Raw genomic sequence first — 54901 nt, 5'->3', positions numbered from 1 at the left:
CCGACACGGCCGGCAGCAGTCCGTTGATGAGACCGTGCAGCGCATTGCGCTTGGACGACTGAAACAGCAACTGACAACGCTGCCGCCCCGCCCGCCGCGCCATCGGCGCGGGGACCGGTCCCAACACGTGCAGATCGGGCGACGCCCGCTCGTGCGCAAGACCGGCCACGCGCTCCAAAAAGCGCAGCGGCGCTTCGGCGCCGGATGCCTCTGCCCGCCACAGCGCCTGATGGGCAAAAGGCGGCAGACGAGCCGCCCGACGCTCATCCAGGCAAGCCTTCGCGAATCCGGAATAGCCGTCCCTAATCAACACCTGGAGCAACGGATGACCGGGGTGGCGAGTCTGTAGCACGACGACTCCCATGCGCTCTTCGCGCCCGGCCCGGCCCGCCACCTGCGTAATCAACTGCGCCGTCCGCTCTTCGGAACGAAAGTCGGTACTGTACAAACCGGAATCCACATCCGTGATTCCGACCAGCGTAACTCTTGGAAAATGATGGCCTTTGGCCAACATCTGCGTACCGATCAGGATATCCACCCGACCTTCGTGAATCCCGCTCAAAAGCGATTCCAGCCGCCCCTTGCGCCGCGTGCTGTCGCGGTCGATGCGGGCGACCCGGGCGTCGGGAAACAACTCGGCCAGCGCTTTTTCCACGCGCTCGGTCCCTACCCCCAAGAGGCTCAGATCCTCGCTGCCGCAGCCGCCGCAAGCGCCGGCCAGAGGCTGCTCGAAACCGCAATGATGACAGCGCAGACGCGCATCGCCGGCATGAACGACCAGGTTCGCATCGCAGCGCCGGCAGCGGGCCACCCATCCGCAGGCATGACAAATCAACGTGGGCGCGAAGCCGCGTCGGTTGACGAACAACAGTGCCTGCTCACCCCGGTTCAGCGTATCCGCGATATAAGCGATCAGCGCCGGCGAAAGCCCTTCCCGCAACCGGTGCCCGCGAATGTCGAGCAGCCGGAAACCGGGCTGGACCGCCGCGCCGGCCCGACGAAGCAGCCGCAAGTGACGGTATCGCCCCTGCGATACGTTACAGAGACTTTCCAAAGACGGCGTGGCCGATCCCAACAAAACGGGAATATCGAGCAATCGGGCGCGCATGACGGCCACATCGCGCGCCGAGAAACGAAATCCGTCCTGCTGCTTGAACGAGGTGTCGTGCTCCTCATCCAGAATGATCATCCCGGGCGATTTCATCGGCGTGAACACGGCAGAGCGAGTGCCGAGCAAGATTCCCACCTCCCCCCGCTGCATTCGCAGCCAGGCGCGGCAACGCTCGGCCTCGGTCAGGCCGGAATGGAATATCGCGACCGGAACGGAGAAGCGCGCGCGGAAGCGGGCTTCCAACTGGGGCGTCAGATTGATCTCCGGCAGCAGGATCATGACCTGCTTCCCGCGCGCCAAAACCTCCCGCGTCAATTGCAGATAGACCTCGGTCTTGCCGCTGCCGGTCACGCCTTCGAGCAGGAAAGCGCCGTAGCCGCCCACGGCCTCCCGCACTATGGCTATGGCGCGCTGCTGATCCTCGTTGAGAGCGAAAGAAGGCGATTCGAACGAATCGCCGACAGGCGCCTGGACATCCCGGCTCTGGTGCCAGTACGCAAAACCCTTGCGAATCAGTCCCGCGGCAGCTCCTCGCCAATCCCAATCCAATCCGCTCAGAAGAGCGTAAGGAACGCCGTCCGGATGTTCGCGCAGCAATCCGATCAACGCCGCCTGGCGCGGAGCTCTCTTGCACGGCGGCCCGGCAGAGGCGCTGCCCTGCCCGGTCAGGCGCAAACGCCGTTCGCCGGCGAGTTCGGCCATACTGCCCTTGCGCAACAGCACGGTCAGAGCCGCCGCGACCACTTCGCCGATGGGATGGTGATAATACTGGCTCGCCCAGCGCAGCAACCGAAGATCGTCGGAAGACAGCAACGGTGCGCTGTCGAGTATCGCCAGAGCCTCCTTCAGGCGCCCCGGATCCAGTTCGGATTCTTCCGCAATCTCCAGCAAAATGCCGATCTTGCGGTGACGACCGAAAGGAACTTCAACGCGGACGCCGCACTTCAAATCCTCCCGACCGGCGGTGGGGGGCGGAAGATAGTCGAACAGGCGCCGCAAGGGAACCGAAACGGCGATCTTCAGAATCTTCGGCATGTTCAACCGACCGCCATAAACCCCGGATAAAATCGGAAAACCGCGCCGGGCTTCACGGCGCGAACAAAAACTTGCTTATCCACAATTTCTGTGGATAACTTTGTGGAATAGGTGTCCGGAGACTGCCGAAAAATGCATGGGAGCTAGGTTTTCATCGAATTGTAAAAATTTTGGCCAAAACTTGCTTTTAGATTTTTATCAATAACTTAGCCGCCCCGAAAAAGATCGAGACCCGGCGGCGCCGATCCAAATTTTTCCTTGACAAACAAATTGAATACACTGTGCATAAGTCGCCCGACTACACCATCCGGAATCAATCGCTTGATCGTTTTGCAATGAAAGACGCCAATCAACCTATGGAGGGACTATGGAGATTCATCATTTACAGGTACTCCGTACCGACGCCTCTGGCATGCCTCTGGAATGGATAGGCTATCAGGAGGCGGCAAAGCTTTATCATCTGGGCCAGGTGGCCTATAGCTGCGGTACCCGCCTGTATACGCTGCGCGGCGGAATCAACGCCAAGACGGGCCGCCGCAGCGTCATCGAAGTCAGTTCGATCATCGCCACGCTCCATCACCACAACAAGGGCTACGGCATCGATCCCAACTACGTCCCGCCCCTCAGCAACCCCGCCCTGTTCCGCCGCGACAACGGTCTTTGCCTCTACTGCGGCCAACGCTTCCATCATAGCGATCTTTCCCGCGACCACATCACTCCGATCAGCCGCGGCGGAGCCGATACCTGGAACAATGTGGTAACCGCGTGCAAACGCTGCAACAACCACAAAGCCGGACGCACTCCGGAACAAGCCGGAATGCAACTCCTGGCCATCCCGTTCGCGCCGACCCATGCGGAATACGTTTACCTACAGGGACGCCGGGTACTGACCGATCAGATGGAGTTCCTGAAGGCGCACTTTCCCCGCAAAAGTCCTTTGCATCAGCGCTTGAGTTAGCGGCCCGGAACCCGCCGGGACCATATCGGCGATTCAACCAGAGCAGAATACTCGCACACGACGACTTAGCGTCCGCGGATTTTGTCCGGGCCGGCCAGTTTGATCGCTTCCCAAAACAGGGAAATCGCCGGCGCCAAAATCCGTCCCTGCCTCAGTTGATAAAGCGCCAGTCCCAGCAACAGCAGCAAAAAGCCCGACTGCAAATCCACCAGTCCGCCGCTTGCCGCAGCCAGACTGCGGTCGAGACCGTCGAATCCTTTGACGGCACGCTGGCTCAGCGTACCGGCGGCTGTCGCCGATGAAGGCTCAATCCGAAATAAGTCGGACTGCTCGGCATATCGCGCGATCTCGAGCATGCCCGTTTCCAAGGCATGAAACAGCAGCAGACTGCCGGTAAGCAGATTGGACTCGACGCTCGTAACGCCCGGGCACTCGGTCAAACGTTCGGCGAGCTCCGCAAAAAAAACCGCATCGCCGCGTCTTTCTGGAATTCTCAATCGTAATCGGCCGGGAAGTTCGTGAATGACGAAGGCCGAAACCATCGCTCAGCCTTTCTGACCGGCTTCCGCAACGGTTTCCTCGGCCGCTTCTTCGAGCCCTTCCGCCGCGGCGGCCTGCTCGGCCAATTCCGCCCGCACCTCGGCCACCAAATCTTCGAAAGTTTCGCCCGCCTCGGCCGCCCACTCGCGGCCTTTTTCGAAAAGCAGAATGCCGGTTTTCACGGCTGCGCGCGCCACCGGCCGCAAGGCGGGCGCGAGAACGACGCCGGCCGCCACCACGCCGAGCCCGATCGCAACGCCTTTTGCCACGCCATTTTCGAAAAAATCACCGAGACCTGCCATCGATGCCTCCCTGGACTCTAAAACCGTCCTGATGATGGGTGTTTCAGTTCGTGCCCGGCCCTCGTCGACCGCCGGGCAAAATCCGCCGGCAGACGAGGCCGGCGGAAAGATCGCGGTCGATGCGACCGTCATCGCTGGATGCCCTCTCCTCGCGCCTGAGGAGCTTCCCGAAAAGGATACCAACGCCCGGTGCCGTAGTACATTTCTAAATCGCCCCGGCAAGAGGCGGATTTCAAAGCAGCAGGACGGCGAAACACAAAACCCGGCGGACTTGAAACCAAGCCTTGAGGCCGGTACGAAAGGCGTGAGCGGAGGGATCAGATCGCCGCGCACAGCAGCTTATATTCAGGCCGGTGCAACTTGCCGTATTCGGCCTGGACGAGGCTTCGGCCATACTTGCGCTCGAGACGGCGGATCGAGAAATGGCCGCGCGCCGCGTCCTGGAAGTGCCGCACGAACACGCCGTTGATCAAAGCCCCGCCCACCGCCCCGGCGATCGGAACGATTTCCGCCGCGGTCTTTTCCGAGACCGTCATGCCGAAACGGCTCGAAATCATCGTCACGAGATCCACCAGCGCCGGCGCCCCGGCTCGGTCGGCGAGGCCCTTCCTCGCGATATGGCGAGCAGACGCGGCGACGGATCGCTCCAAAGCGAGACGCAATCCGTAATAGCCGGTGTCCGCCGCATCGTCTTCCTTCGAGCGTCCTCCCAGCGCGAACACTTCCAGGCAGGCCAGACGAGTTGAAATATCGCCCAGATTTTCACCTTCGCTACGGGCGATGCTGGCGATCGAGCGCAGCATGATGGCGGTCGAAAAAGGCAACTCCACCAACAGGGCCGGGCCTCCGAAAAATCCGCCGACCGCTCCGCTCGCCATGCCGAGCAAGGTGTGATACCTGTCGCGAGATGCGATTCCCGGTTTGTTCTCCAGGCTTGTGACCGCCACATCCAAAGCCTTCCAAATCGCCGCTTCCGCACTCCCCTGCAAACGCCGGCGCCATCGTTCGGGCAGAAGCATGAGCCCTTTCTCGACAGGCGCGCCGATGCTGTCGGCAAGCCTGATTGCGAAACCGGGATGTTCGAGGCGCTGATGCGCCCGCTTCAGACTCAAATAATCCTCGCGCGACAAGGCCATCGGCATGCTGCTCATAATCAGATCGCTCGCTCGGTGCGAGCCGTTCGTTAAAAAAAGCGCGAAAATAACCGCGCAACATTACGGTTTTATGACGATGGCCGCCCGCACGGCAAGCCCTTGGGCCGGCTCCGGAGATCCGGCGACCGCGCCACGAGCCTGGGCGATCCGCTAGGCTCCAACGCTCGGGAAGCGGCCTTCCGATCTTTGTTATAATCGCGCGGTCCAATCCCGTAGCGCGCCATTCCACCATACATCCCACCGTCAAATGCCCGAGCACATCCTGTTTCTTACCGGCAAGCTGGCGGAAAAGCAGCTGCGCCGCACTCTGGAGGAAATGGAACCGGAGTTCGGCTACACCGTGCATCAACTGGGGCTGACGGTGGCGGCGCTGATGACGGCGGACATGATCCGGCGGCGGCTCAAGGATACCTTCGGGGCCGACCGGGTGCTAGTGCCGGGGCGCTGCCGGGGCGATCTGGAAGCCTTGTCGAAGGACATGGGCCTGCCCATCGAGCGGGGTCCGGAAGAGCTGCATGATCTGCCGGAATTTTTCGGCAAGAAAAAGAAAAAACCGGACATCGGCCGTTACGAACTCCGCATCTTCGCGGAAATCGTCGACGCGCCCCGGCTGGACATCGACGGCATCCTGCGCCAGGCGCGGGACTACCGGAAAGACGGAGCCGACGTGATCGACGTCGGCTGCTTGCCGGAGACGCCGTTTCCGCATCTGGAGGCCGCGGTCGGCGCGCTCAAGGCCGAAGGCTTTCAGGTCAGCGTCGATTCGCTGGAAAACGACGATCTGCTGCGGGGCGGCAAGGCCGGCGCCGATTATTTGCTGAGCCTGCACGAAGAGTCGCTGTGGATCGCCGACCAGGTGGCGTCGATTCCGATTCTTATCCCTGCCAAACACGGCGATCTGGATTCGCTGGACCGGGCCATCGAAGTCATGCGGGCCAAGAGCCGGGCCTTCATCGTCGATCCGATCCTGGACCCGATCCATTTCGGATTCACCGAGTCGCTGGTCCGCTACCACGAGGTCCGGAAACGCCATCCGGAGGTCGAGATCATGATGGGCGTCGGCAATCTGACCGAGCTCACCCATGCCGACACCGCCGGCATCAATGCGACCCTGCTGGGCATCTGCTCGGAACTGCACATCAAACACATCCTCGCCACCCAGGTCAGCAAGCACGCGCGCAAGGCTGTGCGCGAGGCCGATCTGGCGCGCCGCATCCTGTTCGCCGCGCGTGAACTGAACACCCTGCCCAAGCATATCGACGACCGGCTGATGGCCCTGCACGAACGCGCGCCGTTTCCGCTCGGCCGTGAGGAAATCGAGGAAATCTACCGGCAAATCAAGGACCCGAGCTATCGCATCCTGATCAGCCCGGAGGGCATGCACATCTTCAATCGCGACGGTTTTCACACCGCCGCCGATCCCTTCGAACTCTATCCGAAGCTGGGCGTGGAAACCGACGGCGGCCATGCCTTTTATTTAGGAGTCGAACTGGCTCGGGCGCAAATCGCCTGGCAGCTCGGCAAGCGTTACTCGCAGGACGAGCCCTTGCAGTGGGGCTGCCACGTGGAAGCGCCCGCATCGGCCATCGATCCGCACGCCTATAAACCGGCAGGGTCGACTTTGCAGAAAGCGCCGGGCGTTCATGACGATTCGCGCTCCGCAGCGGTAGAGAGCCTTTGTTCAAAAAACGATTACCCTCACCCTCTCCCGGAGGGAGAGGGAAAAAACGTGTCGCTTGGCGACGCCTCTGATACAAAAGACGAAGAATGATTCGCGAAACCATCATCACGAGCTGTTCGCCGCAGGGCGTCGCGCACATCGCGCCCATGGGCGTGCACGTTCTGGACGGCGAACTGCTCATCATGCCGTTCCGGCCGTCCACCACCCTGGACAACGTTCTCGCCACGCGCACGGCCGTCATCAATTACACCGACGATGTGCGCGTCTTCGCCGGCTGCCTGACCGGCCGGCGCGACTGGCCCCTGCTTCCGGCGGAACGAATCCCCGGCCAACGGCTGGCCGAAACCCTCGCCCACGCCGAACTGGAACTGCTGCGCTGGGAGGAGGACGAACTCCGCCCAAAGCTTTACTGCCGCGTGGTGCACGAGGCGAATCACGCCCCGTTCCGAGGCTTCAACCGGGCGCAATATTCGGTACTGGAAGCGGCGATTCTGGTCAGCCGCCTGGATAGGCTGCCGCGGGACAAGATCGAATCCGAACTCGCCTATCTCCGCATCGGCCTGGACAAGACGGCGGGACCTGCCGAACTCGAAGCCTGGGGCTGGCTGATGGACGCGATCGACGCATTCAAACGCGCCAACCCGGACAAGGCGGCCCGGACATGACCGGCATGCTCGCGAGCGTCGCCGATCTCGCCGAAGCCCGGCAGGTTCTGGAAATCGGCGTCGATATCATCGATCTGAAAAATCCCGTCGAGGGCGCCCTGGGCGCTCTGCCCGTCGCCGACGTCGGCCGCATCGTCGGACGACTCGGCGGAGCCCGGCCGGTCAGCGCCACCGTGGGCGATCTGGCGATGGAAGCCGGCATCGTGCTGCCCGTCGCGGAAGCAATGGCGGCGACCGGCGTCGATTACGTCAAAATCGGTTTTTTTCCGGGCGGGGACTGGGCCGGCGCCATTCGCGGCTTATCCGCCATCGCCCGCCGGGGCACCCGCCTGGTCGCCGTCCTGTTCGGCGACGATACGCCGGAACTCGATTGGATCGGAGAATTCGCGGCGGCCGGTTTCGCCGGAGCCATGCTGGACACGCGGGACAAAAAGAAAGGCTCGCTGCGGCAAGTCTGCCCGGACGATTTTCTCCGGGCCTTCGTTTCGGAAACCCGAGCCCGCGGCTTATTGTGCGGCTTGGCGGGATCGCTGCGCGCGCCGGACATCGCGCCGCTGCTGGCATTGAAACCCGATTACCTGGGTTTCCGAGGCGCCCTGTGCGGCGGGAATCGCACCGATGCCTTGGACCCGGAGGCCGTGCTCGCCATTTCGACCCTGGTCCACGGCGAACCCGGAAAAGCATCGTCGCCAACCGTCTCCTGATTCCGGAACTCCCATGCTCTACGACTTGCTCCGCCCCTTGCTGTTTCGGCTCGACCCCGAAACCGCGCACCACCTGAGTCTGGCCGCGCTTCAAGGCTTGAGCCGGCTGGGATCGATCAATCCTCTCCATCGCCCGGCTGCCGCCCATCCGCGGACGGTGATGGGCCTCGACTTTCCGAATCCGGTGGGCCTGGCGGCCGGACTCGACAAGAACGGCGAATATATCGACGGCCTGGCCGCGCTCGGCTTCGGCTTCATCGAAATCGGCACGGTAACGCCCCGCCCCCAGCCCGGCAATCCGAAACCGCGATTGTTCCGCCTGCCCGAGGCCGAAGCGATCATCAACCGCATGGGCTTCAATAACAAAGGTGTGGATTACCTGATCGACCAGGTTCAAAAGGCGCGCTACCAAGGCATTCTAGGCATCAACATCGGCAAGAACCGCGACACGCCGCTGGACCTCGCGCTGGACGACTATCGGATCGGCCTGCGCAAGGTGTATCCGCACGCCAGCTATGTCACGGTGAACATTTCCTCCCCCAATACACCGGGCCTTAGAGACCTTCAGGCCGGCGAAAACCTGGAACATCTCCTGTCCGGCCTGCGGCGGAAACGGGAAAACCTGGCGCAGATTCACGGCCGGCGCGTTCCATTGGCTGTCAAGATCGCGCCCGATCTCGAACCGGAGCAGATCGGGCAGGTCGCGGACGCCCTGGTCAAATACGGCATCGATGCCGTGATCGCCACCAATACCACCGCCTCCCGCGAAGGCGTGGAAGGACTCGCTCACGGCGAAGAAGCGGGCGGACTCAGCGGCCGCCCGCTGTTCCACAAATCGACCGATGTCGTTTCCCGGCTCGCACGGGCCTTGCGGGGCGCGGTGCCCGTCATCGGCTGCGGCGGCATCGCCAGCGCCGAAGACGCCCGCCGGAAATTCCAAGCCGGCGCAGATTTGGTTCAGGTCTACACCGGCTTCATCTATCGGGGCCCGGGCTTGGTCAGGGAGATCGTCGAATCCCCGTAAGAACGCCGCCCGGCGTATCTGCCCAACGGCTCGAAAATTTCTGACTAAACTTGTGACTCAGATCGCAAAACAGAAACCCAGAGATCGAGCCATGCTGAAATCATTCGTGGAAAACCTCAATCTGTCCCGCCAGATGTATCTCGCCATGGGCGTGGGCATCGTTAGCGTCGCTTCGGTGACTTTCATGAGCATCGAGACCGCGAGCGAAAATAGCGACATCGGCGGCGTCATCGTCACCGCGGTCGCGGCATCGCTCATAATGCTGGCGCTCGCCACCTATCTGGGCCGGCATTCCGCAAAACGCGCCGAAAAGCTGGTGGAGGCGCTGACCGCGATGGCCGCCGGAGACCTCACCCAGAACATTTCCCTGGAGGGCAAGGACGAATTTTCGTGGATGGCCTGGAAGTGCAACACGGTGGTCAAAAACCTGACCAGCATGGTGCGGGACATCGTCAGGGATGCCGAGCAGGTGGCGGCGGCGGCGGAAGAATTGTCGACGATCACCGAACAAAGCCGGCAGCGCGTCTTCAATCAAAACCAGCAAACCGAGCAAGTCGCTTCGGCCATGACGGAAATGTCGGCGACCGTCCATGAAGTCGCGCGGAACGCCTCCCATGCGGCCGAAGCCGCTCAGGACGCCGACGAACAGGCCAAGAACGGCACCTCGGTGGTCAAACACACCATCCAAAGCATCAACGGCCTCGCGGCCGAAGTGGAAAAAACCTCCGAAGCCATCAACAAGCTGAAAGAGGACAGCGTGGCCATAGGCGCCGTTCTGGACGTGATCCGGGGCATCGCCGAGCAAACCAATCTGCTGGCGCTCAATGCCGCCATCGAGGCGGCCCGCGCCGGCGAACAAGGCCGCGGCTTCGCGGTGGTGGCGGACGAAGTCCGCACCCTGGCAAGCCGTACGCAACAGTCGACCCAGGAAATCCAGGGCATGATCGAACGCCTCCAGACCGGAGCGAACCAGGCCGTCTCCGCGATGCAGCAAGGCAAGAGCGCGGCCAAGACCAGCGTCGATCAGGCGATCAACGCCGGCGAATCGCTGGAAATCATCAACCGCTTCATCGACACCATCAAGGACATGAACACCCAGATCGCCGCGGCCGCCGAGGAACAAAGCATCACCGCCGAAGAAATCAACCGCAACGTCGTCAACATCAGCGGAATCTCCCATGAGACGGCGCAAGGTTCCGAGCAGACGGCAGCCGCCAGCGAGGAACTGGCCCGGCTGGCTTCGCACCTTCAGGAACAAGTCACCCGGTTCAAAATCCGCCATTGACCCGGCCTCTAAATAGAGGCCGGGCTGATTCGGGGCGGGGATGCCCCGACCGCGTCGGCCCGAGATGCCGGGAGGGTATCGACGGGCCTGATCCACAAATGCTTCGACCGGCGCGCCAGGGACGGCGGAAATCCTCTCGTGCGGCGCTTCCGGGCCGGCCGGCTCAGATCCCGAACCGCATGTCCGCATCGATCTCTCCTCTCCCGTTTCCACCTGAAAATAGGCTGGAAGAGGCCGGCTCGGGATTGTTACCATGATCGCGCTCAGATCGGTGTAACATGTCTTCGCAAGACCGCATGCCTTCGATCCAAGGCAGACAAGCCGGAGGAGGCCTCGGCATACGCGAGGCCTCCTCCAAACCAACACTGAGGAAACTACCATGAACATTCGAGAGGAATTGGAAAAATTTCGGGACGGTTTGCTTCAGCAGCGGGACGAGCTGCGAGTTCAGCTCAATCTGGCGAAGCTCGAAGCCGAGGAAGAGTGGAACAAGACGGAAGAAAAACTCGAAGAGTTCAGAGTCAAGCTCGCCGGAATCGCCGACGAAGCCAAGGACGCCTCGGAAGATGTCTGGACCAGCGCCAAAATGCTCGGCGAGGAAATCAAAAGCGCCTACGAACGGATCAAGAGCCGGCTATAGCGCCCCGTTCGGCATCCTGCCGCTCCATCGGCGGGATGCCTTCGTCAGCAACAACGCTTGACGCCGTCCCATCGCCGCCGCAGTTCGGCATCGAAAAAATCTTTACGACTCAAAGGCGCTCCACCTTCATGGGCATGATGGGTTCGCCAATGCGCCAGATACCTTTCGTAAGCATCGTCGCCGGTCATTCCCCGCAGTAGACGCCATAACGTCTTGGCCGTTTTCACCATTCTACGATCTGCATTCCGGATAGAAAGCCGCTAGGAGTCCAGCGTGATCAATTACAACCCCAAATCGTGGTGGGGCCTGATTTTCAAATTCCATAAGAGCGATACCTTCAGAAGATTGCTGCCGGCCATGATGACGGTCGCCTTGTTCTCCGCCTCCATCGTCTTTATCGACCGCGACCTGCTGCCCAACGGACTCGAGGGCACGAGCCTGGTGCACTCGCTGCTGGGGTTCGTGATCTCCTTGCTGCTGGTTTTTCGAACCAATACCGCATACGAGCGCTGGTGGGAAGGCCGGCGGCAGTGGGGCATATTGATCAACGCCTCCCGCAATCTGGCGATGAAGCTCAACGCCTTCCTTCGGGAAGATCACGGCTCCAGAGCCGTCATCGCCAAGCATCTCGACGCTTACGCCGCATTGCTCGACGATCATCTGCGCGACGCCAAACCTCCGCGAGTCAAACCCGTCGGCGGCCACGGACCGAACCTCGTCGCCAACGCCTTGTTCAAGGAAATCGACCGTCTGTACCGCAGCGGAGAACTGGTCGGAGTGCATTATCTGAACATCAATCACGAGCTTACGCTGTTGACCGAGGTTTGCGGCGCCTGCGAACGCATCAAAAAAACGCCGATTCCCTACTCCTACAGTCTGTTCATCAAGAAATTCGTTTTCGTCTACATCGTCACCATGCCGTTCTGCTTCGTGCACGAGTTCGGTTATTGGACGATTCTGTTCAGCACTTTCGTATTCTACGTCCTAGCCAGCCTGGAACTGATCGCGGAAGAAATCGAAAACCCCTTCGGCGACGATGCCAACGATCTTCCCACCGATGAGTTGGCCAGAACGATCGGCGCGAACGTGAGCGAAATCCTGCTGGGAAAACGGGCAGTCGCCGGCTCCGATGTGCCGCGATACGCCGCTTCCTGATTCCGCGCGTCGGTCACCCCGGCGCATTGACGGTCTTGATGAATGCGTCCGCCTCCCGAATCGAGGCTTCCATGGATTTGATCAGCGCCGAAATATCGGTCTGGAGGCTGTCGAGTTCGCCCCGAAGCGAGGCGATGGCCTGGGCATTGAGGTTGTGCTTCAGGAACAGGACCTGATCGCGGAACGTCAGCAATACCGGCTCCATTTTCGATTCGGCGCGCTTCATGGCCGCAATGAGCTGATCGTAACGCTGGCGCGTCGCCTTGAGCTTTTGTTGACTGCTGCGCTTGAGCGACGGATTTTGGTATTGGGATAGCTCATTCTCCCACTCGTCGAACAGGGCTTCCGAAACATCCTCGATGTCGTCGATCCGCTTCCGGACCTCGTTCGCCTTGGCCTGGCTGCGCTCGAATTCCGCGTTGAGCTCCTGATATTTCTCTTCCAGGCTGCCACCCTTGAAGCCGGTCAGCGCGGTAAATCGCTCCAGCGCATTTTTGAATTGGGTTTTCGCTTCTTCCTGGCTGTCGCGCGCCTTTTCGACGCGGTGCACGAGGATGTCGCGCTTGTGAAAACCCAGCGATTCCACCGCCCGGTAATAGGCGGAGGAACACCCGACCAGGATGGCGAGCAGGAGCGGAAAAAAGCTCCGTACCGCCGCGCCCTGTGCATGATTGCCCATGTAAAGCACTCCCTAAAACGAACGTTCTCAAGATCGTACTACGTTCGGCTCGCTAAAATCAGCCGAACGGCCTCTCGGGGGCGCTCCGAAATGGAGGAATCAATCGGCACGTCCCTGACGGAATCGGGCCGGGTAGCGCACATCCAGCGCGTTCAGCAAGTCGTTGGCCTTGGCGTCCCTTTCGCCCAGCGGCTTCAGACCGAACCGGGTTTCGATGAATTTCAGGATGGAGGTGCCGTCATAAGGGGTGTGATCGACATGCCCGCGCTTGGCGAACGGCGAAACCACGATCGTCGGCACGCGATTGCCCGGTCCCCAGCGGTCGCCCGGAGGCGGCGGGACGTGATCCCAGAATCCGCCGTATTCGTCGTAAGTGACGATGATCACGCTACTCCGCCACAGCGGGCTCCGTTCGATCTTGCGAATCACCTCTACCGCCTGCGTTTCCCCCGCCAGAAGATCGGCATAGCCGGGATGCTCGCTATGGGCTCCGATGGGCTTGTAGAACGATACGGCCGGCAGCGTTCCCGTCTCGATGGCCTTCAGAAAATCCGCCTCGTCCTTGAGATGCCTGGCCCTTTCGCGGGTCCCCCGGGCGTAGCGCTCGAAATACGCGAACGGCTGATGATGGTATTGGAAGCTTTCGTCGGCATGCCCGGCGATCGCGTCGTTCCAGCCGCCGGAATACCAGGCCCATGAAATATTTTTCTCGGACAGGCGGTCGCCGATCGTGGGCGCGGTTTGCGGGGGCAAAAGCCGGCGCGGATCGGTGATCTTCGGGCTGTGCGGCGTCTGTATCGTCTGAATGGTGTTGACCGCGTAGCCGTCGGGCGTGAAAACCCCGTCCTTGACCAACTCGCCTTTTTCGTTCAAAACGGCGGTCAGTTCCGCGGGCGGATCGTCGTGATGAGGCGTGCAGGCGCAAATCAGCCAGAAATGATTCAGCAGCGATCCGCCGAAAGCCGCCTGGAAGAAACGATCCGCCAGGGTGTATGTCTCCGCGTATTCCCACAACGGAAGCTTGCGGCCGTCGTAATAGCCCAAGGTCAAGCCGCCGGCGTCCGACAGGGCCGCGAAACGGTCCATACGCCCGCCGTTGATTTGGGCCTGGTGCTGGTAAAACCTGTGCACCGGATCGCCGATTTTTTGGTCGATCGGAACGTATTGGCCGATCTCGAACGGACGGTTCGGCAAATCCGAAGGAAAGCGTTCGTCGGGAACGGGCGGCTTTTGCTCCGTATTCATCACTCTGGGCAAGGCGGCGTAGACTTGACCTTCGCGATCGGTCTGCCGCGCCGTTTCGTCCGGCGCATTCGCCAGTCCGTCCGCGCCCGGGAATAGTCCATAGAGATTGTCGAAGCTGTGGTTCTCCAGATAAATCACCACGATGTGGCGAATCTGCTCTAAGCTTGTGCTGCGCACGGCATCGGCCAAAGCCGGCAAAGGCGTCAACAGGGTCGGAAAAATCAGGAGAGCCGTCAAACAGGATGGTTTTTTCATGCCGGGCGTTCGAAAGATTTGAAGTTGCGGCGCCGCGCGAGCTTGGCCGGAGGAGCAATGCCATGAGATTCGTAACCGGTTATTTTACCCGCTCGATTGTTAGCGTCGCACGACAAATCCGCTCATGACCCTGCCGACGGCTACCGCGACCGATCACGAGCCGGTTCAGCCCGTGATCCTCATCGGAGCGAGCAATCTCGCCAGAGCCTTTCCCTTGGTCGTGAACGGCTTGCGAGCGGGGCTGCGCGAATCCTTGGATGTCCTGGCGGCCTTCGGGCACGGCCGGTCCTACGGGACCCGGAGCCAAATGCTGGGCCGGACGCTTCCCGGCATCGTCGAATGCGGACTGTGGGCGGCCCTGCGGAAACGCGATTCGGACAGCCTTCCGCCGCTCGCGGCCGTGATCGATATCGGCAACGATCTGGTTTACGGCATTACCGTTCCGCAACTGATCGCCTGGGTCGACACCTGCCTGGAGCGGCTGGCCGAACGGCATAGCGAAATCGCGCTGACGTCGCTGCCGCTGAAAAGCATCGAGCGGCTGCCGCCGTGGAAATTCGAACTGCTGCGACGGGTTTTCTTTCCGGCGCACCGGATCGCGTGGCCAGTGCTGTACGAGCGGGTGTGCCGCTTTCAGGATGACATGCGGCGGCTCGCGAAGGCTTACGACATCCGCTTGATCGAGCCTCCGGCGGCATGGTACGGCTTCGATCCGATCCATATGCTGCGCCGCCGCCAACCGGAAGCCTGGCGCGAATTGTTTTCACGGTGGCCGGCCTGGGAGCGGTCCGCCCCCATCGCCTATCCGTCTCCGATCGAGTCGCTCCGCCTGCGCGCACTGCGCCCCGCCGAGCGGTCCCTGCTCGGCTACCGGCAGACCGCCCCGCAGCCCGTCTTGCAACAAGACCGCTTCACCCTGTCCATGTATTGAAGGCGTTATTTACTCGCCTCGGAAACCGTTGCCCGGCGCCGCGCCAACAGAAGCAAAAGCGCGCCCGGCAAGGCCGTCAATAGGTGCAGGGCGCCGAAGACCAACGACACGGCGAGACTTTGCTCGGGCGTCAATCCGGCGGGAGCGAGCAAAAACACCGCAGCCGCCTCCCGTTTGCCCCAGTCGGAAACCAGCCCCGGCAGCGTGCCGATCCCCAGCAACAACAGCGGCCCGAGCAGGAACACGGTCAGAGCATCGCCGGATATGCCGAGCCCCGCAGCCGCCAGGGCGAAATTCGCGGCCAGCAGAATCTGGATCAGCACGGACAATCCGTAATGCCGGGGCGAGCGCAACGGATTGCAAACCGCCAGCACAGCCCCCGTGTGCAGGCGCGCCATCGGCCAGAACCGCCGAAAAACGACTACGGCCACGCTCGTCGCCGAAACCAGGATCAATCCGAACAAGGCGATCTGAAATCCGGGAAATTCGCTGTACAGCCCTAAGTAAACCGGCGTCAGCCCGAGCACCATGAGCAGCAGGACGATCTTCCCGGAAAACCGGTCCAGAGCCTGGCCCACGACGAGCTGCCAGGTTTCGGCGGAACCCCGCATCAACTGGAACTTCGCCAGCTCGCCGACCACCAGCGGCGGGCCGCACTCGCTGACGCTTTGGCTGATCCAGAGAGCGCACATGAAGTCCCGGAACGGCGCCTGCACCCCCAAAGCACGGCTGATCCACCACCAGCGCAGGGCGAACACGAGGATCGAGAGCAGAAAGATCCCGACGATGGCGACGCCCACCGCGGGATCGAAGCGGCTTAGCTGAGCCATCAGCGAAGCGCGGTCCATTTTGGCGAAAATGAAAGCCAGCACCGCCAGCATCGCCAGAAAGCGCACGCTCCGGCGATTAAGCCATACTCCCGGTTTCAAGAGACTTTGTTTCACGGTTTCAATACCTTACGTCTATAAAGACGGCCGTCGAGCGGGACGGCGCGGAAGCGCGCCGCCTTGGAACCTCGGTCGCGACATTTTTTCGAACATCGTACCCGGATTGGCCGGACACGATCGAAAACGCCCGGCGACGCCGCGCCCGCTGTCTATATAAAAACCCTGCGGAGCGATGCCGAGGGAACCTGTCATCCGAAAACCTAGAAGCGGAAGAAAGCGCCTCCCGTCCGATCCTGAAATCGCGCCACCCATTCCCTCCGGATTCGAAGAAAAACGATCGCGCCCGGAGCCGAATGACTTGTCGGAAAAGACGGATAAAATGACTCTGCCCGAGAGCGGCAGCGGAACGGCAATCCGCTCTTCGACGTTAGCGAACTCCCGTTTTATTTGAAAAAACAAGGAAACCCCATGAGCACTCTGACACTCGATATCGCCAACGCCATTATCGACGGCGCGTTTAGAAAAGCGCGGGACTTGGGCTTGGCGCCGCTGGCGGTGGCGGTTTTGGACGATGGCGGACATTTGAAGGCGATACAGCGGCAGGACGGCGCATCCTTCATGCGGACGTCCATCGCTTTGGCCAAGGCCTGGGGAGCCATCGGGATGAGCGTATCGTCGCGCGAGTTGGGTAAAATGGCGAAGGAGCGGCCCCATTTCATCACGGCTTTGACCGAAATCGCCGACGGCCGGCTCATGCCGGTTCCGGGCGGCGTGCTGATCCGCTCGGCCGACAACCGGATCGTGGGCGCGGTCGGCATCAGCGGCGACTTGTCGGATCTCGACGAAAGCTGCGCGATCGCCGGAATCGACGCCGTCGGCTTAATCCCGGATTATGGCAAGAAATAACGATATACTGGCGTTTGCTTTCTCGATCCGGCCGGGAACGACCGACAGCCGGATCGCCGGATAGCTCCGCCAAGACGGCCGCGGCCGCCGAATCCGGCACGCCAAACCGATTCGGTATCGACTCGGCAACACGGGTGTTTATACTGTTTGCTTTTTTATCGCGACATTCCGAAAAGTCCATCAGTGAAGAATCTCGTCAAGACTCGAATTCCGACCGGCTACGGCGAATTCACCCTTTATCTTTACACCGAACACGGCAAGGATCATCTTGCTTTGGTGAAATCGGACGTAAACGGCGAGACCGGCGTTCCCGTCCGGGTCCATTCGGAATGTCTGACCGGCGACGTCTTCGGGTCCCGGCGCTGCGACTGCGGAGACCAGCTCAAGCATACGCTCCAGTACCTCGGACGCTCCCGCTGCGGCGTGCTGCTTTATCTCCGCCAGGAAGGACGCGGCATCGGCCTTCGCAAAAAGCTGGAGGCCTATAACCTTCAAGATCGCGGCCTGGATACGGTAGAGGCCAATATCAGCCTCGGCCATCAGCCCGACGAGCGGAATTACGGCATCGCCGCCCTGATGCTCAAGGACCTCGGCGTCCGCTCGATCCGCTTGATCACCAACAACCCCCGCAAGGTCGACGAATTGACCGAATACGGCATCGACGTCGAGGCCCGCATTCCCATCGAAGTCGGCCATCATCACGACAACGTCGGATACCTGCGCTCCAAGGCGGAAAAACTGGCTCATTTGCTGACGTTCCGGGAAAGAACGCCGTTCCACCACGAGCTGGCATTCATCAGACCCTTGATCGACCAGTTGTCGCTGGCCCGCGCCCCGGCGGAAGGTGGCCCCTTCGTCACCCTGACCTACGCCCAGAGCATCGACGGCAGCATCGCCGTCGACGGCCAGATCCCTTACGCCCTGAGCTCCGAACAGTCGCTGACGCTCACCCATTTTCTGCGGGCGAGCCACGACGCGCTGCTGGTGGGGGTCAACACGATACTCAGCGACGATCCCCAGCTCAATGTACGTTACTACGAGGGCGAGGACCCGCAGCCCGTCGTTCTCGACAGCAGCCTGCGGACGCCGCCGGACTGCCGCATTCTGAAGCAGTCGAAGAAGCCGCCCATCATCGTGACCACCGGCGAGTCGGATCCGGCCAAGCGCGAAGCGCTATCGGCGGCCGGCGCGAAGATCGTCGCGGTGGGGCCGAGCGAGGACGGCTGCGTGGATTTGAAGGAAACCCTGACGAAGCTGCGCCAGCTCGGCATCCGCACCCTCATGGTCGAAGGGGGATCGAAGATCATCGGCACCTTTCTCAAACATCATTTAGTGAACTATTGCGTGATTACCATAACACCAAAAATCATTGGCGGGCTCAAAGCCATCGACGATCTATGCCGCTCCGGCGAGCAAACGCCTTTAAGCATCACGGACTGCCAGTACCATAGCCTGGGTTCGGACATCATCGCCTTCGGCCCCATCGGTTACCTCTGATGCGAGTACAAGCCGTTTATCACGTGGCCCCCAGGTCGGTGGCGGTGCAGGAGATCGAGCTGCCCTCCCCGCGAACCGGAGAATTACTGATCAAATCCTTGTGCTCGGCCATCAGCCCGGGCACCGAATCGCTGGTTTTCCGGGGCGAGGCGCCTGCCGAACTGCCCCAGGACACGAGCATCGGAAGCCTGCAAGGAAACTTCGACTATCCGTTCCGGTACGGCTATGCCCTGGTCGGAGAGGTCGCCGCCGTGGGCGCGGACGAAGACCGGGATTGGCTGGGCCGACGGGTGTTCGCCTATCACCCCCATCAAAACTACGCCGTCGTCGACAAGAAGGATTGCCTGATCCTGCCGGAAGACGTCCCGGCGGAACGCGCCCTGTTCCTCGCCAACATGGAATCGGCGCTGAATCTGGTTTTCGATGCGGCGCCGCTGCCCGGAGAACGAATCATGGTGTTCGGACAGGGCATCGTCGGCCTGCTCGCCACCGCCGTCCTCGGCCGCTTCCCCCTCGGAGAACTGATCACGGCCGACCCGCTCGGCTTCCGCCGGCAAAAATCCACGGAAATGGGCGCGGCCCTGGCCATCAACCCGACCGTCAAGCGGGAGATCGCGGCCCTCAAAGAATGTCTTTTCTACGACGGCGCCGACGGACTGGACGCCGCCATCGAAGTTTCGGGAAACTTGACCGCTCTGAACCAGGCCATCGAGCTGACCGGCTTCGCCGGCCGCATCGTGATCGGCTCGTGGTATGGTCAGAACACGGCGCCGCTCGATCTCGGCAGCCATTTCCATCGACAGCGGATCCGATTGATCTCGAGCCAGGTGAGCACGATCAATCCGCGGCTCTCCGGACGCTGGAGCAAGAAACGCCGGATCGATCTCGCCTGGGAATGGCTCTCGGAAATCCGCGCGGAGCGGCTGATCACCCACCATTTCCCGCCCGGCGCCTGCCAGGAGGCTTTCGATCTGGCCGACAGCAAACGGGCGGGCGTGTTGCAGCCGATCTTTCAGTACGCCTGACGAATCGAGGAACCGCAATGTACCAGCTTGCCATCACCCGCGACTTCATCGCCCGCCATTTCCTGATCGGCGGAGACTGGGGCGAAGAAAACCGGGAGCACAGCCATCACTACACGGCGGAAGTGCTGATCGAAGGCGAGCAGCTCGACCGGCACGGCTATCTGATCGACATCGTCGATCTGGAACAGGCGATGCTGGCGCTGATCGGAGAATTCAAGGACCGCGTCCTCAACGACCTGGAACCCTTTCGCGGCCTCAACCCCAGCCTCGAACGCTTCGCCCGCATCTTCTGGGAGCAACTCAGGGATCGGCTGACGCTGAGCGGCGTCAAAATGACGGTCAAGCTGTGGGAGAACGAGCGCGACTGGGCGGCGTTCGGCGGACCGCTCTAACCTCCGCCTCCGTGGATATCCCCTTCCACGACTATCTCGAAGCCAAATTCGCGCTCGACCAGCGCAGCCTGAACCGCGAGGTCGAAACCGAATTTGCCCGGTGGCTGGCCAACCAGCCGCGGCTGGCCTGCCTCGACCTCGGCGCCGGCACCGGCGCGTCCGTGCAGCGCCTGCTGAATCTGGCGACGGACGCCGATTTGCACATTACCGCCGTGGATCGGGACCGGGCGCTTTTGAGCATCGCCCGGGACAAAATGTCCGGTTTGCTCGGGAACGGAGGCTGGCGTGTCTCGGCAGAACCGGCCGGCATCCGCGCCCGGCGAAACGGCCGTGAAGTTTCGATCGATTTCGTCTGCGGCGATCTACAACATTTCGCGCCGGATCGAACCTCCGGCTCCTACGATGCGGTGATCGCCCATGCCGTCATGGATCTTCTGCCCCTAACGACCATGACCGAACGGATCGCGCGCTGGCTGCGACCCAAGGGAATCTTCTACAGCACCGTCAACTACGACGGCGAGACCGCGCTGTTTCCGGTCTACGCCGACGAAGAGCTCGAAAACCGCATCCTTGCCGTGTACGACGCTTCCATGGAAGCGCGCCGGGTCTGGGACGAAAACAGCGGCGGCGCATACTCCGGAAGACGGCTCCACCGCATCCTCGGCGAAATCGGCTTCGAACCGATCGCCTTCGGCAGTTCCGACTGGAACATCGCCCCGCTCCGCCGCCGCTATCGCGACCGCGACGCCGTTTGCCTGGCCGCCCTGCTGGACATGATCCGCGACGAAGCCGCCCGGTCGAGGCAATTCCCCAAGGATTCGCTCGACCGATGGCAGCGGGAACGCCGCGCGCGATTGGCAGCCGGCGAACTCGGCTTGATCATTCATCAGATCGATCTGTTGGCGGAGAAGGTTTGACTGCCGATGTCCGGCGGGTTACTCAACGGGTTAGTCGGCAATCCCTTGCCGGCGAAGGTGCCTTTGGGCGCTGCCCCAAACCAGAAAATGCCCTAGCCCGCGCGACCAAGCGAATCATCCAGACCAACAATGGGCTTCGGCCAATCCTCTTAAGGAAACTCTGAACAAGTCCCTGGCCCCGATAAAATAATGCCCAACGTCCAATTTTCGACAGGTCGACCCCCGATGAAGCAACTCGGACTCAGTGCCACCGTGTTTGTGAAGAAACCAAAGCTGACCAAGCGTCAGAAATTTCTCCAGGAGATGGAGCAGGTGATTCCTTGGGGGTTGTGGACGAGCCGGATTGCGCCGTACTACCCGACGGCCGGCCGGGGCAGGCGTCCCTTTCCTTTGGAGACGATGTTGCGCATCCACCTGATGCAGCACTGGTTCGGCTACTCCGATCCGGCGATGGAAGAGGCGCTGCATGACATTCCGATGCTACGCGAGTTTGCCGGGCTGGATGCGGGCGAGGACGCCATGCCGGATGAAACCACGATCCTCAAGTTCCGGCGCCTGTTGGAAACCCATCAGATGGCGCAAACCCTATTCGATGAAACGGCGGCCCTATTGGCGGAAAAGGGCTTATTGTTGCGTCAAGGGACCATCGTGGATGCCACCCTGATCGCCGCCCCGCCGTCCACGAAGAACCGCGAGCGGAAGCGGGATGGCGAGATGAGTTCGACCAAGAAGGGTAACAATTACCACTTTGGCATGAAGGCGCACATCGGCGTGGATGCTGATTCAGGCTTGGTGCATACGATGGAAGTCACCACCGCCAAGGTGGCGGACGGGGTCATGACCGAGGCCCTGTTGCACGGCGAGGAGCAGGTCGTCCTGGGCGATCGGGCCTATACCCGCAAGGACCGCAATCTGGAGGTCGAACGCCAGGAGGGCGAGCCGGTCTGGGCGTTTCCCTTCAAGCGTAAGAAGGGCGAGGACTTGCCTGCGGAACAAGCGCTTCACAACCGCATGCTGGCCGCGCTGCGGGCGGTGGTCGAACACCCCTTCCGGATCGTCAAACGCCAATTCGGCTATACCAAGATCCGGTACCGGGGACTCTTCAAAAACGGGCAGCAACTCTACCTGCTGTTTGCCCTCAGCAATCTCTACCAGGTGCGGGAGGAGTTGAGGGCGGCCTAGGGATCAATCCGTGCATCGCCCCGGAAAACCGGGGGCGAGGGGCGGAAAGAGCGCCGATAGCGGGCGCCAATGGGGAGGGAAAAACGACCTTTTTCGGCTGGTAGCCCCGGCCGGTTTATCGGAGCCACCAATAAAACGCACTTATTCAGAGCTTCCTTAATATCCCTGAAACAGAAAATCCAAGGCGCCGGTAATCGCCGCCCGGTTGTCCGCCAGAGAGACTACCGGTGTTTTCAGCAAACGCAGGGGCACGGCGGCGAGCTTGGGCGTTTCCAGGAAACACGCGATCCCTTCGATTTCGAACACGGGTGTCAGCCGATCAGGAAGTCGGCCGACCGGGAAGCGGTCCCACCGGCGCAACGGCACGACCACACGCGTATTCAGATCTTGGAGCAGATCGCTTTGCACGTCGAGCAGATAGGGCACATCGCCCGCGTGCGGACCGCCATTGCGATAAAGGTCGAAGCGCGCCATGTTAAAAGCTTCTCCACTCCTCCAACGGCAAGCCCTCGGTTTCCACCGTACGGTTATAGGCGGCGATGAACTCTGCATTATCCTCCTGCCAGCGACGCTGCCGTTCCTGGCGCACCAGATCTCGCAGAAATCGGTCGCAGGCTTGGGAGATGTTGATGCCTAAAGCTTTGGCCTCTCGCAACACATCGGCGGAAAGGGTGATATTGGTAGCTTTTTTTGGGGTGGTGGCGGTGGGCGACATGGCATGAATCCCGAACGGCAAATGGAATAATGCGCATGATAAGCCAACATGATGATATGTGACTATTAGAGATGTGCTTACTTCTGCATCGAAACTTGCAGGATGCGGTGTCGCAGGAAGGGTGGCTCCGGACGGCATCGGCGGGTTATGCCGGGGTACCGGCTAACCCGCCCTACGAAGCCTATGGGTTCCGAGTCAAGACGCTTCCCGTCATTTCGGCCCCGGATGACGAGGACCGCCGTGGTGCTTCCATTTGTGGGCGCGCTTGCCGAACGGGGTCAGATCGTCGAAGACCTTGCGCTGCTCCGGAGTCAGCGTGGCATAGAAAGTCTTGGTTGCGGCCAGAACGTCCTCGAGATGGGCTTGCTTCTGCTTGGAGAAATCGATCATTTTTTCCAGGCGCTCCGGGGCCGGCAGACTCTTCATGACCTCCCAGTCGGGACGGGATTGTCTCTTCTTTTCCTGGATTTCCTTGATCTTGGCGGACCAGGTATTCCAGTCCGCTTCCTGCGTCGCCGTCAGCTTCAATTCCTTGTGCAATTCCGCCATCCGCTCCTCGATGAAGCGCTTCCCGTGTTCGCCGCGGGGCACTTCGGGCCCCTGCTCGACCATGCCGGATTCGGGGCCGGTTTGGGCGGGCTCGGCGATCACGGCTACGGGGCCGAGCAGAGCGAGACTCATGACGAACGCTTTACGATAAGATTTCATGTGAATTTCTCCTTCGGTGGTAAAAAGATCGGCCGAAACCGATCCTAATTAGACAGGCGGAACCGCCGTCGTCTTCGGAATCTATTTCACGCCGCCCATGTATCGGACATGTGTCCGGCCGGCCATGATTTTGTATCGCTTCCTGTCGTCGGCCGCAGCCGATACAAAACGATACAAAGGCCCATGACGCCGACCGGCAAGCGCGGTAAAAAGCCTCCATGAACGCTACGGAACATATCCTCGTCGTCGACGACGACCGCGAAATTCGCCTACTGGTCGGCGACTATCTGAAACAACACGGCTATCGCGTCAGCCTGGCCGCCGACGGCCGGCAGATGCGCGAGATCCTGGAAAGCAGCGGCATCGACCTGATCGTCCTCGATCTGATGCTGCCGGGACAGGACGGTTTGAGCCTGTGTCGCGACCTGCGCGTCCGCTCCGATCTGCCGGTGCTCATGCTCACGGCCCGCGGAGAGCCGATCGACCGGGTGCTGGGGCTGGAAATGGGGGCCGACGACTATCTCGCCAAGCCGTTCGAACCGCGCGAGCTTCTGGCCCGGATCCGCAACATCCTGCGCCGGGCCCGCTCGCTGCCGAGCCGGGGCGTCTCGGACCCGGCTCGGCGCTGGCGCTTCGCCGGCTGGACCCTGGACGGGCAGACCCGCCAGCTCACCTCGCCCCAGGGCGTGGTGGTGGCGCTGTCGGGAGCCGAATACCGGCTGCTGGAGGTGTTTCTCGCGCATCCCAGCCGGGTGCTCACCCGCGATCAGCTCATGGATCTGCTGCGCGGCCGCGAGGCCGATCCCTTCGACCGCTCCATCGACCTCCGGGTCAGCCGCCTGCGCCAGAAGTTGGGCGACAACGCACGGGCGCCGAGCCTGATCAAAACCCTGCGCAACGAGGGTTACGTATTGGCCGCCGCGGTGGAGCGGGAACCATGAGTCTCGCCTTCCCGCCCCGCTCCCTCGCCGTTCGGCTGTTCTTGTTGCTGCTGGCCGGGGTGCTGATGGCGGTATTCGTCACCGTGAGCCTGGCTTTGCGGGAGCGCAGCCACATCGTCCACAGTTTTCGGGAACAAGGCGCGGCCGAACGCATCGCCGATGTCCTGCATCTGCTCGCCGCCCTACCGCCCGAGCAGCGCCTGGCCACGGTCCAGGCCCTTCCGTCCGGACAATGGAGCATCGAGCCGGCGGACGGAACCGCGGAACCGGTCCAAACCCTGCCATCATTCACCGTTGCGCTGACCGAAGCGGTAGGACCGTCGGTCGCGGTGGAAGCGGCCTGGCGCACCGTAGACTCCGGCTGCCAAAACGAGTCAGCGGATTGTCAGCCGTCCCGCACCGTCGGCGCGCGGGTCCGGTTTGCCGACGGACAGCGGGTTCTGATCGAGGCTCGCCGCGAGCTGCCGCCGCCCCGTGCGCCGAGGCTGGAAGGATTTATCGCCAATCTCTCGATTTTGGCCGGCATGTTGGCCGTCGTCGCCTGGTTTGCCGTCCGCCTGGTCCTGCAACCCTTGCGGCGCCTGGTTCAAGCCGCCGAATCGTTCGGCCGCGATCCGGAGCATCCGCCCATGAACGAATCGGGACCCAGCGAAGTGCGGCAGGCGGCCCGGACCTTCAACCGGATGCGCGAACGCCTGCGTTCCCACATCGAGGAGCGCACCCGCATTCTCGCCGCCATCACGCACGATCTGAAAACGCCGCTCACCCGGCTGCGCCTGCGGCTGGAACAGTGCCCGGACCAGCCGCTCCGCGCCCGGCTGGCGGAAGACGTGGCCGCCATGCAGTCGCTGGTCGACGAGGGACTGGCGCTGGCGCGCAGCCTGGACTCGGGGCCGCCGCCGCAAACCGTCGACCTCGCCGCCCTGCTGCAAAGCCTCTGCGACGATACCGTCGATGCCGGCGGCGAGGCCCGTTTCGAAGGACCGGACGGCGCGCTGATCTCCGGCCAGCCGGAGGCGCTGCGGCGCAGCTTTCTCAACCTGATCGACAACGCGGTGAAATACGGCGGGGAAGCGGACATCGGCCTGGAACGTTCCGGCGGCGACTGGCTGATCCGGGTGCGGGACTCCGGCCCCGGCATTCCGGAAGAGCATTTGAGCGAGGTGATGCAGCCCTTCTTCCGGCTGGAAACCTCGCGTTCGCGGGAAACCGGCGGCACCGGCCTGGGGCTCGCGATCGCCGCCAATCTGCTCGGCGCCCAGGGCGGAACGCTGAGCCTCCACAACCGCCCGCAAGGCGGCCTGGAAGCCAGGGTGCGCCTGCCGGTATTTCGGCGCCGGCCGAGAACTTGACCCGTAGGTCGGCAAGGGATTGCCGACCTACGGCGCTTGCCGATGTTTGATAGTTTCGTAAGGCGGGTTAGGCGCACATCGGTACGGGACGGCCGTTGATTGCTGCGCTTCGCCTGCGCCGTAACCCGCCGAAACGCTTGGGGGGCCTTGCCGTTCGTTTCGGCAGGTTACGGTACGCACCAGACTCACCGGACTACGAGAGGATCGTGGGGGCGTACCTAATCCGCCCTTCCATCACTTTTTCGCGCGGAAAATGCAGTAGCGGACCATCTTGTCGCGAAACACCTTGTACTGGGCCAGTGCCACCTTGAAATTCGCGGTCTGGGCCTTGCTGCGGAGTCCCAGCCACTGCATGGTCAACTGCATGGGGTAGGTCCACAGGGCGGTCAGGTACATCCGGCGGGACGAGGGCATGGTTTCGGCCGTGGCCTCGGTGATGTGGACGTCGCGGAATCCGCATTCCTCCATGCCGGCCTGGAACTCCTCGACGCTGGAAAGATTCGGCACGGCCCATCCGTTCAAGCAGTCCATGACCGCCTGCCATTCCTCTTCGTTGAACGCCCGCTTCGTGGCGTAGCCGTCGCAGGCGATCAGCGTGCCGCCCTTGCGCAGCAGGCGGTAGGCTTCGCGGAAGAAATCCCGCTTGTCGGTCGCATAGCAACTGCTTTCGACCGCCCAGACCACGTCGAAGGATTCGTCCGGGAACGGCGTCTTGCAGAAATCCGCCTGTTGGAAATCAACCTTGTCGGAAACCCCGTGACGCTTGGCGTTGCGCTTGGCGTGCTCGACCTGTCGGGCGCTGACGGTAATGCCGGTGGCGCGGCAGCCGACGTGCTTCGCCAGCCAGATCGAGCTGCCGCCGATGCCGCAGCCCGCATCGAGGACATGGTCTTCCGGCCTGATGCCGGCGATTTCGGCGAGTATGCGATTCTTGTTCAGCAAGGCCTGGCTATGGGTCTTGGTATTCGCGTCCCAATAGCCGTAATGCAAGGCTAGATTCTCGTTGTCGAACCATGCGGTGCGGTAATCCCAATAACAGTCGTCGTAATGCTTCGCGGTGTCTACGCGAATGTCTTCCTCGGAAAACTCGGCGCCGTGGCGCAGGCTGTCGTTGCGGTAATCTTTGTTCGGTTCGAGATAGTACGACATCGGTCTTTTATAGTTGTCAGTCAAAAACGGAAAATCGGTTCGGATGTCCGGCACGTTCGGTTGGCGCGACGGCGCCGGCCGGGAAGCGGGCGTAATGATAACCCGAAGGATGGAGATCAACCGCACCTTACTGCACGGCAATAGAGCCCGCCGCGCAAGGACGGGATGCGGAAGAGACGTCCGATGCCGTCCAGCAGCGTCAGAATCCGGGCGAGATAGGCCGGCATGTCGCCGCGCGGAATGAAGGTCCAGGAGCCGACGCGCTCGACCTCGAATCCGGCGGTTTCCAGAAGATCGGCCAGTTCCTTTCGGCCGAGAAAGCGGTCCGTGCTGAGATGCCGGGTACCGAGTCTCAGCCACGGCGCGATGCCGGCGTACCAGACGTAATCCGCGTTCGGCGTGAGACAGACGAAGACGCCGCCGGGCTTGAGAACGCGACAGGCTTCGCGCAGCGCCCGCCGCTGGTCGAGCATGTGCTCCAGAGCGCCGACGCACAGCACCGCGTCCGCCTCGGCATCGCCCACCGAATTCAAGCTTTCCGCGGGCGCCGCGCTCAGACAAATGCGCTCGGCATACGGATGTCCAACACGAAGATGCTCGGCCTGCTCGATCATGGCGGGCGAAAGATCGGTGCCGTGCGCGCGATCGAAGCGGCCGGCCAAGGGAAAAAGATACATCCCGGTGCCGCAGCCGATTTCCACCAGGACGCCGCGGCCCGCGCCCTCCAGCAGGCGCTCGATGATGCCGAGCCGGTAGCGCAAAAGCTTTTCCGCCTTGCCGTGACAGTCGCGGTAAACCGGCGCGAGGCGGTCGAAGAACGCCCGAACGTCGTCCAAATCCTTTATCGGCGTGGTGCGAAGGCTCATCGGATCAGGTCGGGCGTTGCGGCCGATAGAGTTGAACCAGGGAATGCAGGAAGGAGGCGCACAGCGCGGCCGTCGCCGTCGCGGCGAGCCCGGTGCAGTACAGTTCGGCCGGCAGCAGGCACAGAACGAAGACGATGATGGCGATCACCGAGACGGAGCGGGTGAACCGGTTGCCCTCCGCGATGCGCCGGGGCGGCCCCGCCAGCTTGACGAACAGCACGAACAAGTAACGCAGCAGGCCGGGAAACAGCACCCACATGCCAAGGTGTCCGCGGCTGTACAAGAGCAGGCACAGGACCAGAAAGAAAAAGGCGTCGGTTTCCTTGTCGAAGCCGTCGCCGAAAGCCGAAGCCAGGCCGCGGCGCCGGGCCAGCCAGCCGTCCCAATGGTCGGCGTAGAGAATGGCCAATGCGATGGACGCCAAAAACCACCCGTTTTCGATCGGGAACAGCAGCAGGCAAAACGTTCCGATCAGGCGGACCAGGGTAATCGCATTGGCGGCGCCGAACGCCCCGGAAGGGGTCCAGCGGCGCCGGAACCGCCGGATCGCACCGAGAAACGACGCGGCCGCCATCGCCGCGAGAAATTCCGGCGGCGCTCCGAACCACAGCCCTCCGATCGCGAGGACCATCAACATCGCGTGGCGTTCGCTCCAGTCGACCAGTTCGGATTCAAGAGATACGTTATGGCTCATTCTCGTTATTTCGGTTGATTCGATGCGATTCGTGTTCATTCATCCGCCGCTCGACGCCTGTCCCTCCGGCGGCCATGTCTTCAACCGCCGGATCATCGGCCTGGCGCTGGAAAACGGCTTTCCGCTCGAAACCGCCGCGCTTCCGCCGGACGGCGCGACGCCGCCCCGGCCGCGCGATGCGATCGTTCTTTGGGACAGCCTGTTTCTGGAAAGCTTGTCGCATTATCCGCCGGATCGGGGTGGGCCGAATCATGGGCTCCTGGTGCATTATGTCCCTTTTCTGAACCCGCTGCTCGACGCGGACCGGCGCAAGGAAGAGGAAGACCGGTTCGAGCGGGCCGCGGAGCGCGTCCGGTTTTTCATCGCGACCGGATCATCGATCCGGCATCTCCTCGAACGGCGCTACCCCGGCAGACCTGTTTTCCTGTGTGAGCCCGGCGTCGACGCCGCATTTCTCGCCGCAAGACGAACGTCGGGCGAACCGGCGGCGAGCCGGCCGATTCGAATCGTCACCGTCGCCAACCTGCTTCCCGCCAAAGGACTGACCGACGTGCTCGACACCCTAGCCGAACTCCGGCATTACGATTGGGCCTGGCATTTGGCGGGCGACGATCGTACTGATCCGAGCTATGCCGAACTTTTCCGCTCGCGCACCGCGGAACTCGGCCTGCAAACCCGGGTTACCCTTCACGGCGTTCTGGATACGCCGGAGTTGGCTCGGCTGCTCGGCGCAATGGATGTCTTCGCCTTCGCCAGCCAGTTCGAGGCTTACGGCATGGCCTTGGCGGAAGCGGCGGCGGTCGGCCTGCCCGCCGTGACCACGAATGTCGGCGAAGCCGCGTGCATCGTGCGGCACGGCGAGACCGGCTGGGTCGCGCCGGTCGGCGATCGCGACGCCTTTAAAGACGGCCTGGCGCGATTGCTGTCGGACCCCGCGTTGCGACAGGCTTGCCGCGCGCGGCTTCTGCAAAATACGCCGCGCACCTGGGACGCCGCTTTTGCGGACTTCGGAAATGCCGTTCGGACGGCGGGAGCGGGCTTCAACCCGCGATCCTGAGCGGCCCCACATTGCGGGCCGAAATCCGCTCCCACAAATCTGCATCAGTGCTGTCCGATATTTGGACACATTCGTCAAACCATTGATAAAACGAGAGTATTCGCGTCTTTTCACATCATTATCCACACGTCGCTCCACAGCTTTTGTGGACATCGCGAAACTAAAGCGTTTGCATCTCGCGTTGACGGCATTCCGTGCGGAACGTGTGTCGTATGTCGTGGGAGAGGCGACCGAAGTCGCCCCTACAGCGTCCCACGTCGCACTGATGTCCGTATTGAAAACGTTCTAAAACCATGCCCTTACGCCGGCCACCGCCCTCACGCTGTGCTGGTGCTCCCTGAGCGACTGTTCCTCGACGTAATCGAAGCCGATGTAAGGTGCGAACTCCCGCTCGATTTCGTAGCGCAGCCTGAGCCCCGCTTCGAATTCGGTGATGCCGGCCTTGACGCCGCGGTTCTCGATGTCGTCCGCGGACACGTTGATTTCGACCCGGGGCTGGGCGATGAGGCGCTGGGTCAGCAAGAGTTCGTAGGCCAGCTTGAAGCGTCCGAGCACGTTGCCGTTCTCGCTGATGAACATGGCCGCCTCGGTCTCGAAAAAATAAGGCGCGAGCCCCTGGATGCCGATCACGCCGTCGAAGGTGCGTTCCGGCTCGAAGGCGCGGCGGACGCCGATCTGAGCATCCCAGAAGGTGGCGATGTTGCGGCTGTAGAGCAACTGAAGATCGGCCCGCCCGAAGATATTCTGATCGAAGACGTAATCGCCCTCGGTTTTCACCCACAGCTTGTTATAGTCGCTGCCGGTCCAGCCCTCGACGTCCCATTTGAACAGGTGGACGTTGTCGTTTCCCTCGTATTCGAACCGTTCGAGCCGGAGATAGTTGTAGATCGCGTCGTCGGACTGGGCCGCCGCGCGGTCGATGACGAACGCCATCAAAATGGCCGCGCCATAGCGCGGAATCGAAGGCTTGCCGGGGCGATCCTCGACGCTCGGGGCCGCCTTCATCAAGCGTCCCTTTTGGCGGCCGCATCGGGATGCTCCACGATGATCTTGCGGAACATCCCGGTTTCCATGTGATACACCAGATGGCAATGAAACGCCCATTCGCCCGGCGCATCGGCCGACACGTCGACGCGCACGGTCTCGCCCGGCCCGACGTTGACGACGTGTTTGCGCGGGTTGAACGGCCCCTGGCCGTTGTCGAGGTCCTGCCACAGCCCGTGCAGATGGAGCGGGTGATTCATCATGGTCTCGTTGACGTAGGTAAAGCGCACCCGTTCGCCGTATTTGAGGCGAATCGGCTCGGCTTCGGAATATTTCTTGTCGTCGATGGACCAGATGTAGCGGTTCATCGTACCCGTCAGGCGCAGAACGATTTCCCGGTCGGGCTCGCGCCAGTTTAGGTGTTTCTCCGCGCTTTCGAGATCGGCATAGCTCAGCACCCGATATCCCCTGTCGGCATGCCCTTGCCCGTGATCGGTCATGCCATGTCCGTCGTGACCGGACATGGCGTGATCCATCCCCGCCATCGCGGCATGGTCCATGCCTGCCATATCGTGGACTTCATGGCCGTTCATCCGATGTTTCTCTTCCGGTGCGCGCTTCACGGCCGCATGCGGCCCGGCGTCCCCGGAATCGTGATTCATGCCGTGAGCCGCCCCCATCTCGGCCAGGCTCACCAAGGGGCGGGGCCTGAGCGCGGGAACCTCCGCCTTCATGCCGCGGCGCGGCGCCAGGATCGCTCCGGCATAGCCGCTGCGGTCCATGGTTTCCGCGAAGAGGGTGTAGGCCTTGGGTTCGCGCGGCTCGACCACGACATCGTAGGTTTCCGCGACGGCGATACGAAACTCGTCCACCTCGACCGGCCGCACGTTCTGCCCGTCCGCCTGAACGACCCGCATTTTGAGCCCCGGTATGCTCACGTCGAAATGGGTCATCGCCGCCGCGTTGATGAACCGCAGCCGGATCCGCTCGCCCGGCTTGAACAGGGCGGTCCAGTTGGCTCCGGGCGGTTGGCCGTTGACCAGGAAGGTGTAGGTGTAGCCGGTAACGTCGGCGATGTCGGTCGGATCCATCCGCATCTTGCCCCAGGCCAGGCGGCCGGTCATGGTCTCCTTGAATCCCTTGTCGGACAGATCGCGAAAGAAATCGAACACGGTGCGCTTCTGGAAGTTGTAGTAATCGCTCTGCTTTTTCAGCTTCGAAAGCACCCGGTGCGGGTTTTCGTTCGACCAGTCGGACAGGATCACCGTGTAGTCGCGGTCGTAAGCGTGAATTTCGCCCACCGAGGGCGCGATGATGATCGCACCCATCAGCCCCAGTTGCTCCTGCATCGCCGAATGGCCGTGATACCAGTAGGTGCCGCTCTGGCGAAGCGTGAAGCGGTAGGTGAAGGTTTCGCCGGGCGGAATGCCGGGAAAGCTGATGCCGGGGACGCCGTCCATGTCGTAAGGCAGCACGATGCCGTGCCAGTGGATCGAGGTCGGCTCGTTCAAGCGGTTGGTCACGCGCAAGACGACCTCCTCGCCCTCCCGCCAACGCAGCGTGGGCGCCGGAAACGAGCCGTTGACCGCGATGCCGACACGCTCCCGACCGGTCAGATTCACCGCCTTCTCGTCGACGACCAGGTCGTAGGTTCCGGCCTGAACCGATAGTGCGAACAGCAAGACGAGCCAGAACGCGGCGAGCCGACGCTGCCGGACAATGGCGTTTTCGTCAGGCACGGACTTTTTTCTCTCGAGCAGAGCCGGGATCAGAGGCCGAAAATTGGGCAGAGGCATTCGTTTCAAACGGAATGGATCGAATGTCATTTTTTGGGCTTACGTCGGTTACACCTTTTCCCGAACTCAAAACGCCCCATTCCCGTGGGATAAATACGCCCGGCGCGGAATGGGACGGACGCGGTTCGCGCATAACCAGGACAGTCTACCTTGGAGCGGCAAGAATCTCAGGAAAAACGGGAATTGAGAGAAATATGAGCAAATCATAAAGAAAAAATTCCGTAGCGTTCAGCCCGGCCGCCGAGAGAGCTGTCTTCCCGCGGAAACGGAATCAAAGAAAAGTAGGATTGACCGAAGTGATGACGTCGCAATTCCGAAAGGCGGCCCATATCGCGATCGCCCGGTCAGGCAGAAACTTTCGGAGAAATCCGGCAGTCACATCCTTTTAGGGGAGAACGGCATTCGGATGGCGAACTCCCCCGTTTTCGGCGTGAGTCGCCGTTCAATTGTTTTTCACCGAGGAAAAAGTTGTGAGCCTGTTTACGGAAATCGTTCGACACATCATCGGCAGCGACCCGGATTCCGCCCAGCGCCAATCCCGGAGTCTCGCCGAAAGCCTGTTGGATCTGCTGCAGGACGAAGATACCGGCGGGATCGAGGGCATCAGGAACCGGGCTCAGCGGCAAGGGCTCGGCGACATCGTTTCGTCGTGGATCGGAACCGGACAGAATCGTCCCATCACATCGGATGAAGCAACCGAGATTCTGGGGCGGGAGCGAATCGAGGCGCTTTCGCAGCGGGCCGGCATCCCGGCCAGCCAGGGTGCGAACGTATTGGCCCAATTTCTGCCGGAACTGCTCGACAAGCTGACGCCGGAAGGCCGCGTTCCGGAAAAGAGCCAAATGTCGACCATGAGCAAAGCCATTCTCGGCGGCTTGGGCGCCGCACTGGCGGCCGGCGCCGCCGCCAAGTTTTTCGGGAAGGAAGATGAAGAAAAACGGGAAGGCACGGAAACACCGTCGCCATCCGCCGCTCCGTCCGGCAGAGCGGAAAGCGCCGCATCACCTCCAGCGGGCGCCGCCTACACCGTGGTTTCCGGCGACACCCTCTCGAAGATCGCCCGGCGCTATTACGGCGATGCCGGCCAATGGCCCCGCATCTTCGAGGCCAACCGCGGCGTGCTGAAGAACCCCGACCGGATTTATCCGGGCCAGGTTCTTAGGATTCCATAATTCCGGAGCAAGCCGCTGAACGGGTGCACCCGCTCTGCGCGATACGACATGATCGGCAAGTCTGGAAACGGATGGCGGACAGCTATCGGCCGCACCATCCGGCGGAAGGTCAACAGGGCTGCGGGTCAATACCCGGCGAGACACGAATCGAAGGAGGCAATCCCATGCGGTTCAAAAGCTTGATGAAAAATGGAATGGTACTGTTGGCGGCCCTGACCTCCATATCCAGCGCCTTTGCCGTCACGGAGGAGAACTTTCTGGTTCGGAACGTCCGGGATCTGATCGCCCTTTGCACGACGCCGCCCGACGACCCGCTCAGCACCGCCGCCGTAAATTTTTGCACCGGTTATCTGGTGGGCGCTTATCACTATCACGACTCGATGTATTCCGGGCCCGACAGCCACCCGCTGGTGTGCCCCCCCAATCCGAAGCCGACCCGGCAGCAGGCGATCAGCGAATTCGTTTCCTGGGCGAAAGCTCATCCGGAATACGGCAACGATCGGGCGGTGGATGTGATGTTCAGATTCATGGTCGAAAAGTGGCCCTGTAAAAAAACGGCCCGGCCCGGCAGCGCGGATTGATCGACAGACAAGGAAAACGGCAGCCATGAAATCACCCATTCTATTCGTTTTGTTGAGCGCGGCCTGGCTATCGGGATGCGCCGGCATGTCTTCCAGCCAGCAGCGGATGCTGAGCGGCACCGCCGGCTCGACGGCCGCCGGCGCGGCGATCGGCGCCATTGCCGGGAACGCCGGGCTGGGCGCGGCGATCGGTGCGGGCGCGGGCCTGGTGGGAAGCTATCTGTACGATCAGCACAAACAGGCCGAGGATCGCGCCTACCGGCAGGGTTATCAGCAAGGCCGCCAGCAGCCGCCTCCGGCTGCGCCTTGACGGGCTCAAAACAAGCTTCGCGCCAGCATTTTCAAGAGATCCGCAACGGGAATTTCGATGGCCAGAACCGGGACCATCGGCAAGACCGCGGCGGCCAAAAGAGCCGTGACGGTCTGGCGGTCGATGGGTGCGATCCGGGTAGCGCTTACGGCATCGTACAGAGCGCGCACATCGGCGGCGGGGCCGAGCTCGGGCGCCTTGAGCAAGGCATCGTCGCGGACCGTTTCGCCCCGGATCCAGCGGCGGTGGACCAGCCTTCCGTGGCGTCCCGCCAAGGCGCCGTAATCGAGCAGGGCCCGACGCCGCATGCGTATCAATTTACCGGCGAGCGCCAGCAACGGGCTTAAACCCAGAAGCAGCACGATCACGACATGGAGTGACACCGGCATTCTCAAGGAAGCGACGCGCGCGCCGTGATAAAGAACGTTGTGGGCGAAGTGGGAGGCCAGCACGATCGATGCGCCCAGCACGAACGGAATGAAAATCCGCGGAGCCATGCTCAGGAAGCCCAAGCCGCCCGCCTGGTCCGGATGAACCGGAACGAGTTCGAGATCCAGCCTGGAAATTTGTCGCAACAGAATCCCGAAAACCACGATGCGCCATATCCATAACGCCATGAGGAAGCTGAAAATCGAGCGCAGCACGATGAGATACCACCATCCCGCAAAGATGAGCCCGACCCGGCCGGCATCCCGATCGATGGCCCAGGACGCCTCGTGCAAGCGCTCGAACCGTTGTACTGGATAAACCACGTTCGCCGCCACCAGGCCGATCAGGATGGCGAAGACCGGCCAGGAATTGAGCAGGCGGTCGGCGGTCTTCAACGCCGAGCGGAACCTTCCCATCGAAGACTCGCCGACCAATCCCGAGGCGACGAAATGGCGAATCAGCGATTCGAGGCGCACGAGGCCGCTTTCGCCGACGATGAAAAGCGGTATCGCGATCAGGGAGCGCGCGTGTATGGCGAAGTGAAGGAGCAAGGGTTCGGCGGTTACGCCGCCGAAGGCTCGACCGGCGAACAAGGCCGCGACGACGATGGGCAGCCAGCACAAAAGCGCGAAGAACAGCGCGCGCCGTTTGACGCCCAAATCGTGGGACGGCGCCAGGCCGAGCGCCCGTTGCAGGCGAAAGAACGGGTCCTTGCCCACGAAAAAATGCTCGATGCCGCAATCCGGTTCCTGCCGATCCATGTCACACTTTCCTTCGATACCGACGGAGATTTCTCCGATGAACCTACGGTATCACACTCCAGCCAATATTATTTTCGCCGGGCGCGGTGAGTCAGCGGTCAAAACATGATCTAACAAGTGACCGCTCGTCCTGCTTTCGAGCGGAAACGGAAATCGGCTGGTTTTGGAAAACACTTTGGAGGGACTGATCATGTGGTCGATTTATCGTCGTTGTGCCGCGGAATTCATCGGAACGTTCTGGCTGGTTTTCGGCGGCTGCGGCAGCGCGGTTATTGCCGCCGCCTTCCCCAACGTCGGCATCGGCCTGCTCGGCGTGGCCCTGGCTTTCGGCCTGACCGTGCTGACGATGGCCTATGCCGTGGGCCATATTTCGGGCGGCCATTTCAATCCGGCAGTATCCGTCGGCCTTTGGGCCGGCGGCCGGATACCGGCGTCGGATCTGGCGCCGTACATCGTGTCCCAGGTTTTCGGCGCGATCCTGGCCGCCGCCGTGCTGTATCTGGTCGCCAGCGGAAAGCCCGGATTCGACGTCGCCGCGGGATTCGCCGCCAACGGTTACGGCGCCCATTCGCCCGGGGAATACTCCGTGGGCGCGTGCTTTTTGATGGAAGTCGTGATGACCTTCATGTTCCTCACGATCATCCTGGGCGTCACCGATTCGCGCGCTCCGCAAGGGTTCGCGCCTCTGGCCATCGGCTTGGGCCTCACCCTGATTCACCTGGCGAGCATTCCGGTGACCAACACCTCGGTGAATCCGGCCCGCAGCACCGGCCCCGCGCTGTTCGTGGGCGGCTGGGCACTCGCCCAGCTGTGGCTCTTTTGGGTCGCGCCCTTCATCGGAGCCGTTCTCGCCGGCCTGGTCCACCGCGTGCTGTCGGCGACCATCCACCGCGAGGATTGGCAGGCCGCCGCCGCGACCCGAGGGCCGAAGACGATTCCGTAAACGGCAGCCGCGAAGATGGGCTCCCGAGCCGGTCTTGATCCTAAAAACCGCGGTTGAATCTCCGAAACGGCCGCCAGGCCACGCCGGCCGCCGCTGGCCCTCTCCCCAACCCCTCCCCGAAGGGAAAGGGGCCGAACTTCCTTCGCCCTCTGGGAGAGGGACTGGCCGGTCGCCGTGGCGTCGGTGCCCGCAAGGGCGTGGCCAAACGCCCTTCTCCCGACCTTCAAAACACCCTCTCCCTTTGGGAGAGGGCCGGGGAGAGGGTTTAGAGCTTTTCAGGTCGTTTCCAACGGCCGGATTTAGGTTGATCCCTCCGGGCGAGCGCATGGGGATGTGCGCCGGCTACTCCTCCTGTTTCCTGCGAATCGGCCGGTTATCCGGCATAACGCCGCCCGTCACGGGAAAGAATCCCGGCGGCCCCTTCAGCCAGCGGTAGCCGTAGCGGGCCAGCTTGTAGCCGGTGTCGAACAGTACGTTCATCACGGTGTTGTTGAACTCGTCGATGCGGTCCGCGGTGTCCATCTCGTCCGGAATCAAGGCCAGGTTGAAATCGAGCCCGTCGCGCTGAGCCGTGGCGAAAATGCGGTAGAGATCGCCGACACCCTCCGCCTTGATCAGGGAAGAGATCACGCGCGGAGCGATCGAACGTATCACCGGCCTGACCGCGCGCCAATGAGGTTTGGCCTGGGTGTTCCGGATGACGTACACGCGGGACTTCCGGCGCATCCGGTCGAAGCCCAGATCCTTCAAGCCTCGCAGCGGATTCAGCATGGAACCGTAGAGAAACACCTGATTGGCGACGCCGCCGTCGACGTGCATCTCGTCATAACGGCGTCCGCCGGCCTCGACCGTCAGATACACCGGCGGAAACGCCACCGGCACGGCCGCCGAGGCGATCATGATCTTGCGGAACAGATCGGCCGCATCCGGGTGGCCGGAGGCGGCGATGGCCCCCATGTTCCAGACCACCGGGCGCTGCGCGTCGAGCGCGGTGGTGCCGATGTACAGCCGCCGCCCCTTGGCATGCTCGGCGGCGATATCCTTGAGCATCTGGTCGTCGACATAGTCCGTGGTGAGCTTGGCCAAGGGATCGTTCAGGCTGATGGCATCGGTCCGCAACATCCCGAAAATGGACTTGAGCTTGAAAATGTTCTTGGAGCCGATGGTCGTATAAACCTTTTTCAGCTTGTCGTCGTAGGCGGGGCCCAGAAAGGCGAACGGAGCGGTGAGCGCCCCGGTGCTGACGCCGGTGACCAGCTTGAATCGGGGACGGTTTCCGGCGACGCTCCACCCGCACAGGAGGCCTGCGCCGAACGCACCGTCGCCCCCGCCGCCCGAGATCGCCAGGATGCCGATGGTGTCGCCCGGTTTGAAAAGGCCGCTCCGCTCTTCCTGACGAACGGATTCGATCACGTCTTTCTGGAATACCGGGCTGAACTCGTCGCCCCAGGCCCTCACTCCCGGTATGCCCGGTATCCGAACCTGGCTCTCGATCTGCGCCGAAGGTGGGAAATGCGGCCGGAGCGCGGTACAGCCGGCTATCGCGGCGGCCATGACGAAACACCACAGCCGGCCGATGGATTGTCCCGCCGTTTTCGCCGATCCGACCCATCCCATGACTGCCCTCCCGTATCGTTTCACCGATCCTTGAACCGTACCCGCAGGCTGCGGATTGCCATTGTCTTTGACATCGGGCGGATCGAAGGAATTCGTTTGCCGGCGCGCGGCATCCGAGGCTTATGTGAAGGTCTAAGGCTTATCTCTCGAGACGACCGGAGAAGTCGGAAAACGATGGCCGGGAGGAAAAGACGATGAACGTCGCCATTTTATGGGCGGTTTTAGCCCTGTTCGGATTATTGGCGTCCTGCGCCGAAAGGAATCCGCCCCCGATGGGCGTGTCCGCGGCGGTTCGGGTCGCTCACACCCGCGCCGATCATTTGGCCTTGGCCGATCGCTATGAAGCGGTCGCCAGAGATATGGAAAACAAAGCCGAGGAGCACAAACGGATCCTCGCGCAGTTCCGGAAGGACCCCCACGACTTTCCCAAGGCTTATATGGGAGAAAACTTCGAAAACCGTACCAAACGGCTGATCGATGTCTACGAACGGGCCGCCGATATCGACCGAAAGCTGGCGGAGGCGCATCGCGAAATGGCGGACGCGCTGAAATGATTCCCCTCGCCCGAACGCCGCCGTCCGGCCCGAAACAGGCTCTCGCCCAAACGCCCATCGAGCAAGCCGCCCGAAGGCGGCTTGCTCGATTCGAAATTTCGTTTAAACGCCGATATCGTTGCTTTCGATCGGCCGATTGCGGCTCGGCGAGTCTCAAAGATGCCTGGTCGGACCGCCGATGGTTCCCTGCCGCAGAAGCTTGCCCGAGGGGTCGAAGACGAGTTCCATGTGCTGTTTCCCCTCCTTGATATCCATTTCATAGCCGATCACGGATTTGTCCGGATTCATCACTTTTTCCGCCTCCTTGACGGCGGCATGGGGATGCTCCCGTTTGACCGCCTGCCGGACCACCGCCGGGACCGCCTTGACTCCGATCCCTTCATGCTGCTCGACCAATTTCCCGTCGGCGCTGTAAACGAATTCCTCTTCCTTTCCCTTGGTCTTGTATTCGACTCCGTAATAAGGCGTTCCCTCCCGCACTTCCTCTTCGTAAGCAACGCTTTTCGCTTGCGGATGGTCCTTTTCGAAGGACTGCAATACGGCCTGGGGAACGTCGCCCTTCTTGAGCGCCTTATGCTCAACGGATTCTTGGGCATTCGTATCGGCGATATAAGAAACCGTGACGGCCATAACGGCACCCATTAAAACCTTTACTCTCATAAATCCTCCATGTCCGCGGTTTGAGAAAATTCTGCCAAAAATTCGACAGATCCCTGCGTCGAAGTTTCAAAAATCGCAGCATCTTGCCTTCTTGGGCGCATCGAGCATTCCCGTGACGGCCGGGCCGGGTCGAATCGACCTTAGGTATATTTACCTATTGTTGTCACCCGGCCGGAAAGAAACAATCCAGGCGCGGCCATCGCCAGGATTTACGGAAGGGACACGATGAAAACACGCACACCCGGACATACCGTGCGCCTGATTGATATGGCGGTACTCCTCGCCCTTCTGTCGGGCTGCGCGGGCACGACAAACGCCCGCCTTCGCCCCGAAGGCCGGGAAAAATCGGCGAAAACCCAAGCGCTCGAAGCCGGGGCCGCGGTGCTGCAAAACCAATCGCCTCTGCGCCCGATGGATATCTATCTCTCCGGTTTCCACGTCGCCAAAAGAGATCCGTCCCATCAAATGGAAGCGCATCACTACTGCCGCCAAGTCAACGAGGACTTCGCCCAGTGCGTGCTGTTCGACGGCAATACCGCCAATGCCAATCTCATCGGCATCGAGTACATCATTTCGGAAACCCTGTTCGAATCTCTGCCCATGTCGGAAAAGAGATACTGGCATCCCCACAATTACGAGATTCTCTCCGGCCAGCTCAAGGCGCCCGGGATACCCGGAACGGCCGAAAAGGAGCTCATGAAAGGGAAAATGAACAGCTACGGCAAGACCTGGCATGTCTGGAACTCGGCGCCGTTCGGAAAACGCGGCGATAAAATGCCTATCGGCGCCCCGATCCTGGAATGGTCGTTCAATCGCGACGGCGAGGCGCTGCCGGGCTTGGTCGAAGAGCGCGACCGGCGGATGGGAACCGACATCGCCCAGGACCGGCTCGACCGGAAAGACCTCGTCCCCCTGGCCAAACCCCAGACCGGCGTGAACGTTTTGAAAAAGAAGTTCCCCGGGCCGACCCGCTCCATGCCGGGAGTCATGGACAAAAACGACGAGCGATCCAAGAATCCGGAACCGATCAGCCCCGTATCGGACTCGAATTGACGACCGGGGCCCGGAAACGCGCACCGCCCGAACGCTTGCATCAGCCAGCGTCTCCGCACCGCCAGTCAATCCCTCGGTAGTCCGTTCGTCCGCGATGCCCGGCGCAGCCGGCTGCGCGACGTCCGCTTGCGAGGAACGACGTCGCCAGACCTTCGCGGTTGCCTGCCGCGGCTACCGGCGAACCGAAAAACGGAATTAAGCGCCGGAAACGATGTCTGGAATTAAAGACGACCGACAGCCAGAAACCGAGCGTGACCGCCGTACGCGCTCTGCCCGAAATGGAGAATGACGCATGAGACCCGCCGCAGCATCGATCCTGTTCGCTTTGATTATCGGATTGGGCGGTTGCGCCACCGCGAAGCCGGTACTTTATCCGAACGAGCACTTTCAGAACGTAGGCCAGGCCGTCGCCGACCGCGACATCGCCGAGTGCAGATCCTTGGCCGAAGCCGCCGGCGCCAGCTCGCGGCAGACCGGCGCCGGCAGCGCCGCCAAAAGCACCGTCGGAGGCGCCGCAATAGGCGCGGCGACCGGAGCCGTCGGCGGGGCCGTGGTCGGATCGGCCGGCGCCGGCTCCGCCATCGGCGCCGCCAGCGGCGCGGCAGCGGGGTTGATTCGATCCATGTTCGGCCGGTCGGAACCGGATCCCGCCTATCAAACGTTCGTGAACCGATGCTTGCAGGAACGCGGCTACGATGTCGTCGGCTGGGACTGACGGCCCGACGCTCTCGGCTGAAACTCGCGAGCGCGTCATGGATCGTCGCAATCTCATTTCCGCCGGGCGCCCGCCCACGGCAGGCTCATCCTTCGCGCCGATCGGCGAGACTTTGCCGCACGCGCACCTTCGGCGCCGCCGGCGCCACATTTTCCCGGCTTTGCGTCCAGCCGCGATTCGCGTAAAGGATTGACCTGTCCGAGCCCGGCCTTAATATTCATGAGTTACTCACAGCCATCCGATCACGGCTCCGGCCGGTATATTTTCACCACAAATGAGTAACTCATGGGAACCGTATATGCGCGGACTGAAACCGGAAAAACACGCTGACGCAATGACTTATCTGCGCCGCATGCTCAGGGAGCCCGGCAAGGCGAAAGACATATTAGTAACTCACGAGAGCGAGGCTGCCGAACAGCTCGACCGCTGTTCGGACCTGCGCCAGTTGAACGGATGGATCGAACGGCATTTGAACGACATCGGCCGGAAACGCTTGCAGAACGCTCTGAACCAGCGCCGGTGCTCGGCCAACCTGCAACGGATGAGCCTCAAGAAGAGCACCTACGCCGCCCTGGCAAAACTCGCCAAAGAGCAGCGAATGACGCTCAACGAAACCGTCGAGCACCTGTTGCGATTACACCGGACCGAATTCTTAGTTACTCATCGTCCGCCCCGTTCACCGGAGCCCGACCAGGTCAATGAAGAAATGCTGATCTGGATGATGGCCCGATCTTCGGGAGGCGAGTCTTAAACCTAGAAACGCCCCGGCACACGCGACCGGCTTTCGAAAAGGAGCTTTTGAATTCAAAAACTTGACAGCCCCCTTCGGCACAGTGGTATCGTCGGCTCAGCCAGGCCGTCGAAACGGCGCGAAGAGGCATCGCCCGGTCCACCCGCATGTACGCATCTTATTTCCATCTCCGCGAACCGCCCTTTTCCATCGCCCCGAACCCGCGCTATCTCTATCCGAGTCCCCAGCACCAGGAGGCGCTGGCCCATCTCTCGTACGGAATCGGCGCAGGCGGAGGATTCGTCGTCCTGACGGGCGAGGTGGGCACCGGAAAGACGACCCTGTGCCGGCGCCTTCTCGACCAGCTACCCGACGATGTCGACATCGCACTGATTTTCAATCCCCGGCTGAGTCCCCGCGAACTGCTCGCCAGCATCTGCGACGAACTGCGCATCGCTTACCCGGAAAACCGAGCGAGCCTGAAACAGTTGATCGATCTGCTGAACCGGCACCTTCTCGAAATCCATGCACGGAGAAAACGAACCGTCGTCCTGATCGACGAAGCCCAGAACCTCAGCTTCGACGTGCTGGAACAAATCCGACTGCTCACCAATCTCGAAACGGATCAGACCAAACTGCTGCAAATCATCCTAGTCGGCCAGCCCGAACTCGGCCTCCTTTTGGCTCAGCCGAACTTGAGGCAGCTTTCGCAGCGGATTTCCGCGCGCTACCACCTGCGGCCGCTCGATTTTCGGGAAACGGCGGCTTATATCCGCCACCGCCTGGCCATCGGCGGCGCCGAGACTTCGCTGTTCAGCCGGACCGCCGTCTTCGAAATCCATCGGCAATCGGGCGGAATTCCGCGCCTGATCAATCTCATCTGCGACAGGTCGTTGCTGGGCGCCTACAGCCTCGGCAAAAGCCGAGCGAGCCATGCCATCGTCCGTAAGGCCGCCAAGGAACTCATGCCACAAGCCAACATCGGGCATGGCGCAAAACTCTCGGCCGTCACGCCGCTCGGCCTTTTGGCCGCGCTCGCCGTGTGCGGAACGATCTATGCCGGCATCGAGTTCCGCGCCGACCCGGCAACCATGCCGCTCCGGCTATCGGCTTGGCTGAATCCGCCGAAGGCCGCCGATCGGCCGAAGCCGGACGAGCCAACGCCGCAAAGCGCCCCCGAGCCCGCGAAACCGGCCGCAGCGCCCGCTCCCGAACCGACGTTCGTCGAACTGATCGCAGACCCCGGCGCGACCCGCGACCGGGCCTTCGCCCGCGTCCTATCCTTATGGCGGATCGAAGCGCCGGACGGAACGAGCGACATGTGCCGCTTCGCCGAGCCCAAGGGATTGCGCTGCCTGTCGACCCGCGGCAACTGGTTCCGGCTGCGAGCCCTCGACCATCCGGCCGTGCTGGAATTCGCGCTGCCCGACGGCGGAAAGCGTTATGCGGCGCTCGTCGGCATTCGCGACGACAAGGTCGAACTGAGTTGGGGCGATCAAGACCACGCCTTCGACTTGGCGGACATTCTGCCGTTCTGGCAGGGCGACGCCACCTTGCTCTGGAAACCGCCGAACGGCGACGCACGGGCGCTCGGCGCGGGCGTCAGGGGGGAAACCGTGAAATGGCTGAGGCAGATGCTGCGCGTGCCCGCGCAAGACGGAGCCGACGATTATTTCGATGAGAATCTCAAGGCCCGAGTGATCGCGTTTCAGACTGAACAGGGCTTGGCTCCGGACGGCGTGGCAGGTCCCTATACCCTGATCTATCTGAGCCGAAGGGCCGGCGATCCCGGCGCGCCGAGGCTCGCCGCGGGTTCTCCATAAAACCGGAACAGCGCCGATGTCCTACATTCTCGAAGCTCTCCGAAAATCGGAACGCGAGCGGCAGGCGGGCCAGGCCGCGCCGCCCGCCCTCGTCCCGGTCGATCAAGCGCCGCCGCGGCGCCGCGGGTCGGTCTGGCCGATCGCGCTTGTCATCGCGCTCAACGCGGCGGTTCTCGGCTATCTCTGGTTCACCCGCTGGGGAAAGAGCGATCCCCCGCCCGAGGTCGCGGCGGAAAGCGTCGCCGCCTCGGACGTTGCGGCGGCGCAATCGGGTTTCGTCCCGGCGCCATCGAGTTCAGCGGAAATTCAAGCGCCGCCGGAAGAAAAGCGCCCGGCCCCCGTCCAGGCCGAGCAGCCCCCGATAACGCGACGCGTCGACGAAAAAGCCGGTCAGCCGGCAACGCCGCCAAGGGCGGCCAAACCCGCGCCTTCGGAAAAAATAGAACGCCTTTCGGCCAAGGCCTCCGGGAAAATCCGGCAACGGCTCGATCAAGAGCCCGGAATCGAGCCCGCGGCGGAAAAAGACATCGCGCCTCCGGTCGAATTCCGGGCTCTCGCAGACGTACCGGAACCGCGCGACCCGGCGGAGCCCACGAACCCATCCGCCATTCCGTTTCTGCAAGCCATGCCCGTCGATTTTCAGCAGCGGGCGGGACCCGTCACGATCAACGTATTCGCCTACTCCGAGCAGCCCGAAGAGCGCTTCGCGATCATCGATATGAAGAAATACCGGGTGGGCGACCGCACCCAGGGCGGCGCGGAACTCCTGGAGATCCGTTCCGACAGCCTGGTGCTGAGATGGGAAGGCCGCAAATTCCGCGTCCCGCGCCCGTGAATCCGGTCGATGCGCGGAAAGCCGTTTTTAATGCCGCTAGGCCGCCCGCTCCATTTCGGGGTCGTATTGTCCCCGTGCGGCGGCTCCGTTGAGGCGCGCGCGCCGGATGAGAGATTGCTGGACCGTGGCCCGGTTTTCCGCCCGGCCGCGCCAGAGCGCCATCGGCGATGCCTGCAAAGCCCGGCTGAACGAGAAGGTCAGCGTCCACGGCGTGTTCATCGTCTGAGCCTTGACGTTGATCGCGTTGAGATTGGCGGTCGCCACCGTGTCGCTCTGGCCGCCGGAAAGGAAGGCAATGCCGGGGACCGCCACGGGCACGGTCCGCCTGAGGCAGGCGAGCGTCATGTCGGCGACTTCATCCGGCGGAGCCTGGCGCGGACAGTCGGCGCCGGCGAGCACCATGTTGGGCTTCAGTATCATGTCCTTGAACACGATGCGGTAGCGTCCGAGCGCGTCGAAAACCTCGTGCAGGGTCTCTTCGGTGGTCCACCGGCACGCTTTGATGTCGTGGGCGCCGTCCATGAGCACTTCGGGCTCCACGATGGGCACCAGCCCGTGCACCTGACAAAGTCCGGCGTAACGGGCCAGCGCCTCGGCGTTCGCGCGCAGGCATTGGGAGGTGGGAATGCCCTCGCCGATGGCGATCACCGCGCGCCATTTGGCGAAACGCGCGCCCAGCCGTCGATATTCGTCGAGCCGGTCGCCGAGGCCGTCGAGTCCCTGGGTAAAGCGCTCGCCGGGGAAGAACGGCAGGTCGGCCAGGCCCTTGTCCACCTTGATGCCGGGAATGACGCCCCTGGCGGCGAGGAGTTCCGCGATCGGCGTGCCGTCGGATGCCGTCTGACGGATGGTCTCGTCGAACAGGATCACGCCGCTGACGTATTTTTCCAGATCCGACGCGGTGAAGAGCATCGTGCGATAGGCCCGGCGCGTCTCCTCGGTGCATTCGATGCCGAGCTTTTTGAACCGCTTTTCGATCGTCCCCGTGCTCTCGTCGGCGGCCAGCAGCCCTTTGCCCGGCGCGACCATGCGTGCCGCTATTTGTGCCAATTCATTGGACATAAACCCTCCTTTACTCTTCGAAACTCGTCTATGGCGAAACCCGAGAACGGCGCCGATTGCGCGATTCCGGCCGATACCGGCCGCGCATGAAGCCTTAGACCGAATGCAGTACGGCGGGTGCCGGTCATGCGAGTCGATCATAGCTTCGATCGGCGGCCGGGTCACCGTGATCCGGCCGCAACCCGCTACTGTCCGGATTGTCGAACAGATTGAACAGATCAACGGAGGAAACGGCCATGCACGTCAGCTATGAGGAAGCGCAGCGCGCCATTGCCGCGGCGCTGAAGAAATCCGAGGAAATCGGCGCGCGCAGTTGTATCGCGGTGGTGGATTCGGGCGCCACGCTGAAAGCGTTTGCCCGGATGGACGACGCCTGGGTCGGCAGCATCGACATCGCCATCCGAAAGGCTCGGACCGCCTGTTTTTTCGGCATGCCGACCGGCGAAATCGGCAAGATGTCGCAGCCCGGAGGCTCGTTGTACGGGATCGAGGTCTCCAATGAGGGCTTGATCACGTTTCCGGGCGGACTGCCGATCGTGAATGCGGACGGCATTCTGATCGGCGCGATCGGAGCGAGCGGCAGCACGGTCGAGAACGATCACAAGGTGGCCATGGCGGGATGCGAGGTGGTCGGCGTGTCCGATCTGCCGGAACACCCCTGGCGCACCTGAAGCCGGATAGAGGAACGGAACGCTGGCAAAAAAAGGCCTGCCGAAAAGCAGGCCTTTTTCAAATGAACATTCGGCTTGAAGGGGCCTTTCCATGTCCGCCCGCGATTGGTTAAGCCATGAGGCCCTTGCGAGCCGAACTCAAGCCAAATCGGCTCGCTAACCAAACCGGTAATTTCGGGCCTTGGCTGGCCGGTCTTTTAACCGCCACCGCCCGGTGCCGCTCCACCGCCGCCCGGTGCCGCTCCGCCGCCGCCCGGGGCTATTCCGCCGATAGCCGGGGTCGTCCCGCCGCCTGCGGTAATGGAAACGAGCTGCCCGCGGATTTCTCCATCGGGATGCTGATCCGAGGACACATTCACATAGATATTCCCAGCCGCTATGGCTTGAGCCAATTGGGCCACGGTCGTGATCGCGCTCCCCGTCGTGGTCGTGCAAGTCGTCTGATCATTGGTCGTTTGCGTCGATTCCGGAATGATATTGGCATCCGACAAGGTCGCGCTGACTTCGACCGGTCCTGTCACGCCGCCCGTTATCGTTCCCAACAAATCGGCGACGACCGGACCGGCTTGTCCCGACGGAGCGCAGTGCAAATGAGCGCTGACCAGCCTTGCGGCGCCCCCCGGCGTTGCTCCGCCTCCCGGTGCGATCTGGGCGCCGGCCTGCTCCAAAGCGAGTCTGTACGTCAATTGCGTCGAATCCTGATTGAATCGGAAGATCGCTATGCCCTGAGCCTTGGAATCGACCGCGGGAGCTTCCTGCGCGCCTGTCAGATTGGCGACGAAAGGCCCCTCTTGGCTGTAGACGGCGCCGGAAAACAAACCGGCCAATAACATCGATAGCGCTTTTTCACGTTTGATCATATCCCTATCTCCTTGTGCTTCGTTGCTCCGGTAGCGCATGGCGCGCCCTTTGGAGAACGGTTTTCAAATTGTGCCCGTTGAAAAATTCCTGACAAAACGGAATGGCCCTCTTGATCTTTTGTGATTCGATGATGCGACAGGCGATTCCGTTCCGATGCAGATTTACTTACGGAAATCCGCCTATTTTTTGAAAAATCAAAACCGACCGGAATGCCGGCGAGATCGGGCCGACGCCCCGATCCGGTTCGCGCGCTCCGCGCAGCCGCCGCTCAGGCCAGATAGATCCGTTCCAAGCTGCTGCGGGCGACGTTGCCGGCACGGTCTTCCGCTTCGATGTAATAACGAATGTCACCGGCTCCGATGGGCAAGCCCGCCGTGTAATAGCCGGCGGTGACGGCGGCCCCGGTTTCGCACGGATATGGACCGTGATCCCTCATCGGCAGAACGGTTTCTCCGTTCGCGGTGCGGAGGATCAGGTCGACTCGCTTGACGCCTGAAACGTCGAAAACGAAGGTGTGCGCGATGCCCTGGCGCGGGGCGTCGATCAGACAGCCCTGCCCCCATCGCTTGCCGCCCGGATTTTCCGGGGTCACCCAGGGAGCGAAGACGGTCGGCCCCGTTCGATCCCGGCCGGCGGCGAGCGTGGCTTCGAGCGCCGGCTTCACCAGTCCGTAAGCCCGGTTGGCGGCGTTCGTGACTTGCCGGTCCCAGACGTCCTGTCCGGTCCAGTACCAGTAGCAACTGGTTTCGGCGGTCAACAGCAGGCGGACCGCCGCGGCCAACTGCGAGTGTCCGGGTTCGCTGTCCTCCAGGGTATGGACGATGTTCTGGAAAGCCGTCAGCACCGCCCAGGAATTGAGGTCCGGCGAATAGGGCTGGTCGTACCGGCTGAACCACTTCATGAACTGCGGGTCGCCGTTGTCCGCCCCGCTCCACGAGCCCGGCTCGATGTGGACGGCGCGGGCCGGATCCGGCGGAAAGCGCTGCAAATAATCGTCGATGGCGGTCAGCTCGAAGCGCGGGTCTTCGCGCAGCCAGCGCACCAGTTGCCCGGTGTTGTGCTTGTAATAGCTGTCGGCGCCGCCGCCGTGATTGTCGCCGTCGGAGTGCAGCAGGAAAAAGGGCGGATGCGCGGGGTCGTAACCGCCGGTTGCAGCCACGCGGTCGTACACCTGCTCCAGCACGTCGGGATATTGCAGCGCGCCGAACCCGCCGCGAGCGTCTTCGTTCCCGATGTAGCGCTCGGCCGGAACCGCGATGAGTTTGTGCGTCCGGCCGTCCGCGTCTTCGTAGGCGACATATTCCGGCCGCAGCAGCGACGGCGAGATTTTCGAACTCGCCCAGATGTTGCGGAGCTGCACCCAGTCGTCTACCGGCGCGTTGACCTGGTCCGCCGGATTGGGCGGCAGCATGCCTTCACCGATGCCGGCATAGGGATAGTCCCGGCAAGCGCGGAAGCGGTGGATCGAGTCGTAGATGACCGCCGTGATGCCGGCTTCGATCAGGGCCGGAATCATCCGCGCGTGGAAGGCGGTTTCCGGCGGAAACAATACGCGCGATGCCTTGACGCCGAAGGCATCGCGTACCAGTTGCCGGTGCCAGGCGATTTGCCGGACGATGTCCCGTGCCGGGATCAAGGGCATCAGCGGATGGAAAAAACCGAACGCGGCGAAGGCGATGCGGGGGTTTCCGAGCACGGTTTTCTCGCCGGCCATCCCGCGCAGCGCTCCGTTCCAATTCGAGAAGCGCCCGCCGCAAAGACCTTCGACCGCGCAACGGTCGAGTTGCTCGATCAGCGACCCGCTCCAGCTGAGCGACAGTCCGGCATGCGGCAAACCGCCCTCGATGTACTGCCGCACCGCGGCGGGAACGAAATCGGTATAGTTGCCGACCCGCGAGCCGAAAATATCGTCCTTTTCCCCGTCCCAGGCGTTCTGATCGGCGGCATTGTAGTACGGCTGGTGCATGTGCTTGTGGATGCCGAAATAGATTTTGATCTCGGCGCCGCCCATCGCGTGGACACGGATTTGCGGCTCCGCCACGGGCGCCGATGCCAGCCGCAGCGTGCGGAATGCCTTGATCCAGTCATCGGCGTCGGCCCGATCGAGGTCGGCCCGCCGGCACCCTTCTACCTGAACCGCAATCTCCCCGGCGTCCAGCAGTCCCTCCGGCACCGTGGCCACGTAGGTCCACCCGGCTTCCGGCCGAATGGCATCGTCCTTGATGAGCTTCGGCGCGCCCTGCCCGTGCAGGACGATTTGCGGGAACGAAATTTCCCCGTCGGCCCTGAAGACGATCCGAAACGCCGGATTCTTGCCCGAGGGCTGGCAAAGCAGTGATGCGGGACAATCGATTTCGACAAACCTGGAAAATACACCCATTTATGGATTCCTCGGCTTCGTGCGGCCAAAGTTAAAAATGGCGGGCGCGCCGCCGGAAAACCGCCATTCGGTCGCGGCTATTCCGGTTCCGCGTAAGGGGGAGAAAATTCATCGACGAATTGCGGGGCGGCCTTCCCGAACGCCGGTACAGGCCGCCGATAGGTTACTCATAGAAAACACAGCGTTACGCGCCGTTGGCGGCGCCGGGGCTGTTGTAAACTGTGTCGCCGATTTTTTCAACGACGTTTTTGCGCGAGGTTTATTCATGGCGAGCGGATTCATCCAACCCAGGCAGGCTTCTCCCGATGCGTGGCAAACCTGGATCAAGCAGGGCTTTGAACTGGTTTCCCGGAAATGGCCGGCATGGATCGTCGTGATGACCGTATGCTGCCTGGCGACCGGCATCGCGGGTGTCGCCGAGCCGATCGGGGAATATCTGACGTTCGCGATAGGATTCAATCTCGCGCTGACGGTGGATCACGAGTCGGACTGGGCCGGCATGCGCTCGCGCTTCAGTTCGCTGTTCCGTGGTGCGGTCAAATTCGGCGTCCAGGTCGGCCTGTTCGTCTTTCTGACGACCATTCCCCTCGACATGGCCCTCACTTCCAGCGAGGCGGCGATGCAAGCCGCGTTCGCCGCGAGCGGTCGGGAGGTGGCTGTCGGAACGGCGAATCTCCAGCAGAGCAACGATATCTCGACGCAACTCGCCCTGGTTTACGAGGCGAGCGGAAACAATCTCATCGCGTGGGCCATGATCTTGCCGGTCGGCCTCGGGTTCCTTTATCCCCTGCGAAGCCTCGGCGTGGACTTCATCAGAGCCTTGGCGCAAGGACAACAGGCGGCCTTGCTGAACCGGCGCTCGATCCTGCTCGTGGCCGCGTTTTCTTTTGCGAGCGTGCTGGCTTTCATCATGCTCGGCCTATATCCACTCATCCCCGTCGTCCACGGTTTCTGGATGGCGGTGAATTACGTGATGTTCCGGGATATTTTCTTGGGTATTGCGGAGAACCGCCGCGTTCCGGCCAAGGCGGCCCGGTTCAACCCGGCGCGAACCGCGGCATCCCGGATTTAGCGACCGGCCGCATCGACTGCGCGCCTTAGACAGAGATTCCGACACCGGAACGATATCGGATGAGTAAAGCGGGCGCTACGTTTGTCTTATTTACTGCACGGTATCTCACCGGCCCGGTGAGTTGCAAAACCAACCACGGAGGATATGCCATGATTGGCTGGGCAGTTACATTTCTCGTTATCGCCATCATCGCCGCGATTTTGGGTTTTACCGGCATCGCCGGCACGGCGGTTCAAATCGCTTGGATATTGTTCGTCGTCGGCCTGATCCTTGCCCTTGTCTTTTTCGTGATGGGCCGCCGCCCCCCTATCTAAATAAGCACTCCGCCGTTCGATTGGGCAGCGGTTTCAGCAACCGCTGCCTCGTTCCGCTCTCTCCGCTCGCCGGCGACAGGCTCGTAAGCTACCACGCCATTAATTCAAGGTTTCCCGAAAAACCCATGTCCTGACGGACTGTACCCGCTCCTCTTTAGTGCGGAACCTCGGCAAATGGCCGGATAAAAAAAGACCTGCCGTGAGCGGCAGGTCCAGAATGAAAGCGGATTCTGATTTTCGCGACTTTATAACGAATGATTCGGACTATTGTCCGCCCGGAGTTCCCCCAGGCTGAGGACCGGCTGGACTGCCGCCGCCAGGACCGCCGGGACTACTCGGGGTTGACTCTCTCTGACAACCGCCGAAAACCAAGGAAACCACAACAAAACCAAGGGCAATCAGCTTTTTCATAAGCCTATCTCCATTAAAATGTGAGAATCGTGAAGCTCCATCCTTAAAAAGCGATGCATTGCCTCATGTAAAGTGACACCAAACAGTTCACTAAGTTCTTGTTTCCGATGTCTAAAAAACGTCGATCGTCGAATTTAACATTTAGCCGCCCGAAATCTTCGGGCAATTACCCTGTCTGGCCGGGGCCATGCACATCAGGCACGGTAAAAGATATGGCAGCGATTATGCCTATGCCGGTATGGAGTGCCGGCCCGTTACGGGCCAAGCACGATGACAACCTGAGCAACAAACCCGTAGCGCCGGGCTTTACCGACGAATTCCTCCGGCGCGCTCCGCACTCGATTTCCGGACGGGCTTTCGAGGATTTCGCGCGCGTCCTCCCGACTCGGCTTAAAACCTCCGTCCCCACGACATAAGGAAACGAACCATGACCGGAAGAAGGACTGAACCACCCCCATCACACTGGCTGCTGAATCGGCTGACGGAAAAAAGTACCTGGAGCGGATTTAGCCTGGTTGTAATCTGCAGCCTGATTCTTTTAGGACTACCCATTGTCAAGACTCTCGCCTGGCTGGGATTACTCTATGGCCTCTATTCGATGTTCTCGGCGGATTAGCGCGACTTGCGGAATTTGCTCAGGCGTTACGATTCTGCTCCGCGCTTTGTGACATGAAGACTTTGGCGTGCCATCGAATCGGCTTCAATGGCGGGAATTTTATGGATGTCCTCGATTTCCCCCTCCGGTAAGCAATTCTACCTAATTGCTTCATGCCGGATTCCGTAGGGTAATAGACGACACCTGCCGTTTCCAAACCCGGATGTCCCGGGGCGGGTACCGCACGCTGAATGAGATTTAGCGTTATGGATTTAAGTTTTCTTACGCGAATGGAGGTAAACGAAATGGCACATCAACCAGGACAAGGACAACCAGAACAACCCAAGAAAGATTACTTCTGGTTCTATATCGGCGGGCTCATAGCCTTAGTAATCGTTGGCGTTTTTCTATTGAAAGGGCGAGAAATGTCGAGCGTACCCTATAAGGCCTATGAGGAGACGAAAAAAGAAGTCGAGCGGCAAACTCAGCAAGCCAGATAATGATGAAAAGCCACTGATCCAATTTCATTCCGTCGATCAGCGGTCACAAAAAACCCGGCTTCGGCCGGGTTTTTTGTCGGTAATGGCTCACATCTTGAAGTGCGGGATGGAGCGAGCGACGCTGGCGGATGTGCAACGTACAACGTATCTGCCGCCCTTATATATCGATTCTGTTCTCTACAAGAGTCAGAATTTCCGACTGATCATCGGATGGAACGAAACCGTCTCGACCCGGCCATCATCGATTCGCTCAAAACCGTCCTGGACATGCTGGACAAGGAGTTGGAGGAGACTCGCCAACGCATCAAGAACCTCATCGACAACGATCCCGATCTCAGGCAGCGACGGCATCTCCTGGAGTCCATTCCAGGCATCGGACCTGCCACTTCGGCTTACCTGCTGACGGTGCTGAGCCCCAGCTTGATGAGAGTTTCCGGCCGGGTATGGTCCTGGAAGCGCACCTTATAACCCACGGCTTGGCCAAGCGGCTGCTTCAATTCCTCGGCGATCCGCGCGGCGACGCTACGGGCAGCGATGCGGCGCGGCTGTGTATGGCCGATGTAACCGGAGATTCCGCAACCGGCTTCAAGGCAGATTTTCGGCAACTGAGTCGTTTTACCCGAGCCCGTTTCCCCGCAGACTACGACGACCTGGTGATTGCGAATGCTTTCGAGAATCTCATCTTTTTTTTCGGCGACCGGAAGCTCTCCCGGATAATCAAATGCCGGAACACGGTCCGCTCGCAATCGCCTTTGCGCTGCGGACTGGCTCATCAAATCTTTCAAGGCCCGGAGCTTGTCCGTTTCAGTTGGACTACCGCGCATTTCTGCGCGTAGACGCGAAAGCCTCTTCCGAAGATGAAAGCGATCCTTGCCAAGGCAAAGATCGAGATTCCGTTCGAGTTGTTTGAAGATCTCTTGCATCGAAAGAACAAAATTCAGATTGTTAAAAACCATTCCCCCTTCCGGGACAGGTCAATACAACACATGCCACCGCAATCGCCGAATCACGCAGCTTGTAGCCCATATTGTGTCGGCAATCAGTATAAGAGTTGGCGAAATGGCCTCAAAGTCATAGCTTCGAGTAAAGGACGTCGCCACTGGCGCGAGCGTTCTGAAACTTATTCCCCACAAGAAATGCTGAGGATGCGACGGAAGATGGCAAAACGGCGTCACGATTCTTTCGACTGCATCTTTTTTACGCGACGCATCTAAATTTCGGTCGAAAGACCGGGACGGACGTCTAGGATTAAATAGATTCAACAAAAAAGCCCCGATAGAATTTACCGGGGCTATAAGAGAAGGGAGCCTGGCGGTGTCCTACTTTCGCATGGGTATCCACACTATCATCGGCGCTAAGCGGTTTCACTTCCGAGGTCGGTATGGGATCGGGTGGTTCCCGCTTGCTCTGGCCACCAGGCAAAACTGGTTGAGAGTCGAGCTGTTTTAGGTGTGCTCTTCACTCGGACAACGTACACGGCGTCAGGTCTTCACCCAAACGGTTTGGGCGTTATATGGTCAAGTCTCACGGGCAATTAGTATTGGTTAGCTTCAGCCATTACTGACCGTCCACATCCAACCTATCAACCTGGTAGTCTTCCAGGGCCCTTCAGGGGACTCGCAGTCCCAGGGAGATCTCATCTTGGGAGGGGCTTCCCGCTTAGATGCTTTCAGCGGTTATCCTGTCCGAACATAGCTACCCGGCTGTGCCACTGGCGTGACAACCGGAACACCAGAGGTTCGTTCACTCCGGTCCTCTCGTACTAGGAGCAACTTCCCTCAAATCTCCAACGCCCACGGCAGATAGGGACCGAACTGTCTCACGACGTTCTAAACCCAGCTCGCGTACCACTTTAAATGGCGAACAGCCATACCCTTGGGACCGGCTACAGCCCCAGGATGTGATGAGCCGACATCGAGGTGCCAAACACCGCCGTCGATATGAACTCTTGGGCGGTATCAGCCTGTTATCCCCGGAGTACCTTTTATCCGTTGAGCGATGGCCCTTCCATACAGAACCACCGGATCACTAGGACCTACTTTCGTACCTGCTCGACGTGTTTGTCTCGCAGTCAAGCGCGCTTTTGCCCTTACACTCTGTGCACGATTTCCGACCGTGCTGAGCGCACCTTCGTGCTCCTCCGTTACGCTTTGGGAGGAGACCGCCCCAGTCAAACTACCCACCATACACGGTCCCCGATCCGGATCACGGACCTGGGTTAGAACTCCAAATTCACCAGGGTGGTATTTCAAGGTTGGCTCCACCGGAACTGGCGTCCCGGCTTCATAGCCTCCCACCTATCCTACACAAGCGAATTCAAAGTCCAGTGTAAAGCTGTAGTAAAGGTTCACGGGGTCTTTCCGTCTAGCCGCGGGTACACTGCATCTTCACAGCAAGTTCAATTTCACTGAGTCCCGGGT

The 54901-nt window shown here is 61.4% G+C and carries 56 protein-coding genes and 2 rRNA genes (2 of these 58 cut by a window edge); 34 read left to right on the top strand and 24 right to left on the bottom strand.

Annotated elements, in window-relative coordinates:
* Positions 1 to 2146: the 5' portion of a primosomal protein N' gene (locus ACWJKU_RS00645; protein ID WP_454145053.1), read on the bottom strand. Its footprint begins 62 nt before the window's first position; 2146 of the gene's 2208 nt are visible here — the first part of the coding sequence; its start codon is at positions 2144 to 2146; the stop codon falls past the left edge of the window.
* Between the two features lie 367 nt (positions 2147 to 2513).
* Between ACWJKU_RS00645 and ACWJKU_RS00640 the strand changes: the two genes are divergently transcribed.
* Positions 2514 to 3104: an HNH endonuclease gene (locus tag ACWJKU_RS00640; RefSeq protein WP_454145051.1), complete on the top strand. Its 591-nt coding sequence runs from the start codon at positions 2514 to 2516 to the stop codon at positions 3102 to 3104.
* A 65-nt stretch (positions 3105 to 3169) separates the two neighbouring features.
* Here ACWJKU_RS00640 and ACWJKU_RS00635 read toward each other — a convergent pair whose 3' ends face one another.
* The 3 genes from ACWJKU_RS00635 to ACWJKU_RS00625 form a co-directional block, all read right to left on the bottom strand.
* Positions 3170 to 3646: an HMA2 domain-containing protein gene (locus tag ACWJKU_RS00635; RefSeq protein ID WP_454145049.1), complete on the bottom strand. Its 477-nt coding sequence runs from the start codon at positions 3644 to 3646 to the stop codon at positions 3170 to 3172.
* Between the two features lie 3 nt (positions 3647 to 3649).
* Positions 3650 to 3946, bottom strand: coding sequence for a DUF5132 domain-containing protein (locus ACWJKU_RS00630; protein ID WP_454145047.1), 297 nt, complete (start codon positions 3944 to 3946; stop codon positions 3650 to 3652).
* A gap of 317 nt (positions 3947 to 4263) precedes the next feature.
* A complete protein-coding gene (locus ACWJKU_RS00625; RefSeq protein WP_454145045.1) occupies positions 4264 to 5097 on the bottom strand; it encodes an EcsC family protein in 834 nt (277 codons plus the stop codon).
* Positions 5098 to 5347: 250 nt separating this feature from the next.
* On the opposite strand from ACWJKU_RS00625, the gene ACWJKU_RS00620 reads away from it, so the two are divergent.
* The 6 genes from ACWJKU_RS00620 to ACWJKU_RS00595 all read left to right on the top strand — a co-directional run bounded on the left by ACWJKU_RS00620 (position 5348) and on the right by ACWJKU_RS00595 (position 11099).
* Entirely contained in the window at positions 5348 to 6871 is a 1524-nt protein-coding gene (locus tag ACWJKU_RS00620; RefSeq protein WP_454145043.1) for a DUF6513 domain-containing protein, read from the top strand.
* Entirely contained in the window at positions 6868 to 7446 is a 579-nt protein-coding gene (locus tag ACWJKU_RS00615) for a DUF447 domain-containing protein (RefSeq protein ID WP_454145041.1), read from the top strand. The genes ACWJKU_RS00620 and ACWJKU_RS00615 overlap by 4 nt, the downstream gene beginning before the upstream one ends.
* Entirely contained in the window at positions 7443 to 8150 is a 708-nt protein-coding gene (locus ACWJKU_RS00610; protein ID WP_454145039.1) for a (5-formylfuran-3-yl)methyl phosphate synthase, read from the top strand. The genes ACWJKU_RS00615 and ACWJKU_RS00610 overlap by 4 nt, the downstream gene beginning before the upstream one ends.
* Before the next feature lie 13 nt (positions 8151 to 8163).
* A complete protein-coding gene (locus ACWJKU_RS00605) occupies positions 8164 to 9174 on the top strand; it encodes a quinone-dependent dihydroorotate dehydrogenase (protein WP_454145037.1) in 1011 nt (336 codons plus the stop codon).
* Positions 9175 to 9265: 91 nt separating this feature from the next.
* On the top strand, positions 9266 to 10459 hold the full coding sequence (locus ACWJKU_RS00600) for a methyl-accepting chemotaxis protein (protein WP_454145035.1): 1194 nt from the start codon (positions 9266 to 9268) through the stop codon (positions 10457 to 10459).
* 379 nt (positions 10460 to 10838) lie between these two features.
* Positions 10839 to 11099 (top strand): hypothetical protein, encoded by a 261-nt coding sequence (locus ACWJKU_RS00595; protein WP_454145033.1) that lies wholly within the window; start codon positions 10839 to 10841, stop codon positions 11097 to 11099.
* Positions 11100 to 11143: 44 nt separating this feature from the next.
* On the opposite strand, the gene ACWJKU_RS00590 is transcribed toward ACWJKU_RS00595, so the two are convergent.
* Positions 11144 to 11329 (bottom strand): YbdD/YjiX family protein, encoded by a 186-nt coding sequence (locus ACWJKU_RS00590; protein WP_454145031.1) that lies wholly within the window; start codon positions 11327 to 11329, stop codon positions 11144 to 11146.
* A 43-nt stretch (positions 11330 to 11372) separates the two neighbouring features.
* On the opposite strand from ACWJKU_RS00590, the gene ACWJKU_RS00585 reads away from it, so the two are divergent.
* Positions 11373 to 12254 carry a bestrophin family protein gene (locus ACWJKU_RS00585; RefSeq protein WP_454145029.1) on the top strand — a complete coding sequence of 294 codons (882 nt, stop codon included), beginning with the start codon at positions 11373 to 11375 and terminating at the stop codon, positions 12252 to 12254.
* Positions 12255 to 12267: 13 nt separating this feature from the next.
* Here the strand turns inward: ACWJKU_RS00585 and ACWJKU_RS00580 are convergent, their stop codons facing one another.
* The gene (locus tag ACWJKU_RS00580) at positions 12268 to 12933 is read right to left on the bottom strand and encodes a DUF2959 domain-containing protein (protein ID WP_454145027.1); all 666 of its coding nucleotides are present in this window, start codon (positions 12931 to 12933) and stop codon (positions 12268 to 12270) included.
* Between the two features lie 99 nt (positions 12934 to 13032).
* A complete protein-coding gene (gene acpA, locus ACWJKU_RS00575; protein ID WP_454145025.1) occupies positions 13033 to 14433 on the bottom strand; it encodes an acid phosphatase in 1401 nt (466 codons plus the stop codon).
* Positions 14434 to 14557: 124 nt separating this feature from the next.
* Here acpA and ACWJKU_RS00570 point away from each other — a divergent pair, with 124 nt between their 5' ends.
* On the top strand, positions 14558 to 15364 hold the full coding sequence (locus tag ACWJKU_RS00570) for a hypothetical protein (RefSeq protein WP_454145023.1): 807 nt from the start codon (positions 14558 to 14560) through the stop codon (positions 15362 to 15364).
* A gap of 5 nt (positions 15365 to 15369) precedes the next feature.
* On the opposite strand, the gene ACWJKU_RS00565 is transcribed toward ACWJKU_RS00570, so the two are convergent.
* Positions 15370 to 16308, bottom strand: coding sequence for a lysylphosphatidylglycerol synthase transmembrane domain-containing protein (locus ACWJKU_RS00565; protein ID WP_454145021.1), 939 nt, complete (start codon positions 16306 to 16308; stop codon positions 15370 to 15372).
* A gap of 411 nt (positions 16309 to 16719) precedes the next feature.
* Between ACWJKU_RS00565 and ACWJKU_RS00560 the strand changes: the two genes are divergently transcribed.
* The 6 genes from ACWJKU_RS00560 (at position 16720) to ACWJKU_RS00535 (ending at position 22170) form a co-directional block, all read left to right on the top strand.
* Positions 16720 to 17157 (top strand): GlcG/HbpS family heme-binding protein, encoded by a 438-nt coding sequence (locus ACWJKU_RS00560; protein ID WP_454145019.1) that lies wholly within the window; start codon positions 16720 to 16722, stop codon positions 17155 to 17157.
* 183 nt (positions 17158 to 17340) lie between these two features.
* Positions 17341 to 18654: a GTP cyclohydrolase II gene (ribA, locus tag ACWJKU_RS00555; RefSeq protein ID WP_454145017.1), complete on the top strand. Its 1314-nt coding sequence runs from the start codon at positions 17341 to 17343 to the stop codon at positions 18652 to 18654.
* Positions 18654 to 19679, top strand: a complete 1026-nt coding sequence (locus ACWJKU_RS00550; protein ID WP_454145015.1) for a zinc-binding dehydrogenase — start codon at positions 18654 to 18656, stop codon at positions 19677 to 19679. The genes ribA and ACWJKU_RS00550 overlap by 1 nt, the downstream gene beginning before the upstream one ends.
* A gap of 17 nt (positions 19680 to 19696) precedes the next feature.
* A complete protein-coding gene (locus tag ACWJKU_RS00545) occupies positions 19697 to 20071 on the top strand; it encodes a 6-pyruvoyl trahydropterin synthase family protein (protein WP_454145013.1) in 375 nt (124 codons plus the stop codon).
* Positions 20072 to 20082: 11 nt separating this feature from the next.
* Entirely contained in the window at positions 20083 to 20988 is a 906-nt protein-coding gene (locus tag ACWJKU_RS00540; RefSeq protein WP_454145011.1) for a class I SAM-dependent methyltransferase, read from the top strand.
* A 225-nt stretch (positions 20989 to 21213) separates the two neighbouring features.
* Positions 21214 to 22170 carry an IS5 family transposase gene (locus ACWJKU_RS00535; RefSeq protein WP_454145009.1) on the top strand — a complete coding sequence of 319 codons (957 nt, stop codon included), beginning with the start codon at positions 21214 to 21216 and terminating at the stop codon, positions 22168 to 22170.
* A gap of 156 nt (positions 22171 to 22326) precedes the next feature.
* Here the strand turns inward: ACWJKU_RS00535 and ACWJKU_RS00530 are convergent, their stop codons facing one another.
* The 3 genes from ACWJKU_RS00530 to ACWJKU_RS00520 all read right to left on the bottom strand — a co-directional run bounded on the left by ACWJKU_RS00530 (position 22327) and on the right by ACWJKU_RS00520 (position 23593).
* Positions 22327 to 22644: a CcdB family protein gene (locus ACWJKU_RS00530; RefSeq protein ID WP_454145007.1), complete on the bottom strand. Its 318-nt coding sequence runs from the start codon at positions 22642 to 22644 to the stop codon at positions 22327 to 22329.
* A 1-nt stretch (position 22645) separates the two neighbouring features.
* Positions 22646 to 22885 carry a type II toxin-antitoxin system CcdA family antitoxin gene (locus ACWJKU_RS00525; protein WP_454145005.1) on the bottom strand — a complete coding sequence of 80 codons (240 nt, stop codon included), beginning with the start codon at positions 22883 to 22885 and terminating at the stop codon, positions 22646 to 22648.
* A 210-nt stretch (positions 22886 to 23095) separates the two neighbouring features.
* Positions 23096 to 23593: a Spy/CpxP family protein refolding chaperone gene (locus tag ACWJKU_RS00520; protein ID WP_454145003.1), complete on the bottom strand. Its 498-nt coding sequence runs from the start codon at positions 23591 to 23593 to the stop codon at positions 23096 to 23098.
* A 218-nt stretch (positions 23594 to 23811) separates the two neighbouring features.
* Here ACWJKU_RS00520 and ACWJKU_RS00515 point away from each other — a divergent pair, with 218 nt between their 5' ends.
* A complete protein-coding gene (locus ACWJKU_RS00515) occupies positions 23812 to 24534 on the top strand; it encodes a response regulator (RefSeq protein ID WP_454145001.1) in 723 nt (240 codons plus the stop codon).
* The gene (locus tag ACWJKU_RS00510; protein ID WP_454144999.1) at positions 24531 to 25886 is read left to right on the top strand and encodes an ATP-binding protein; all 1356 of its coding nucleotides are present in this window, start codon (positions 24531 to 24533) and stop codon (positions 25884 to 25886) included. Before ACWJKU_RS00515 ends, ACWJKU_RS00510 begins: the two co-directional genes overlap by 4 nt.
* A gap of 234 nt (positions 25887 to 26120) precedes the next feature.
* Here the strand turns inward: ACWJKU_RS00510 and ACWJKU_RS00505 are convergent, their stop codons facing one another.
* The 3 genes from ACWJKU_RS00505 to ACWJKU_RS00495 all read right to left on the bottom strand — a co-directional run bounded on the left by ACWJKU_RS00505 (position 26121) and on the right by ACWJKU_RS00495 (position 28595).
* Entirely contained in the window at positions 26121 to 27059 is a 939-nt protein-coding gene (locus ACWJKU_RS00505; RefSeq protein ID WP_454144997.1) for a methyltransferase domain-containing protein, read from the bottom strand.
* Between the two features lie 92 nt (positions 27060 to 27151).
* Positions 27152 to 27901, bottom strand: coding sequence for a class I SAM-dependent methyltransferase (locus ACWJKU_RS00500; RefSeq protein ID WP_454144995.1), 750 nt, complete (start codon positions 27899 to 27901; stop codon positions 27152 to 27154).
* 4 nt (positions 27902 to 27905) lie between these two features.
* The gene (locus ACWJKU_RS00495; protein ID WP_454144993.1) at positions 27906 to 28595 is read right to left on the bottom strand and encodes a CDP-alcohol phosphatidyltransferase family protein; all 690 of its coding nucleotides are present in this window, start codon (positions 28593 to 28595) and stop codon (positions 27906 to 27908) included.
* 22 nt (positions 28596 to 28617) lie between these two features.
* On the opposite strand from ACWJKU_RS00495, the gene ACWJKU_RS00490 reads away from it, so the two are divergent.
* Positions 28618 to 29652 carry a glycosyltransferase family 4 protein gene (locus ACWJKU_RS00490; RefSeq protein WP_454144991.1) on the top strand — a complete coding sequence of 345 codons (1035 nt, stop codon included), beginning with the start codon at positions 28618 to 28620 and terminating at the stop codon, positions 29650 to 29652.
* A gap of 285 nt (positions 29653 to 29937) precedes the next feature.
* Here the strand turns inward: ACWJKU_RS00490 and ACWJKU_RS00485 are convergent, their stop codons facing one another.
* Complete coding sequence (locus ACWJKU_RS00485; RefSeq protein WP_454144989.1) at positions 29938 to 30657, bottom strand: copper resistance protein B; 720 nt, start codon at positions 30655 to 30657, stop codon at positions 29938 to 29940.
* Positions 30657 to 32375: a copper resistance system multicopper oxidase gene (locus ACWJKU_RS00480; RefSeq protein ID WP_454144987.1), complete on the bottom strand. Its 1719-nt coding sequence runs from the start codon at positions 32373 to 32375 to the stop codon at positions 30657 to 30659. The genes ACWJKU_RS00485 and ACWJKU_RS00480 overlap by 1 nt, the downstream gene beginning before the upstream one ends.
* A gap of 527 nt (positions 32376 to 32902) precedes the next feature.
* Between ACWJKU_RS00480 and ACWJKU_RS00475 the strand changes: the two genes are divergently transcribed.
* The 3 genes from ACWJKU_RS00475 to ACWJKU_RS00465 all read left to right on the top strand — a co-directional run bounded on the left by ACWJKU_RS00475 (position 32903) and on the right by ACWJKU_RS00465 (position 34495).
* Positions 32903 to 33604: a YidB family protein gene (locus tag ACWJKU_RS00475; protein WP_454144985.1), complete on the top strand. Its 702-nt coding sequence runs from the start codon at positions 32903 to 32905 to the stop codon at positions 33602 to 33604.
* A 164-nt stretch (positions 33605 to 33768) separates the two neighbouring features.
* Positions 33769 to 34185: a Rap1a/Tai family immunity protein gene (locus tag ACWJKU_RS00470; RefSeq protein WP_454144983.1), complete on the top strand. Its 417-nt coding sequence runs from the start codon at positions 33769 to 33771 to the stop codon at positions 34183 to 34185.
* A gap of 25 nt (positions 34186 to 34210) precedes the next feature.
* Complete coding sequence (locus ACWJKU_RS00465; RefSeq protein ID WP_454144981.1) at positions 34211 to 34495, top strand: YMGG-like glycine zipper-containing protein; 285 nt, start codon at positions 34211 to 34213, stop codon at positions 34493 to 34495.
* A gap of 5 nt (positions 34496 to 34500) precedes the next feature.
* Here the strand turns inward: ACWJKU_RS00465 and ACWJKU_RS00460 are convergent, their stop codons facing one another.
* Positions 34501 to 35685 carry a hypothetical protein gene (locus ACWJKU_RS00460; protein WP_454144979.1) on the bottom strand — a complete coding sequence of 395 codons (1185 nt, stop codon included), beginning with the start codon at positions 35683 to 35685 and terminating at the stop codon, positions 34501 to 34503.
* A gap of 190 nt (positions 35686 to 35875) precedes the next feature.
* Here ACWJKU_RS00460 and aqpZ point away from each other — a divergent pair, with 190 nt between their 5' ends.
* Positions 35876 to 36628, top strand: coding sequence for an aquaporin Z (gene aqpZ, locus ACWJKU_RS00455; RefSeq protein WP_454144977.1), 753 nt, complete (start codon positions 35876 to 35878; stop codon positions 36626 to 36628).
* Between the two features lie 342 nt (positions 36629 to 36970).
* Here aqpZ and ACWJKU_RS00450 read toward each other — a convergent pair whose 3' ends face one another.
* On the bottom strand, positions 36971 to 38245 hold the full coding sequence (locus tag ACWJKU_RS00450) for a patatin-like phospholipase family protein (RefSeq protein WP_454144975.1): 1275 nt from the start codon (positions 38243 to 38245) through the stop codon (positions 36971 to 36973).
* Positions 38246 to 38439: 194 nt separating this feature from the next.
* Between ACWJKU_RS00450 and ACWJKU_RS00445 the strand changes: the two genes are divergently transcribed.
* Positions 38440 to 38799 carry a hypothetical protein gene (locus tag ACWJKU_RS00445; protein ID WP_454144973.1) on the top strand — a complete coding sequence of 120 codons (360 nt, stop codon included), beginning with the start codon at positions 38440 to 38442 and terminating at the stop codon, positions 38797 to 38799.
* A 153-nt stretch (positions 38800 to 38952) separates the two neighbouring features.
* Here the strand turns inward: ACWJKU_RS00445 and ACWJKU_RS00440 are convergent, their stop codons facing one another.
* Positions 38953 to 39459, bottom strand: a complete 507-nt coding sequence (locus tag ACWJKU_RS00440) for a PepSY-like domain-containing protein (protein ID WP_454144971.1) — start codon at positions 39457 to 39459, stop codon at positions 38953 to 38955.
* Between the two features lie 225 nt (positions 39460 to 39684).
* On the opposite strand from ACWJKU_RS00440, the gene ACWJKU_RS00435 reads away from it, so the two are divergent.
* The 5 genes from ACWJKU_RS00435 (at position 39685) to ACWJKU_RS00415 (ending at position 44615) form a co-directional block, all read left to right on the top strand.
* Positions 39685 to 40512, top strand: a complete 828-nt coding sequence (locus ACWJKU_RS00435; RefSeq protein ID WP_454144969.1) for an OBAP family protein — start codon at positions 39685 to 39687, stop codon at positions 40510 to 40512.
* A gap of 292 nt (positions 40513 to 40804) precedes the next feature.
* The gene (locus ACWJKU_RS00430) at positions 40805 to 41227 is read left to right on the top strand and encodes a YMGG-like glycine zipper-containing protein (RefSeq protein WP_454144967.1); all 423 of its coding nucleotides are present in this window, start codon (positions 40805 to 40807) and stop codon (positions 41225 to 41227) included.
* Between the two features lie 298 nt (positions 41228 to 41525).
* On the top strand, positions 41526 to 41978 hold the full coding sequence (locus ACWJKU_RS00425) for a hypothetical protein (protein ID WP_454144965.1): 453 nt from the start codon (positions 41526 to 41528) through the stop codon (positions 41976 to 41978).
* Between the two features lie 146 nt (positions 41979 to 42124).
* The gene (locus ACWJKU_RS00420) at positions 42125 to 43780 is read left to right on the top strand and encodes an AAA family ATPase (RefSeq protein WP_454144963.1); all 1656 of its coding nucleotides are present in this window, start codon (positions 42125 to 42127) and stop codon (positions 43778 to 43780) included.
* Positions 43781 to 43796: 16 nt separating this feature from the next.
* Positions 43797 to 44615: a general secretion pathway protein GspB gene (locus tag ACWJKU_RS00415; protein ID WP_454144961.1), complete on the top strand. Its 819-nt coding sequence runs from the start codon at positions 43797 to 43799 to the stop codon at positions 44613 to 44615.
* A gap of 36 nt (positions 44616 to 44651) precedes the next feature.
* Here ACWJKU_RS00415 and ACWJKU_RS00410 read toward each other — a convergent pair whose 3' ends face one another.
* Positions 44652 to 45677 (bottom strand): class I fructose-bisphosphate aldolase, encoded by a 1026-nt coding sequence (locus ACWJKU_RS00410; RefSeq protein WP_454144959.1) that lies wholly within the window; start codon positions 45675 to 45677, stop codon positions 44652 to 44654.
* 236 nt (positions 45678 to 45913) lie between these two features.
* On the opposite strand from ACWJKU_RS00410, the gene ACWJKU_RS00405 reads away from it, so the two are divergent.
* Positions 45914 to 46348, top strand: coding sequence for a GlcG/HbpS family heme-binding protein (locus tag ACWJKU_RS00405; RefSeq protein WP_454144957.1), 435 nt, complete (start codon positions 45914 to 45916; stop codon positions 46346 to 46348).
* Between the two features lie 197 nt (positions 46349 to 46545).
* On the opposite strand, the gene ACWJKU_RS00400 is transcribed toward ACWJKU_RS00405, so the two are convergent.
* Together ACWJKU_RS00400 and ACWJKU_RS00395 are read right to left on the bottom strand one after the other, a co-directional pair.
* Complete coding sequence (locus tag ACWJKU_RS00400) at positions 46546 to 47208, bottom strand: CHRD domain-containing protein (RefSeq protein WP_454144955.1); 663 nt, start codon at positions 47206 to 47208, stop codon at positions 46546 to 46548.
* 269 nt (positions 47209 to 47477) lie between these two features.
* On the bottom strand, positions 47478 to 49589 hold the full coding sequence (locus tag ACWJKU_RS00395; RefSeq protein WP_454144953.1) for a glycosyl hydrolase family 57: 2112 nt from the start codon (positions 49587 to 49589) through the stop codon (positions 47478 to 47480).
* 265 nt (positions 49590 to 49854) lie between these two features.
* On the opposite strand from ACWJKU_RS00395, the gene ACWJKU_RS00390 reads away from it, so the two are divergent.
* The 5 genes from ACWJKU_RS00390 to ACWJKU_RS00370 all read left to right on the top strand — a co-directional run bounded on the left by ACWJKU_RS00390 (position 49855) and on the right by ACWJKU_RS00370 (position 53317).
* Positions 49855 to 50661, top strand: a complete 807-nt coding sequence (locus ACWJKU_RS00390) for a hypothetical protein (protein ID WP_454144951.1) — start codon at positions 49855 to 49857, stop codon at positions 50659 to 50661.
* A 59-nt stretch (positions 50662 to 50720) separates the two neighbouring features.
* Complete coding sequence (locus ACWJKU_RS00385) at positions 50721 to 50975, top strand: DUF1328 domain-containing protein (protein ID WP_454144949.1); 255 nt, start codon at positions 50721 to 50723, stop codon at positions 50973 to 50975.
* Between the two features lie 1311 nt (positions 50976 to 52286).
* Positions 52287 to 52481, top strand: coding sequence for a hypothetical protein (locus tag ACWJKU_RS00380; protein WP_454144947.1), 195 nt, complete (start codon positions 52287 to 52289; stop codon positions 52479 to 52481).
* Between the two features lie 210 nt (positions 52482 to 52691).
* On the top strand, positions 52692 to 52949 hold the full coding sequence (locus tag ACWJKU_RS00375; RefSeq protein ID WP_454144945.1) for a hypothetical protein: 258 nt from the start codon (positions 52692 to 52694) through the stop codon (positions 52947 to 52949).
* Positions 52925 to 53317, top strand: coding sequence for a hypothetical protein (locus ACWJKU_RS00370; RefSeq protein ID WP_454144943.1), 393 nt, complete (start codon positions 52925 to 52927; stop codon positions 53315 to 53317). Before ACWJKU_RS00375 ends, ACWJKU_RS00370 begins: the two co-directional genes overlap by 25 nt.
* Positions 53318 to 53787: 470 nt before the next feature.
* On the opposite strand, the gene rrf is transcribed toward ACWJKU_RS00370, so the two are convergent.
* Positions 53788 to 53900: ribosomal RNA gene (gene rrf, locus ACWJKU_RS00365) — 5S ribosomal RNA — on the bottom strand.
* 94 nt (positions 53901 to 53994) lie between these two features.
* Positions 53995 to 54901, bottom strand: a 23S ribosomal RNA gene (locus ACWJKU_RS00360); it runs 1986 nt beyond the window's last position.

The organism is Methylocaldum sp. MU1018 (assembly GCF_053646775.1).
The sequence above is the reverse complement of the archived record's forward strand: the minus strand, read 5'-3'. Positions and strand labels throughout refer to the sequence as shown.

Excerpts from the sequence above, each read along its gene's own strand:
- ACWJKU_RS00640 (WP_454145051.1), top strand. The coding sequence starts at position 2,514 with ATGGAGATTCATCATTTACAGGTACTCCGTACCGACGCCTCTGGCATG.
- ACWJKU_RS00635 (WP_454145049.1), bottom strand. The coding sequence starts at position 3,646 with ATGGTTTCGGCCTTCGTCATTCACGAACTTCCCGGCCGATTACGATTG.
- ACWJKU_RS00630 (WP_454145047.1), bottom strand. The coding sequence starts at position 3,946 with ATGGCAGGTCTCGGTGATTTTTTCGAAAATGGCGTGGCAAAAGGCGTT.
- ACWJKU_RS00625 (WP_454145045.1), bottom strand. The coding sequence starts at position 5,097 with ATGAGCAGCATGCCGATGGCCTTGTCGCGCGAGGATTATTTGAGTCTG.
- ACWJKU_RS00620 (WP_454145043.1), top strand. The coding sequence starts at position 5,348 with ATGCCCGAGCACATCCTGTTTCTTACCGGCAAGCTGGCGGAAAAGCAG.
- ACWJKU_RS00615 (WP_454145041.1), top strand. The coding sequence starts at position 6,868 with ATGATTCGCGAAACCATCATCACGAGCTGTTCGCCGCAGGGCGTCGCG.
- ACWJKU_RS00610 (WP_454145039.1), top strand. The coding sequence starts at position 7,443 with ATGACCGGCATGCTCGCGAGCGTCGCCGATCTCGCCGAAGCCCGGCAG.
- ACWJKU_RS00605 (WP_454145037.1), top strand. The coding sequence starts at position 8,164 with ATGCTCTACGACTTGCTCCGCCCCTTGCTGTTTCGGCTCGACCCCGAA.
- ACWJKU_RS00600 (WP_454145035.1), top strand. The coding sequence starts at position 9,266 with ATGCTGAAATCATTCGTGGAAAACCTCAATCTGTCCCGCCAGATGTAT.
- ACWJKU_RS00595 (WP_454145033.1), top strand. The coding sequence starts at position 10,839 with ATGAACATTCGAGAGGAATTGGAAAAATTTCGGGACGGTTTGCTTCAG.
- ACWJKU_RS00590 (WP_454145031.1), bottom strand. The coding sequence starts at position 11,329 with ATGGTGAAAACGGCCAAGACGTTATGGCGTCTACTGCGGGGAATGACC.
- ACWJKU_RS00580 (WP_454145027.1), bottom strand. The coding sequence starts at position 12,933 with ATGGGCAATCATGCACAGGGCGCGGCGGTACGGAGCTTTTTTCCGCTC.
- acpA (WP_454145025.1), bottom strand. The coding sequence starts at position 14,433 with ATGAAAAAACCATCCTGTTTGACGGCTCTCCTGATTTTTCCGACCCTG.
- ACWJKU_RS00570 (WP_454145023.1), top strand. The coding sequence starts at position 14,558 with ATGACCCTGCCGACGGCTACCGCGACCGATCACGAGCCGGTTCAGCCC.
- ACWJKU_RS00560 (WP_454145019.1), top strand. The coding sequence starts at position 16,720 with ATGAGCACTCTGACACTCGATATCGCCAACGCCATTATCGACGGCGCG.
- ACWJKU_RS00550 (WP_454145015.1), top strand. The coding sequence starts at position 18,654 with ATGCGAGTACAAGCCGTTTATCACGTGGCCCCCAGGTCGGTGGCGGTG.
- ACWJKU_RS00545 (WP_454145013.1), top strand. The coding sequence starts at position 19,697 with ATGTACCAGCTTGCCATCACCCGCGACTTCATCGCCCGCCATTTCCTG.
- ACWJKU_RS00535 (WP_454145009.1), top strand. The coding sequence starts at position 21,214 with ATGAAGCAACTCGGACTCAGTGCCACCGTGTTTGTGAAGAAACCAAAG.
- ACWJKU_RS00530 (WP_454145007.1), bottom strand. The coding sequence starts at position 22,644 with ATGGCGCGCTTCGACCTTTATCGCAATGGCGGTCCGCACGCGGGCGAT.
- ACWJKU_RS00525 (WP_454145005.1), bottom strand. The coding sequence starts at position 22,885 with ATGTCGCCCACCGCCACCACCCCAAAAAAAGCTACCAATATCACCCTT.
- ACWJKU_RS00520 (WP_454145003.1), bottom strand. The coding sequence starts at position 23,593 with ATGAAATCTTATCGTAAAGCGTTCGTCATGAGTCTCGCTCTGCTCGGC.
- ACWJKU_RS00515 (WP_454145001.1), top strand. The coding sequence starts at position 23,812 with ATGAACGCTACGGAACATATCCTCGTCGTCGACGACGACCGCGAAATT.
- ACWJKU_RS00510 (WP_454144999.1), top strand. The coding sequence starts at position 24,531 with ATGAGTCTCGCCTTCCCGCCCCGCTCCCTCGCCGTTCGGCTGTTCTTG.
- ACWJKU_RS00500 (WP_454144995.1), bottom strand. The coding sequence starts at position 27,901 with ATGAGCCTTCGCACCACGCCGATAAAGGATTTGGACGACGTTCGGGCG.
- ACWJKU_RS00495 (WP_454144993.1), bottom strand. The coding sequence starts at position 28,595 with ATGAGCCATAACGTATCTCTTGAATCCGAACTGGTCGACTGGAGCGAA.
- ACWJKU_RS00490 (WP_454144991.1), top strand. The coding sequence starts at position 28,618 with ATGCGATTCGTGTTCATTCATCCGCCGCTCGACGCCTGTCCCTCCGGC.
- ACWJKU_RS00485 (WP_454144989.1), bottom strand. The coding sequence starts at position 30,657 with ATGAAGGCGGCCCCGAGCGTCGAGGATCGCCCCGGCAAGCCTTCGATT.
- ACWJKU_RS00470 (WP_454144983.1), top strand. The coding sequence starts at position 33,769 with ATGCGGTTCAAAAGCTTGATGAAAAATGGAATGGTACTGTTGGCGGCC.
- ACWJKU_RS00465 (WP_454144981.1), top strand. The coding sequence starts at position 34,211 with ATGAAATCACCCATTCTATTCGTTTTGTTGAGCGCGGCCTGGCTATCG.
- ACWJKU_RS00460 (WP_454144979.1), bottom strand. The coding sequence starts at position 35,685 with ATGGATCGGCAGGAACCGGATTGCGGCATCGAGCATTTTTTCGTGGGC.
- aqpZ (WP_454144977.1), top strand. The coding sequence starts at position 35,876 with ATGTGGTCGATTTATCGTCGTTGTGCCGCGGAATTCATCGGAACGTTC.
- ACWJKU_RS00450 (WP_454144975.1), bottom strand. The coding sequence starts at position 38,245 with ATGGGATGGGTCGGATCGGCGAAAACGGCGGGACAATCCATCGGCCGG.
- ACWJKU_RS00445 (WP_454144973.1), top strand. The coding sequence starts at position 38,440 with ATGAACGTCGCCATTTTATGGGCGGTTTTAGCCCTGTTCGGATTATTG.
- ACWJKU_RS00440 (WP_454144971.1), bottom strand. The coding sequence starts at position 39,459 with ATGAGAGTAAAGGTTTTAATGGGTGCCGTTATGGCCGTCACGGTTTCT.
- ACWJKU_RS00435 (WP_454144969.1), top strand. The coding sequence starts at position 39,685 with ATGAAAACACGCACACCCGGACATACCGTGCGCCTGATTGATATGGCG.
- ACWJKU_RS00430 (WP_454144967.1), top strand. The coding sequence starts at position 40,805 with ATGAGACCCGCCGCAGCATCGATCCTGTTCGCTTTGATTATCGGATTG.
- ACWJKU_RS00425 (WP_454144965.1), top strand. The coding sequence starts at position 41,526 with ATGCGCGGACTGAAACCGGAAAAACACGCTGACGCAATGACTTATCTG.
- ACWJKU_RS00420 (WP_454144963.1), top strand. The coding sequence starts at position 42,125 with ATGTACGCATCTTATTTCCATCTCCGCGAACCGCCCTTTTCCATCGCC.
- ACWJKU_RS00415 (WP_454144961.1), top strand. The coding sequence starts at position 43,797 with ATGTCCTACATTCTCGAAGCTCTCCGAAAATCGGAACGCGAGCGGCAG.
- ACWJKU_RS00410 (WP_454144959.1), bottom strand. The coding sequence starts at position 45,677 with ATGTCCAATGAATTGGCACAAATAGCGGCACGCATGGTCGCGCCGGGC.
- ACWJKU_RS00405 (WP_454144957.1), top strand. The coding sequence starts at position 45,914 with ATGCACGTCAGCTATGAGGAAGCGCAGCGCGCCATTGCCGCGGCGCTG.
- ACWJKU_RS00400 (WP_454144955.1), bottom strand. The coding sequence starts at position 47,208 with ATGATCAAACGTGAAAAAGCGCTATCGATGTTATTGGCCGGTTTGTTT.
- ACWJKU_RS00395 (WP_454144953.1), bottom strand. The coding sequence starts at position 49,589 with ATGGGTGTATTTTCCAGGTTTGTCGAAATCGATTGTCCCGCATCACTG.
- ACWJKU_RS00390 (WP_454144951.1), top strand. The coding sequence starts at position 49,855 with ATGGCGAGCGGATTCATCCAACCCAGGCAGGCTTCTCCCGATGCGTGG.
- ACWJKU_RS00385 (WP_454144949.1), top strand. The coding sequence starts at position 50,721 with ATGAGTAAAGCGGGCGCTACGTTTGTCTTATTTACTGCACGGTATCTC.
- ACWJKU_RS00380 (WP_454144947.1), top strand. The coding sequence starts at position 52,287 with ATGGCACATCAACCAGGACAAGGACAACCAGAACAACCCAAGAAAGAT.
- ACWJKU_RS00375 (WP_454144945.1), top strand. The coding sequence starts at position 52,692 with ATGGAACGAAACCGTCTCGACCCGGCCATCATCGATTCGCTCAAAACC.
- ACWJKU_RS00370 (WP_454144943.1), top strand. The coding sequence starts at position 52,925 with ATGGTCCTGGAAGCGCACCTTATAACCCACGGCTTGGCCAAGCGGCTG.